The sequence below is a fragment of the Hymenobacter psoromatis genome, from assembly GCA_001596155.1.
Classification (GTDB): domain Bacteria; phylum Bacteroidota; class Bacteroidia; order Cytophagales; family Hymenobacteraceae; genus Hymenobacter.
Window position 1 is genome coordinate 3,114,258 of record CP014771.1, and the last position, 57,671, is coordinate 3,171,928.

At 61.7% G+C, this 57,671-nt stretch carries 48 protein-coding genes and 3 pseudogenes (2 of these 51 cut by a window edge); 25 read left to right on the top strand and 26 right to left on the bottom strand.

The features are described 5' to 3' along the window. Both A0257_13140 and A0257_13145 read left to right on the top strand, forming a co-directional pair. Positions 1 to 3,321, top strand: a pseudogene (locus tag A0257_13140) (copper transporter) (it extends 131 nt beyond the left edge of the window). 113 nt (positions 3,322 to 3,434) lie between these two features. After that, positions 3,435 to 3,692, top strand: a complete 258-nt coding sequence (locus A0257_13145) for an acyl carrier protein (GenBank protein ID AMR27942.1) — start codon at positions 3,435 to 3,437, stop codon at positions 3,690 to 3,692. 199 nt (positions 3,693 to 3,891) lie between these two features. Here A0257_13145 and A0257_13150 read toward each other — a convergent pair whose 3' ends face one another. Both A0257_13150 and A0257_13155 read right to left on the bottom strand, forming a co-directional pair. Beyond that, positions 3,892 to 4,692, bottom strand: coding sequence for a hypothetical protein (locus A0257_13150; protein AMR27943.1), 801 nt, complete (start codon positions 4,690 to 4,692; stop codon positions 3,892 to 3,894). Positions 4,693 to 4,779: 87 nt separating this feature from the next. After that, positions 4,780 to 5,421, bottom strand: coding sequence for a hypothetical protein (locus A0257_13155; protein ID AMR27944.1), 642 nt, complete (start codon positions 5,419 to 5,421; stop codon positions 4,780 to 4,782). A 384-nt stretch (positions 5,422 to 5,805) separates the two neighbouring features. Between A0257_13155 and A0257_13160 the strand changes: the two genes are divergently transcribed. From A0257_13160 to A0257_13185, 6 genes are all read left to right on the top strand, one after another. Then, positions 5,806 to 6,147, top strand: coding sequence for a hypothetical protein (locus tag A0257_13160; protein ID AMR29755.1), 342 nt, complete (start codon positions 5,806 to 5,808; stop codon positions 6,145 to 6,147). A gap of 46 nt (positions 6,148 to 6,193) precedes the next feature. Then, entirely contained in the window at positions 6,194 to 6,736 is a 543-nt protein-coding gene (locus A0257_13165) for a hypothetical protein (GenBank protein ID AMR27945.1), read from the top strand. 50 nt (positions 6,737 to 6,786) lie between these two features. After that, a complete protein-coding gene (locus A0257_13170; GenBank protein ID AMR27946.1) occupies positions 6,787 to 7,251 on the top strand; it encodes a hypothetical protein in 465 nt (154 codons plus the stop codon). 389 nt (positions 7,252 to 7,640) lie between these two features. Then, the gene (locus tag A0257_13175) at positions 7,641 to 8,177 is read left to right on the top strand and encodes a hypothetical protein (protein ID AMR27947.1); all 537 of its coding nucleotides are present in this window, start codon (positions 7,641 to 7,643) and stop codon (positions 8,175 to 8,177) included. A 598-nt stretch (positions 8,178 to 8,775) separates the two neighbouring features. Beyond that, on the top strand, positions 8,776 to 9,543 hold the full coding sequence (locus tag A0257_13180) for a hypothetical protein (protein ID AMR27948.1): 768 nt from the start codon (positions 8,776 to 8,778) through the stop codon (positions 9,541 to 9,543). A gap of 590 nt (positions 9,544 to 10,133) precedes the next feature. Beyond that, positions 10,134 to 10,337 carry a hypothetical protein gene (locus tag A0257_13185; protein AMR27949.1) on the top strand — a complete coding sequence of 68 codons (204 nt, stop codon included), beginning with the start codon at positions 10,134 to 10,136 and terminating at the stop codon, positions 10,335 to 10,337. 50 nt (positions 10,338 to 10,387) lie between these two features. Here A0257_13185 and A0257_13190 read toward each other — a convergent pair whose 3' ends face one another. Further along, a complete protein-coding gene (locus tag A0257_13190; GenBank protein AMR27950.1) occupies positions 10,388 to 11,119 on the bottom strand; it encodes a sugar dehydrogenase in 732 nt (243 codons plus the stop codon). Positions 11,120 to 11,431: 312 nt separating this feature from the next. Here A0257_13190 and A0257_13195 point away from each other — a divergent pair, with 312 nt between their 5' ends. Then, positions 11,432 to 12,172 (top strand): hypothetical protein, encoded by a 741-nt coding sequence (locus A0257_13195; protein ID AMR27951.1) that lies wholly within the window; start codon positions 11,432 to 11,434, stop codon positions 12,170 to 12,172. A gap of 92 nt (positions 12,173 to 12,264) precedes the next feature. Next, the gene (locus tag A0257_13200; protein AMR27952.1) at positions 12,265 to 13,617 is read left to right on the top strand and encodes a hypothetical protein; all 1,353 of its coding nucleotides are present in this window, start codon (positions 12,265 to 12,267) and stop codon (positions 13,615 to 13,617) included. A 107-nt stretch (positions 13,618 to 13,724) separates the two neighbouring features. Here the strand turns inward: A0257_13200 and A0257_13205 are convergent, their stop codons facing one another. Together A0257_13205 and A0257_13210 are read right to left on the bottom strand one after the other, a co-directional pair. After that, positions 13,725 to 15,380, bottom strand: a complete 1,656-nt coding sequence (locus A0257_13205) for a fused response regulator/thioredoxin-disulfide reductase (protein ID AMR27953.1) — start codon at positions 15,378 to 15,380, stop codon at positions 13,725 to 13,727. Between the two features lie 81 nt (positions 15,381 to 15,461). After that, entirely contained in the window at positions 15,462 to 16,856 is a 1,395-nt protein-coding gene (locus tag A0257_13210; GenBank protein AMR27954.1) for a hypothetical protein, read from the bottom strand. A 114-nt stretch (positions 16,857 to 16,970) separates the two neighbouring features. On the opposite strand from A0257_13210, the gene A0257_13215 reads away from it, so the two are divergent. Beyond that, the gene (locus A0257_13215; GenBank protein ID AMR27955.1) at positions 16,971 to 18,263 is read left to right on the top strand and encodes a hypothetical protein; all 1,293 of its coding nucleotides are present in this window, start codon (positions 16,971 to 16,973) and stop codon (positions 18,261 to 18,263) included. 259 nt (positions 18,264 to 18,522) lie between these two features. Beyond that, positions 18,523 to 19,554 carry a hypothetical protein gene (locus A0257_13220; GenBank protein ID AMR27956.1) on the top strand — a complete coding sequence of 344 codons (1,032 nt, stop codon included), beginning with the start codon at positions 18,523 to 18,525 and terminating at the stop codon, positions 19,552 to 19,554. 118 nt (positions 19,555 to 19,672) lie between these two features. On the opposite strand, the gene A0257_13225 is transcribed toward A0257_13220, so the two are convergent. After that, positions 19,673 to 19,951 carry a hypothetical protein gene (locus tag A0257_13225; GenBank protein AMR27957.1) on the bottom strand — a complete coding sequence of 93 codons (279 nt, stop codon included), beginning with the start codon at positions 19,949 to 19,951 and terminating at the stop codon, positions 19,673 to 19,675. 151 nt (positions 19,952 to 20,102) lie between these two features. Between A0257_13225 and A0257_13230 the strand changes: the two genes are divergently transcribed. The 6 genes from A0257_13230 to A0257_13255 all read left to right on the top strand — a co-directional run bounded on the left by A0257_13230 (position 20,103) and on the right by A0257_13255 (position 27,073). After that, positions 20,103 to 20,693: an RNA polymerase subunit sigma-70 gene (locus tag A0257_13230; GenBank protein AMR29756.1), complete on the top strand. Its 591-nt coding sequence runs from the start codon at positions 20,103 to 20,105 to the stop codon at positions 20,691 to 20,693. Between the two features lie 123 nt (positions 20,694 to 20,816). Continuing rightward, positions 20,817 to 21,983, top strand: a complete 1,167-nt coding sequence (locus tag A0257_13235) for a hypothetical protein (GenBank protein AMR27958.1) — start codon at positions 20,817 to 20,819, stop codon at positions 21,981 to 21,983. Between the two features lie 139 nt (positions 21,984 to 22,122). Next, positions 22,123 to 23,013: a hypothetical protein gene (locus A0257_13240; GenBank protein AMR27959.1), complete on the top strand. Its 891-nt coding sequence runs from the start codon at positions 22,123 to 22,125 to the stop codon at positions 23,011 to 23,013. Positions 23,014 to 23,280: 267 nt separating this feature from the next. After that, complete coding sequence (locus tag A0257_13245; protein AMR27960.1) at positions 23,281 to 24,999, top strand: hypothetical protein; 1,719 nt, start codon at positions 23,281 to 23,283, stop codon at positions 24,997 to 24,999. A 150-nt stretch (positions 25,000 to 25,149) separates the two neighbouring features. Next, complete coding sequence (locus A0257_13250; GenBank protein ID AMR27961.1) at positions 25,150 to 26,727, top strand: hypothetical protein; 1,578 nt, start codon at positions 25,150 to 25,152, stop codon at positions 26,725 to 26,727. 109 nt (positions 26,728 to 26,836) lie between these two features. Beyond that, on the top strand, positions 26,837 to 27,073 hold the full coding sequence (locus tag A0257_13255; GenBank protein AMR27962.1) for a hypothetical protein: 237 nt from the start codon (positions 26,837 to 26,839) through the stop codon (positions 27,071 to 27,073). A gap of 105 nt (positions 27,074 to 27,178) precedes the next feature. Here A0257_13255 and A0257_13260 read toward each other — a convergent pair whose 3' ends face one another. Then, positions 27,179 to 27,994: a hypothetical protein gene (locus A0257_13260; GenBank protein ID AMR27963.1), complete on the bottom strand. Its 816-nt coding sequence runs from the start codon at positions 27,992 to 27,994 to the stop codon at positions 27,179 to 27,181. A gap of 499 nt (positions 27,995 to 28,493) precedes the next feature. On the opposite strand from A0257_13260, the gene A0257_13265 reads away from it, so the two are divergent. Next, entirely contained in the window at positions 28,494 to 29,402 is a 909-nt protein-coding gene (locus A0257_13265; protein AMR27964.1) for a hypothetical protein, read from the top strand. A 71-nt stretch (positions 29,403 to 29,473) separates the two neighbouring features. Here A0257_13265 and A0257_13270 read toward each other — a convergent pair whose 3' ends face one another. After that, a complete protein-coding gene (locus tag A0257_13270; protein ID AMR27965.1) occupies positions 29,474 to 30,160 on the bottom strand; it encodes a hypothetical protein in 687 nt (228 codons plus the stop codon). Between the two features lie 89 nt (positions 30,161 to 30,249). On the opposite strand from A0257_13270, the pseudogene A0257_13275 reads away from it, so the two are divergent. Further along, positions 30,250 to 31,741 (top strand): annotated as a pseudogene (locus A0257_13275) (nicotinate phosphoribosyltransferase). A gap of 3 nt (positions 31,742 to 31,744) precedes the next feature. Here the strand turns inward: A0257_13275 and A0257_13280 are convergent. The 15 genes and pseudogenes from A0257_13280 to A0257_13350 all read right to left on the bottom strand — a co-directional run bounded on the left by A0257_13280 (position 31,745) and on the right by A0257_13350 (position 51,057). Beyond that, positions 31,745 to 32,107 (bottom strand): hypothetical protein, encoded by a 363-nt coding sequence (locus A0257_13280; GenBank protein ID AMR27966.1) that lies wholly within the window; start codon positions 32,105 to 32,107, stop codon positions 31,745 to 31,747. Between the two features lie 384 nt (positions 32,108 to 32,491). Continuing rightward, positions 32,492 to 33,586: a hypothetical protein gene (locus A0257_13285; protein AMR27967.1), complete on the bottom strand. Its 1,095-nt coding sequence runs from the start codon at positions 33,584 to 33,586 to the stop codon at positions 32,492 to 32,494. Between the two features lie 540 nt (positions 33,587 to 34,126). Next, positions 34,127 to 35,623 carry an amidophosphoribosyltransferase gene (locus A0257_13290; GenBank protein AMR27968.1) on the bottom strand — a complete coding sequence of 499 codons (1,497 nt, stop codon included), beginning with the start codon at positions 35,621 to 35,623 and terminating at the stop codon, positions 34,127 to 34,129. 153 nt (positions 35,624 to 35,776) lie between these two features. After that, positions 35,777 to 36,307 (bottom strand): phosphoribosylglycinamide formyltransferase, encoded by a 531-nt coding sequence (locus A0257_13295; GenBank protein ID AMR29757.1) that lies wholly within the window; start codon positions 36,305 to 36,307, stop codon positions 35,777 to 35,779. A gap of 109 nt (positions 36,308 to 36,416) precedes the next feature. Next, the gene (locus A0257_13300; protein AMR27969.1) at positions 36,417 to 37,652 is read right to left on the bottom strand and encodes a hypothetical protein; all 1,236 of its coding nucleotides are present in this window, start codon (positions 37,650 to 37,652) and stop codon (positions 36,417 to 36,419) included. 623 nt (positions 37,653 to 38,275) lie between these two features. Beyond that, positions 38,276 to 39,199: pseudogene (locus A0257_13305) on the bottom strand (phosphoribosylaminoimidazole synthetase). A gap of 10 nt (positions 39,200 to 39,209) precedes the next feature. Then, positions 39,210 to 40,103: a phosphoribosylformylglycinamidine synthase gene (locus A0257_13310; protein ID AMR27970.1), complete on the bottom strand. Its 894-nt coding sequence runs from the start codon at positions 40,101 to 40,103 to the stop codon at positions 39,210 to 39,212. A gap of 39 nt (positions 40,104 to 40,142) precedes the next feature. Next, positions 40,143 to 43,193 carry a phosphoribosylformylglycinamidine synthase gene (locus A0257_13315; protein ID AMR27971.1) on the bottom strand — a complete coding sequence of 1,017 codons (3,051 nt, stop codon included), beginning with the start codon at positions 43,191 to 43,193 and terminating at the stop codon, positions 40,143 to 40,145. A gap of 101 nt (positions 43,194 to 43,294) precedes the next feature. Then, positions 43,295 to 43,870, bottom strand: a complete 576-nt coding sequence (locus tag A0257_13320; GenBank protein AMR29758.1) for an orotate phosphoribosyltransferase — start codon at positions 43,868 to 43,870, stop codon at positions 43,295 to 43,297. 179 nt (positions 43,871 to 44,049) lie between these two features. Next, positions 44,050 to 44,805, bottom strand: coding sequence for a hypothetical protein (locus A0257_13325; protein ID AMR27972.1), 756 nt, complete (start codon positions 44,803 to 44,805; stop codon positions 44,050 to 44,052). 142 nt (positions 44,806 to 44,947) lie between these two features. Further along, positions 44,948 to 45,991: a hypothetical protein gene (locus A0257_13330; protein ID AMR27973.1), complete on the bottom strand. Its 1,044-nt coding sequence runs from the start codon at positions 45,989 to 45,991 to the stop codon at positions 44,948 to 44,950. A 562-nt stretch (positions 45,992 to 46,553) separates the two neighbouring features. Further along, positions 46,554 to 47,339, bottom strand: a complete 786-nt coding sequence (locus A0257_13335; GenBank protein ID AMR27974.1) for a hypothetical protein — start codon at positions 47,337 to 47,339, stop codon at positions 46,554 to 46,556. A gap of 84 nt (positions 47,340 to 47,423) precedes the next feature. Next, positions 47,424 to 48,020 (bottom strand): restriction endonuclease, encoded by a 597-nt coding sequence (locus A0257_13340; GenBank protein ID AMR27975.1) that lies wholly within the window; start codon positions 48,018 to 48,020, stop codon positions 47,424 to 47,426. Positions 48,021 to 48,064: 44 nt separating this feature from the next. Continuing rightward, positions 48,065 to 49,384 carry a porin gene (locus tag A0257_13345; GenBank protein ID AMR29759.1) on the bottom strand — a complete coding sequence of 440 codons (1,320 nt, stop codon included), beginning with the start codon at positions 49,382 to 49,384 and terminating at the stop codon, positions 48,065 to 48,067. A 281-nt stretch (positions 49,385 to 49,665) separates the two neighbouring features. Beyond that, on the bottom strand, positions 49,666 to 51,057 hold the full coding sequence (locus A0257_13350) for a magnesium transporter (protein AMR27976.1): 1,392 nt from the start codon (positions 51,055 to 51,057) through the stop codon (positions 49,666 to 49,668). Positions 51,058 to 51,261: 204 nt separating this feature from the next. On the opposite strand from A0257_13350, the gene A0257_13355 reads away from it, so the two are divergent. Both A0257_13355 and A0257_13360 read left to right on the top strand, forming a co-directional pair. Continuing rightward, positions 51,262 to 51,834: a hypothetical protein gene (locus A0257_13355; protein ID AMR27977.1), complete on the top strand. Its 573-nt coding sequence runs from the start codon at positions 51,262 to 51,264 to the stop codon at positions 51,832 to 51,834. 68 nt (positions 51,835 to 51,902) lie between these two features. Beyond that, a complete protein-coding gene (locus A0257_13360; protein ID AMR27978.1) occupies positions 51,903 to 52,970 on the top strand; it encodes an alcohol dehydrogenase in 1,068 nt (355 codons plus the stop codon). A gap of 80 nt (positions 52,971 to 53,050) precedes the next feature. On the opposite strand, the gene A0257_13365 is transcribed toward A0257_13360, so the two are convergent. Further along, positions 53,051 to 55,099, bottom strand: coding sequence for a metalloendopeptidase (locus A0257_13365; protein ID AMR27979.1), 2,049 nt, complete (start codon positions 55,097 to 55,099; stop codon positions 53,051 to 53,053). A 188-nt stretch (positions 55,100 to 55,287) separates the two neighbouring features. Here A0257_13365 and A0257_13370 point away from each other — a divergent pair, with 188 nt between their 5' ends. From A0257_13370 to A0257_13380, 3 genes are all read left to right on the top strand, one after another. Further along, on the top strand, positions 55,288 to 55,737 hold the full coding sequence (locus A0257_13370) for a hypothetical protein (protein AMR27980.1): 450 nt from the start codon (positions 55,288 to 55,290) through the stop codon (positions 55,735 to 55,737). A 163-nt stretch (positions 55,738 to 55,900) separates the two neighbouring features. Continuing rightward, complete coding sequence (locus A0257_13375; GenBank protein ID AMR27981.1) at positions 55,901 to 56,161, top strand: hypothetical protein; 261 nt, start codon at positions 55,901 to 55,903, stop codon at positions 56,159 to 56,161. A gap of 153 nt (positions 56,162 to 56,314) precedes the next feature. Then, complete coding sequence (locus A0257_13380; protein ID AMR27982.1) at positions 56,315 to 56,818, top strand: GNAT family acetyltransferase; 504 nt, start codon at positions 56,315 to 56,317, stop codon at positions 56,816 to 56,818. A gap of 121 nt (positions 56,819 to 56,939) precedes the next feature. Here the strand turns inward: A0257_13380 and A0257_13385 are convergent, their stop codons facing one another. Together A0257_13385 and A0257_13390 are read right to left on the bottom strand one after the other, a co-directional pair. Then, entirely contained in the window at positions 56,940 to 57,368 is a 429-nt protein-coding gene (locus A0257_13385; protein AMR27983.1) for a transposase, read from the bottom strand. A gap of 238 nt (positions 57,369 to 57,606) precedes the next feature. Beyond that, positions 57,607 to 57,671 carry the 3' portion of a hypothetical protein gene (locus tag A0257_13390; protein AMR27984.1) on the bottom strand. The gene runs 2,017 nt beyond the window's last position, so the window shows 65 of its 2,082 coding nt (coding positions 2,018-2,082); the start codon falls outside the window, past its right edge; its stop codon occupies positions 57,607 to 57,609.

Below are 57,671 nucleotides of genomic sequence, written 5' to 3' on the forward strand. Positions count from 1 at the left end.
TCCGGACATCGTGATTCCGCGCATTATCGTGGCCACAGTGTATCCGGGCACTTCGCCCACCGACATCGAGAACCTGGTGACGCGCCACCTCGAAAAGGAGATTAAGGGCGTGAACGGGGTGAAGAAAATCAACTCGACCTCCAACCAGGACTACTGCATCGTGGACGTGGAGTTTAACTCCGGCGTGAACGTGCAGTACGCCAAGCAGCTCATCAAAGACGCCGTGGACAAGGCGCGCTCGGAGCTGCCCAACGACCTGCCTACCCCCCCACGGTGAACGAAGTCAACATCTCGGAGCAGCCGATTATGTTCGTCAACCTGAGTGGCAACCTGCCCGCCGCGCAGCTCAAAAAGCTCGCCGACGACTTCCAGGACAAGATTGAGGCGCTGCCCGAAATCACCCGCGTGGATATTGTGGGCGCCCTGGAACAGCAGGTGAACGTGGACGTGGACCTCTACAAGCTGCAAGCCTCGCAGCTCAGCTTCGCCGATATCGAGGGAGCCATTGCCCGCGAAAACGTGACCGTATCGGGCGGCAGCATCGACGTGGGCGCGCAAAAGCGGGCCGTGCGGGTGGCGGGCCAGTACGTGAACGCCGCCGACATCGCCGACATTCAGCTCAAGAACCTGCGTGGCGCGCCGGTGCGGCTGGGCGACATTGCCACCGTCACCGACGGCTTCAAGGACCGCGAGAGCTACGCCAGCCTCGACGGCCAGCCCGCCGTGACGCTGAACGTGGTGAAGCGCCAGGGCGAAAACCTGCTCGACGCCTCCGATAAAATTCATAAGCTGGTAGAAGAGGCGCGGGTTAGCTCCAGCACCCCGCAAGGCCTGAAAATCACCATCACCGGCGACACTTCCAACGATACCCGCAACACGCTTACCGACCTGATTAACACCATTATCATCGGCTTTTTGCTGGTCACGCTGATTCTGATGTTCTTCATGGGCACCACCAACGCGCTGTTCGTGGGCTTGTCGGTGCCGCTCTCCATGTTTCTGGCGTTTATTGTGCTGCCCATTATCGGCTTTTCGCTCAACATCGTGGTGCTCTTCGCCTTTTTGCTGGCGCTGGGCATCGTGGTGGACGACGCCATCGTGGTTATCGAAAACACCCACCGCCTGCTGCACGAGCACCCGGAACTGGGCACCGCCCGAGCCGCCAAATACGCGGCCGGCGAGGTGTTCGTGCCGGTGTTGGCCGGCACGCTCACGACGGTCGCGCCGTTCGTGCCGCTCATGTTCTGGCCGGGCCTCATCGGCTCGTTCATGTTCTACCTGCCGGTCACGCTCATCATCACGCTGGGCGCGTCGCTGCTGGTGGCCTTTATCATGAATCCGGTGTTCGCGGTGAGCTTCATGCAGCGCGACGAGCACCTCGACCGGGCTCCCAAGCCGGTGCTCACGCGGGGCTTTTTGCTGGCAATGGGCGGACTGCTGCTGATTGCGCTGGTGGGCTACGTGGCCGGTTCGAAGTTTCTGGGCAACCTGATGATAACCCTCATCGTGCTTTGCTTCCTGGATAAGTACGTATTCGTCTTTATGATTGCCGGCTTCCAGCGCAGCGTGCTGCCGCGCCTGCAAAACGGCTACGCCCGCCTGATTGAGCTGGCCGTGGGCGGCCGGGTGTGGCGGCAGCTCGCCATTGTGGGCGGCGTGCTGGTGCTGGGCGTGCTCAGCATCGTGGCCGTGGGCGCACGCAAGCCCAAAGTCGATTTCTTTCCCAAGGGCGACCCCAAGTTTATCTACACCTACCTGCAGATGCCAGTAGGCACCCGCGTGGAAGTGACGGATTCCGTCACCCGCATTCTCGAAAATCGGGTGTATAAGATTATTGGCCGCCACAACCACGACGTGGAATCGGTGATTACCAACGTGGCCATTGGGGCTGGCGACCCGCAGGTGGCTACCGGCGCGGGCACCTCGCAGTCGAACCTGGGCAAGGTAGCCGTGGCCTTCAAGGAGCTGTCGGACCGCACAGGCCCGGCCACGCACATCTACATGGATAAAATCCGGGAAGTCGTGAAGGGCATTCCGGGCGCGTCGGTGACGGTGGACCAGGAAAGCAGCGGGCCGCCCCAGGCCAAGCCCATCGCCATTGAGGTGAGCGGCGACGATTACCCCAAGCTGGCCGCGCTCTCCAAAAAAGTGAAGCGCTACGTGGACTCGCTCAAGATTGGCGGCATCGAGGAGCTGCGCTCTGACCTGGAAGACCGCAACCCCGAAATTGGGGTGGTTATCAACCGCACCCGCGCCAACCGCGAGGGCATCAGCACCGGCCAGATTGGGCAGGAAGTGCGCACGGCCATCTACGGCTTTGAGGCCAGCAAATTCAAAACCCCGGATGACGAGTATCCCATTCAGGTGCGCTACGCCAAGCCCTACCGCGACAACGTGAACGCCATCGTGAACGCGCCCCTCACGTTTCGCGACATCACTAATGGCGCCATCCGGCAGGTGCCGCTTTCGGCCGTGGCCGACGTGACGTACGGCTCTACCTACGGCGGCATCAAGCGCAAGGACACCCATCGGCTCATCACCATCTCATCGAACGTGCTGAACGGCTACGGCCAGAACGACGTGATTGCCAGCGTCGAACGGGCGCTCAAATCCTTCCCTACCCCCCCCGGCTACACCCTGCGCATGGGCGGCGCGCAGGAAGACCAGAAGGAAACCAGCAACTTCCTCGGCGTGGCGGCCTTCGCGGCGCTCGGTCTCATCTTTATCATCCTCGTTACGCAGTTCAACTCGGTGAGCAAGCCGCTCATCATCCTCTCCGAAATCATCTTCTCGATTATTGGGGTGATGCTGGGCCTGGCCATCACGGGGCAGAACATCAGCATCGTGATGACGGGGGTAGGCGTGATTGCGCTGGCTGGCATCGTGGTGAAAAACGGTATTCTGCTGGTCGAATTCACCGACATGCTGCGCGCCCAGGGCATGAACCTGCACGACGCCCTCGTGACGGCCGGCCGCACCCGCCTCAACCCGGTTATCCTCACGGCCACGGCCGCCACGCTGGGCCTCATTCCGCTGGCCGTGGGCCTGAACATCGACTTCTACGAACTCTTCAACTCGGGCCACCCGCACTTTTTCCTGGGCGGCGAATCGGTGGTGTTCTGGGGCCCGCTGGCCTGGACGATAATTTTCGGGTTGACGTTTGCAACCCTTATCACCCTGTTGGTAGTCCCGGTCATGTATCTCCTCAATGAGAAGCTGCAAGCCAAAATCACCGGCCGCGACTACAATTCGCCCAGCGAAGAGGCGCACGCCGTGACGGAGGAAGAATTAGAAGCTGCTACCCCCGCCGTCTTGGTCTAGCCCCGCGGTGCATTCGTCGGTTTCTTGCGGCCATTGGGCTAGCAGCCGCAAGAAACCGACAAGGTGCCACGTTCTTCGCACCCAATCTACCCACGCTCTTTTTTGCAAATCGTATGTTTACCGCCATCTCTACTAACGCTCCCGCCAGGGCAATTGAGCAGCAAGTGCTGCGCATTATCAGCAAGCGCAAGGCCATCAAGGCCGTGCGCCTGCGCCGCACCGCCAGCCTCAGCCGCGACCTGCGCTTCGATACCGTTGACCTGGTTGATATTATCCTGGAGCTGGAGCGCAACTTCCACATCACCGTGCCCGACGAAGTGCCCTTCTACACCGTTGGCGACTTCGTGCGCTACGTCACGGCCCACGCCTAAATCACGGATTACGCGGATTTTAGACGGATTTCACGGATTTTGTGGACGATTAAATCCTGCCAACTTGCAAATAAGAAAGGCTGCTCTTCAGAGCAGCCTTTCTTATTTCTGTGAATTTCGTGTCTAACTTGAAAAGGTGGCGGAAGAGAATCGTCCACGAAATCCGTGAAAATCCGCTAAAATCCGCGTAATCCGTGATTTAGTGGATGTTGCCGCCGGTAGTGGTCGGGCCATTGTTGGGGTGGCGCGAGCCCTCGGTGGTGTTGCCGGGCACGTCGCCGCGATAGCTTGTGTCGCGGCCCCTGTCGGCACCAGCCTCGTGCACGGGGCGGGTGGTGGAGCTGCTGGGCGAGCCCAGGCCGGCGTCGGTGGCCGACTGGCCGGTGCCGCTCGGGGCGAGGGGTAGGGCGGTGGTGCCGGCGCTCTTGGCCGACTGGTTAGTAGTGCTGGCCGAGCGGGTCTGCCACAGCTCATCATCCGCCACCACGGTAGCGGCCCTGGTCGTTTCCCATTCGTGAAATTTATCCAGCTCGTGCTTGATGGATGTCGAAAACCATGCCACCAGGGCCATGTCATCGAGCAAGCCCACGACCGGGATAAAGTCGGGAATCAGGTCAATCGGCGACAAAAAATACATTAGCACCGCCACAGCCGCCACCACCGTTGAGGTCGGCACGCCCGTGTATTCGCCCGAAGCACTGAGCTTGATGAGGCGAAACAGGCTTTGCATGGTTTCCCAGGCCTCGTGGGCCAGCGCCCCGATTTCCTTCTTTTCGCGGGCCTTGTTGAAAGCATTCAGCAGCAAGGTTTTGAGGCGGTGAGGCTGCTTGATATAGCCTTCGGCTGAGGCCAGAAATTTCTTAAAAAGGGCCGAGGCCGCGATGTCGCGGCCAGAATGGGCAGAGGTTTTAGTAGTAGCCATGCGGAAAAAGGGGCGAAAATAGCGCGGCGCGGCCGCAAATGTTTGGTAGTAGCCGTTTACTGCATTCACGGCCCGCAAGTTATGCCGGCGCAAAAAAAGGCTCCCGACGCGAACGCCAGGAGCCGCACTAAACGCTTGGCTAGCAAGCCACCACGATACCAAAAGCTACTCGGGCCGGGCACTGGCCGCCGCCGATAGCAGCTCGGCCGCTTCGGTGGGGGTAGCGTCGGGCGAGAGCGGCTCGGCACCCGCCACGCGGCCCGCCGCGTAAAAATTATGCTGGTAGTAGGCCTGGTGCAGCGAGCTCACCATCACGCCGCCGTTGCAGGCCGCGTGGGCAAACTTGCCGTCCTTCAAATAGATACCTACGTGGTAGATAGCGCCCTTGCCGTGGCGGAAGAACACCAGGTCGCCGGCCTTCATATCCGTCTTGGCCACGCGCTGCACGGTCGAGAACATCGAGCGCGAGCTGCGCTTGAGCGTGATGCCGTACACTTTCTTGAACACCTGCGACACGAAGCCCGAGCAGTCGGTGCCGCGGCGCGAATTGGCACCGTAGCTGTAGGGCGTGCCCAGCCAGTTGGTAATGGTTTGGAGCAGGCTCTGGTTTTCGGTGTGGGCCAGGCGCACGCCCAGCGTCTGGGCGTAGTAGCCGTAAGCCAGCGAGTCGCGCGAGGCCGTTATGGTAGCCGGCTCATCGCCGACGGTGGGGGGGGTAGGGGCCTTGGGACCCAGCAGGCCCGCCAGCAAAGATGCCTCGGCGAGGGCCGGGGCCGAAGCGCCAACCGAAGCCGGGGCATCGGGCATTTTATCAAAGCAAAAGGAAAGCGCCAGGGAAGCAGCGGCGAGGCAAGATAGCAGGATGTTCTTCATTGTCCGTCGTTGGGAGGAGCACCGGCAGCGCCCTAAAGCTGGCCGCCGGGTAGCAAAAAAAGGGGTAATCTATTGCGCTAGGCAGGACTGCGTGAGCAGCGGGGATTAAGAGTAAATGAAGGCTGTCAACTACCTTTTCGACTAAAATGCAGGGGAGTAGTGACTGGCCAAAGCTAAGCAGTAAATTTTCAAACTCCTAGTCTTTTTCTTAGAAAAAACATGTACTTCTTAGAATAGTACCGAATAATGGGCGAAAACAACCAAACTATGTTGCAACCATTGGCAAAGAGCCCGCGTAGCAAGCCCGAATTATACACCATGACATCACCCAAGACTTTCGTTAATTCCCCGCTCGCGCGAGTGGCCCGGTTGGTGCTGGGCGGCAACGCCCGCGTGGCGATGGTGCTGGGCCAGACCGTGCACCTGAGCGGCGCTACCCGCGCCGAGTTTCTGGCCGACCCCGAGTGGGTGGCGCACGAAGAAGTGCATCTGCGCCAGGTGCGCGACCTGGGCCTACCCCGCTTTTTGTGGCAATACCTCGTCGAGTCGGCGCGGGTGGGCTACTACCAGAATCGGTTTGAGGTGGAGGCCCGCGAGGGTGCCCGGCTGGCGATGGCAGTCCTGGCCCAGAGCAAGGAAACTGGCGCGCGGCGCGTTTAGCCGGGCGGCGGGGCCGTATCTTCCCACGGTCCCTACCCCCCTTGCTATGCGCTACGGCCGCCGCTTGCTCACTTTTCTGACGTTGCTGCTGGTTGCTTCTGCCTTCGCGGTGCGGCCCAGCAGCTGGGCCATCAGCCCCGGCTACACCATTCATTTTAGCGGCGGCAAGGCCGAAGGCACGTTTTCGGGCCTCGCGGGCACCGTCAATTTTGACTCCGCCGACCCGGCCCAGGCCGTGCTGGACGTGCGCGTGGAGGCCGCTACCATCAGCACGGGCAACCAGCTGAAGGACAAGCACGCCCGCGGCGACAGCTGGTTCGACGTGCAGAAATATCCCACCATCCGCTTCGCATCGTCGGCCATTGCCCGGCGCGGCGACGCCTACGTGGCCAATGGCCGTCTCACGCTGCACGGCGTGACGCGGCTGGTCGTTATCCCGTTTCACTTCGCGCCAGGGGCGGCCGGCCAGGGCGTGTTCACCGGGCAGTTTACCGTCAATCGCCACGATTACGGCATCGAGGGCAACTTCCTGGGTTTCAGCGTGGGCGACGAGTTCGCGGTGGAGCTGCGGGTGCCGGTGGCGCGGTGAGGAAAGCCCATTCTTTACTAACCATGATGAGATTGCCGCCGACAGAAGACATGCTTGCCAAAGTGCGGAAGTTTGAACGCAACGCGGTTTTGGTAACCTCCGCCGACGAAGTTAGGGATGAAATGGGTGTGCCGGAAGCGTGGGTGGACATGCTGCGCCGGCAGAGTGCCGGAGACAAAAGCTGGACCGAGCTGTGGAAGCCCTTCCAGCACCTGCTGCCGGAGGTGGATGATTTCTTGCAGCATAAAGTGCCCGGCATCTGCCTGCTACTGAAAGAGCAGCAGCCGCCCTCACTGCTTTACGTCTACAGTCGGGGAAAAGACCTTTACTTTTTTCGGGGCTGGCCGCCGCTTGGTGACCGGGTGCCCAAGGGCAAAGAGGAGATTTGGGCCTGCCTGCTGCCGGGCTTGCAGCAGTTCTACCGCAAACTGCACGACGGCTGGACGCAACTTTCTTCCGACGCGATGGGGCCGCTACCGGTCAAGGATATCGGGTATTTGTCGGACCAAGACTAGGAGCTTGAGCCGGACGAGGAGGCCCAGCTGCCATTCCGGTTGAGCGATGTGGTCACGGTGTTCGGCAATGGCGGTGGAGACCTTCTGGGCCTGGATATCACACACGGGGTGCGGGCCTCCGAGAGCCACGCGCTTGCCTGGTGGCATGAAGAGCCGCTGGCACCGATGCTAAACATGAACTTCTGAGGACTGATGGGTGCCTGGATTGGCGGCCAGGTGGAAGAGGTAGACCTTGCCCCGTAAAGCAGTTTGCCCTGCGGAAACAGGGTTTGCTTGAAATGATAAGCAATTCCAAGCACTACCGAAGAAGTTTCTGACGCCAACGCAGGTTTTGCGTACTACCTTCAATTCATCAAAACAAGTTTCAGGCAATACCAGAAGAATAGCTGATGGCAACACGTTATACTACCGCCGAGGTTGTTGAGGCCGTGAACAAGCACCCCGAGCGGTGGCAGAAAGTCACGCGCGAGTCTGCCCTCTCGCTGCCGGTGCCGCTGGGCAGTCCTGGCCAGGAACAGCTTACGTTCTTTTGGTACATTGCCGGCGGGCCTGCCAACAAACGAATCGCCGGGGCACCAACATTCCGGGTCACCGCCAGCCTGAACCAGCTCGACGACATTACGTTCCTGCCAATCCAGCCGGACGACACGCGCTTAGGGGCCGCGCCCGCCACACCGCTCGGCGATTCGCGGATAGGCGGCCTGGTGCCAGCTGGTACGATGCAAACGTTTAGGTCCGATTTGTTTACGACGCTGGATTCTGTATTGGACCTGGCCCTCGCCGCCGGGCCAGTGCCGGACGCGGACAAAGCGGCTGTCGCGCACCTGAATGAACTGTACCACCAGCTGTCAGTACTTGTTCTGTTACCTGCCTACCGCGCGTTGAACCCCTCTTTTTTCGCCTGGCTGGAACAAAGCGCAACCTGACTAAATAATTATGTATTTCAGCGTCAGCCCGTTGCTTAGCAACTGCTTGCCGCCTACGCCCTACCCCAATCAACCGACCGGGGTAGGGCTTTTCACAGCTGCGCCAGCCGGCCGCCGTCCACGGTCAGGGTGGAGCCGTTGATGAAGGTGGCTTCGTCGGAAGCCAGAAAGCAGATGGCGGCGGCCAGCTCGTCGGGCGTACCGATTTGGCCGGTAAGGACTTCGGTGCCGTTTGCCACGTTGGGTTAGAGCGCTTGTAAAATATATTTGTGCGGTAGTGAATAAAGTAGCGAAGAGGCAGTATATATTTGGGGCGTACTCTTAACCCCCTTTCCTCCTTATGCTCAACCAGCTACCCCCCCCCGTACGACTGCTTCGCCAGCTTGTGCTTATTAGCTTAGGCGGCCTAGCTGCTTTTTCGTGTAAGAAAGAAGACGAAGCAGTATTACCACCTGCTGATGCCACCGCTTATGCCATGACAGTAGCCCAAGCTACCACCGCGGCCGAGAATATCGCGCTCAGGGCGGGAGTTGCGGCCCAGCGCCGCCATAGCTAGCAGAAGAACGATACGCAGCGCGTATTTCAGGGCCTTCAGCGCGTGCTGAATCTGACGCCCGTGCCAGCGGCTGATGGTAAGCCCGGCTTATATCTGTGCAACTATGCGCAAGGCGGCTTTGCCATTATCGCGGCCGACCGCCACATGCAGCCGGTTCTGGCCTTTGCGGAGCGTGGCGCGTTGCCCACTACTTCGTTGGAGGGCACTCGGGCCGTACCGGAGGGCCTGGCTTCGTGGCTGGAAACCACCCGCCAGATAGCGGCGGCTCTACGCCAGAACCCCAGCGAGAAAAATACCGCGCCAGGCGCTACCGCTGCCTGGGCCGCCTTGGTTGACAAACCGGGGGATATAGCCGCTACATTTTTCACCCTTTCCGGCCCAGCCTACCGGGTGCCCGCCGACAACACCCCACCCGCCGACCCGCCACCCGTGCAGGTGGGGCCATTGATGCAAACGACATGGGGACAGGGTTGCGGGTACAATGACTATGTTACTAGCAGCAATGAGGGAGGTGATTATTGTTATCATTGTCCCACCGGCTGCGTTGCCACAGCGCAGGCCCAAGTAATGTATTACTGGAAGTATCCGGCTTATTTTGATTGGGCAAATATGGCGCTTAGCTATGGCACCCCCGCAACTGCTCATCTAATGGACGACTTAGGCGGCAAGCTGCACATGGACTATAATCCTACAACTAGCCCTAAAGGTGGCTCGGGAGCTGACACTGACTATATTGATGATGCGCTCAAAGGCAATTACGGTTATAGTTCTGCTGAATACAATAGCAGCGAAGACCCTGGACTTTACTAAACTGTTATTAGCAATCTGAATAACAGAATGCCGGTCATTTTAAGTGGCTTCTCCGCCACGAATTGGTTTGGCTACCCAACTTATGATTCTAATGGGCACTGCTGGGTTTGCGATGGGTATATCCAAAGCTATTATCAGGGTAGTGGATACCTGCAGTACTCTATGAACTGGGGATGGAAAGGTTACTACAATGGCTGGTTTGCTTATAATAACTGGCAAGTAACAGAATATAATGGCAAAGTAGACAATTTCAATTATGCCAAAGCCTATACCCTTAACATCCATCCGTAATCTAGATGAGAACTTTACTTATCACTTTAGGATGCTACGCGCTTTTAAGCAGTTGCAAAAAGCAGCCTATTCCTAACGGCAATATCATGCCGCCAGATGCTAATTTAGCTTTGCTAGATAAACAAGGTAATAGCTTGCTCACCAGCACCTCGACTCCTATCAAAGTGTGGTTTATTCACGATAGCCAGCAAGAATATTTAGGTCAGGAGTGTGCTGGCGGCGGCTGTACAATGGTGCGCGAAGGCCACAATTATCAAAACAAACCGCTTAAATACCCATTTTATTATGGGTCTCTAGCAATGTCTTTGGCAAGTGCCGATGGTTATAAGATTTTTTACTTGGAACTTGGCGGCAAAACTGACACGCTTTTCTGGGACGTGCAAAAAACCAGGCCCAACGACCCACTCGACAAGTACGACATCGTCTCGGTCAAATTCAACGGCAAGCCGGTAGCCATTGACCAGGACCAGCTACCCATCTACCCTTTACAACGGCTGCACTAAACTGCTTCCCTCTAAAAACGCCCTGACTACCGGTTAGGGCGTTTTTTATGTTACAGCTGCGCCAGCCGGCCGCCGTCCACGGTCAGGGTGGAGCCGTTGATGAACGTGGCCTCATCGGAGGCCAGGAAGCAGATGGCGGCGGCCAGCTCGTCGGGCGTACCGACCTGGCCCGTAATGACTTCGGTGCCATCCATGATGTTGGGGTTGCTGCGGAGCATGGCGGTTTCGACCGCGCCGGGGGCCACGGCGTTAATGCGGGCCTGGGTGTAGGGCACTTCCAGGCTGAGGCCGCGCACGAAGGCTTCGAGGCCGCTCTTGCTGGTGGCGTAGGGCGCCACGTTGGGCGTGCTCTGGAAGGCGTGCACCGAGCTAACGGCCACCACGGCTCCGCCCTGCATTTGCGGCACGCAGAGCTGGCAGAGCCGGAACGTGGCCCGCAGGTTCACGTTCAGCACGCGGTCCCAGTCGGCGGGCTTGAGGTCCAGAATAGGGGTGAAGGTCATCATGGCCGCGTTGCTGATGAGCACGTCGATGCGCTGGTAGCGGGCCAGCACCTGGTTCACGGCGTGCACCAAATCGTTGTCCTTGCCCACGTCGGTTTTAATAAAGAGCGCGTCGCTACCCCCCGCTTTTATTTCAGCCTCCACGGCGTGGCCGGCTTTCACCTCGCGGCCTAGGCAGATAACGGTGGCACCCTCGCGGCCCAGGCGCACGGCCGTGGCCCGGCCAATGCCGGAAGTAGCGCCGGTAACTAAGCAAATTTTATTCTGAAAGCGAAACATAAAGCAATACGATAAAGAGCAGGTTGCGCAAGGGAAACGGCCGGCGCGGGTAGTTGTTTAAGCAGGGCATGACGAAGCCGGGCACCGGCGAATAGGTGGCCAGCGAATGAAGACGCCGCGCCCTCTGAGGCGGCCTGACCAAGACCTGCATCCTGGCCTGGTGCCCCATTCCTAGCCGCATAGGGCAAGCGGCGGGCCGGCCCTACCCCCCGCCGGGCACGAGCGCGCAACCCGGCGGCCATTCCTTACGAATACCTATTCAAGCAACGGCTTACGGGCACGCTGCCCCCACTCACTTAGCTTCTTTTTCCTATGAACCCCACAAGCAACGCGCCGAGCGGCTCGCACGGCAATGCCTCCGCTCCTGGCAACCTCAAACTCGACGCCTCCCTGTCCAGCAACGAGCCTACTTCGGGCCCCGCCGGCTCGTCGTACAAAGACTATAAGCAAAAAGACAACGACGGCATTCAGTCCATTCTGGACAGCGGCAAGCAAGGCTGGCAAGAAGGCCGCGAGTGGCTGGCCAGCAGCGACATGAGCGGCAAAGCCAAAGACCTGGGCAGCCAGGCCCTGTCGAAATTCAATGACCTGACTACCACCCAAAAAATAGTGGGCGTGGGCCTGCTCACGGCGGGCATCGCCTTCTTGGCCACCCGCGGCAAAAAGCACAAGGACAAAGGCGAATACCGCCTCAAGGACCGCCACTCGCCGTTTGCCAAAAAGTCGAAGGAGAGCGACCAAGACCGCGGCCCGCGCGCGCAGCAGCGCCCCTGGGGCAGCAGCCGCTACGGCTCGTCGTCGGCCCCGGCCAGCGCGGGCAAAGGTCGCGTGATGGCCGGCAGCGGCCCCAAGCCCGGCCCCAAGCAGGAGCACCCCGACCACCAGCGCGACCACGGCCAGCGCCCTACCCCCCTGCCGCCGGCCAACGCCGCGACCAGGGCCCGGCTTCGGGCAGCCACTACGACGTGCATACGTCGGGCGGCCAGAACCCCAATAACCTCGACCAACTCAACAGCGCGTTTTAGGGGGGGTAGCGATTGGCAGAGCCGGTAATATGCCGGCCGGAACCACTTTGCGACTAATAATTAAGGCAAAGGGCCGACTGCTAGCGCAGCCGGCCCTTTTGGCGTAAACTTGCCGCACCTATGCTCTTTTATACCGTCATGAAGCCCGTGGTGCGCCTGGGGTTGCGCGTGTTTTTTCGCCGCCTTGAAGTGCGCCACCGCGAACGCCTGCGCCTGCTGGGGCCGCTCATGCTGTGCGGCAACCACCCCAACACCCTTATGGACCCGCTCGTGACGGCCGTGCAGCGCCACCAGCCCATCGCGTTTCTGGCCAAAAGCACATTTTTCAAAAACCCTATTCTGGGGGCCATCATGCGCTCGGGCAACTGCATTCCCATCTACCGGCGGCAGGATGCGGAAGGTAGCGCCGATGCGCCTACCCCCGCCCAGCTGGCCGCCAGCAACGAGGCCAGCTTTGGGCGCTGCTACGATTATCTAGAGCGCGGCGGCACGGTCATGATTTTTCCGGAGGGTACCAGCGTGAGCGAACGCCGGCTGCGGCCGCTCAAGACCGGCGCGGCGCGCATTGCGCTGGGCACCGAGGCGCGGCACGATTTTCGGCTGGGTTTGCAGCTGGTGTGCGTGGGCACCAACTACTTCGACCCCAGCCACTTTCGCTCCGACGTGCTGCTCAACGTGGCCCCGCCCATTCGGGTGGCCGACTACGCCGCCCGCTACCACCAGGACCCCGACGCGGCGGCCGACGAGCTGACGGAGGAAATCCGCCAGCGCCTCACGCGCCGCCTCGTCATCAGCCGCGATGCCGAAGACGACCAGTTGGCCCAGCAGGTTGAGCGCACCTTCGGCAACCACCTCAACCCCGACGACGACCCCACTACCCTCTACGACAACTTCCAGCTCAGCCGCACGCTGCTCGATGCCGTGGCCTGGTTTGAGCAGCACGACCCCGGCCGCCTGGCGGCGTTGCGCGAAGCCCTGGGGGCTTATCTGAGTGATTTAGAAAGCAATAAGCTCGACGACGACGCCCTCGACCAGAGCCAGCGCCCCGGCACCCGCCTGGCTGACTACCTCAACCTGCTGCTGGGCTTCCCGGTGTGGCTCTACGGCCTCCTTACCAACTACTTACCCTACAAGCTGCCCGCCGAAGTGGCCCACCGTGCCACCAGGGAAACGGAGTTCATTGCGGCCATTATGCTGGGGGTAGGGATAGTCACGTTTCCGCTGGCCTACGCCCTGGAAGCGGCCGCCGTGCAGCACTGGCTCACGCACGACTGGCGGCTTACCCTACTGTTTGTCATCACTTTACCACTAACCGGCTTCTACGCTCTGGGCTATTGGCAAACGCTGAGCGCCCGCCTCAAGCGCCTGCGCGTACGCCGGCTGCCAGGCACTACGCTGGCTGCCCTGCAAGGCCAGCGCGCCACGGTGCTGCGCCTGCTCGATGAGGCGCAAGCGGCCTACACCCGCCAGTAGCGCGAACTTTCCAGTTCGTGCGCCAGCGCCAGCGAGCAGGCGGCACCACGCGGCGCGAATGGATGTGCTCGCTCCGCTCGCGCGCGAACTGGAAAGTTCGCGCTACTTTACTCATCTAAATACTGATGCACGAACTTGATGGCCATGCTTCCCTCGCCCACGGCCGAGGCAACGCGGGCCATCGCCCCGGCGCGGCCATCGCCGGCGGCAAACATACCGGGCACGCAAGTCTCTAATAGATAGGGCTCACGGTCTTTCTTCCAGGAGGCTTGGTAGCGTGGGTCGGCCACGAGGTCGCGGCCGGTGAGCAGGTAGCCTTTGGGGTCGCAGAGGGCCAGGTGGCATACCCACTCGGTGCTAGGCTTGGCCCCGATGAAGATGAACAGCGCGCGCGCGGGCCGCTTCTCGGGCTCGTGGCCCTCCTGCTGAATAACCACAGCTTCGAGCGAGTGCTCGCCGCAGGCTTCGCGCACCTGGGTGTGGGGCAGGATTTCGATGTTGGGCGTTTGGGCAATCTGCTCGATGAGGTAGGCCGACATGCTGGCGGCCAGGCTTTTACCCCGAATCATAATGAACACCCGCGAGGCGAAAGTAGCCAGGTACATGGCCGCCTGCCCCGCCGAATTTCCCCCGCCAATGATATATACCGGCTGGTTGCTGCAACTGCGCGCCTCGGTGCGGGCGGCCCCATAATACACGCCCGCGCCACTAAGGCGCGCCAGCCCCGGTGCCTCCAGCACGCGGTAGCTGACGCCGGTAGTGAGCACCACGGCGCGGGTCTTTATCTCCGTCTTATCGCTTAGCGTCAATACCTTATAGCCATCCTGAATGCAGATGTCAACGACCTCCTGCGGGGCCATAAACTCGGCTCCCAGGCGGGTGGCTTGGCTCCAGGCGCGGTGGGCCAGCTCGGCCCCGCTGAGGCCGGTCGGGAAGCCCAGGTAGTTTTCGATGCGCGACGACGAGCCGGCCTGCCCGCCGGGCGTTTGCCGCTCGATGATGAGCGTTTTCAGCCCTTCGGAAGCGCCGTAAACAGCGGCGGCCAGTCCGGCTGGCCCCGCGCCAATTACTACCACATCATACAGCTCCTGCTTGGCCTCAACTAACAGGCCCAGGTGCCGGGCCAGGTCGAGCTTATTGGGCTTGGCTAGGGCCTGCCCATCGGGGCAAATGACGAACGGCAGGTCTTCGGGCGTGAAGCCGTTAGCTTCCATCAGCGCCTTGGCCTCGGCATCTTTCTCAAAATCAAGCCATTGGTAGCCCACCATGTAGCCGCTGAGAAAATCCTTGAGCTCGTGCGAGAGCGGCGACCACTGAAAACCAATGAGCCGCACGCCCGCAAACGCCGGCCGGTACGTGGCCTGCCAGCTGGCCAGCAAGTCGTGCAAAGTGGGGTAGAGCAGCTGCTCGGGCGGGTCCCAGGGCTTGAGTAAATAGTAGTCGAGTTGCGCCGAATTGATGGCCTTGATGGCCGCCGTAGTGTCGGCGTAGGCGGTGAGCAGCACGCGCTTGGCTTCCGGGAACAGCTCGCGGGCGCGGGTCAGCACCGCTACCCCCTCCACTTCGGGCATGCGCTGGTCGGCCAGCACCAGGGCCAGCGGCTCGGCGCGGGCGCGCAGCTCGGTGAGGGTCGCGAGGGCCTCGGGCCCAGAATTGACGCTCAGGATGCGGTAGTCCTGCCGAAATTCCTGGCGCAGGTCGCGCGTAATGGCCGCCAGCACCTGGGCGTCGTCATCAACGGTGAGGATAATCGGCTTTTTCATAAAAAATGTGCGGTAAGCTTCAGCTTGCCATCGGTTTACAGATTTTTACTTACGGCAAGCTAAAGCTTACCGCACAGTCGGTTACCCCACCGGGAGCCAGACCGAAAACTCGGTGCGGCCAGACACCGACGTGGCTTCCAGCCGGCCGCCGTGCTCCCGCACGATGCGCCGGGCAATATCGAGGCCCAGGCCGCTGCCCTCGCCGGCGGCCTTGGTGGTGTAAAAAGGCTCAAACAGGTGGGCCAGTACTTCGGCCGTAATGCCGCTGCCGTTGTCGATAATGCTGACGCAGACGCCGCCCGGCTGCTTGGCGGTGTGCACCGCCAAGCAGCCGCCGGAGGGGGGTAGGGCGTCGATGGCGTTATCTATCAAGTTGGTCCACACCTGGTTGAGCTGACCTATTTCGGCGCTCACGCGCGGTACGTCGGGGGCGTAAACACGGGTGAGCTTGACGTTTTTTTGACGCAGGGCATAGTCGAAAATATTAAGCGTGCTGTCGAGGCTGGCGGCTACGTCGAGCAGCTCGCGGCCGCCGGCGCGGTCCATGTGCGAGTAGGTTTTGACGTTGCCGACCAGCGTGCTGATGCGCTGGCTAGCCTCGCGAATATCGTGGGTGAGGCGCAGCACCGACACGTGGCTTTCGAGCCAGGCCAACGCGGCCGGCCGGGCCGCCGCCGACAGCGGGGTGACCAGCGGCCCCAGCGTGGTGGCCGAGTGGCCGGCATCCAAGAGGTTGGGGGCCAGCGCGAAGCCATCGGGGCAGCCCTGGGCATCGAGCCAGTCGGCCAGCTCATCTTCGGCGTCGGCGCGGGCCAGGGCCGAGCGGGGGGGTAGGGCCCCGACAGGCCCACCCACGCTGAGCAGCGCCGCTACGGCCTCGGCGGGCGGGCAGGCCAGCAGCAGGTTTTTGAGCAGTATCGGCTTGTTTTTCAACATATTGCCCAGGGCATCGGCGGCGCGGGCAATGGCGGCGGCGGGGTTGTTGAGCTCGTGGGCCAGGCCCGCCGAGAGCTTGCCCAGGGCGCGCAGCTTGTCGTCGCGCTCCTGGCCGCGCACCTCGTCGCGGGCGCGGTCGCTCATGATGCCCACCAGCCGCTGCACCAGCTCGGGGCTCACCTGCTCCAGGGCCGGAAACTCGGTGCGGGGCAGCAGATATAGCAGAGTTTCACCAACAGCAATGCCTTCTCCTCTAATTACTTGCAGCCGCGAATAAGGCAGCACCCCACTAATATTGCCGGCCGCCACCCGAAACACCAGCTCCGAAGCTCCGTTGCTATCACGGAAGTACTGCATGCCGCCGCGCACTACGCCCATCATCGTATCGGCGGGGTCGCCGGCGTGCACGATGACCTCGCCATCGGCATATTGGCGCAGCTCGCCGGCTTGCAGCAGCCAGGCCAGCACTTCGGCGGGCAGGTTTTGGAAAGCCGTGATGCCCGTAAGCGCGGCGGGGTCGGGGGAAAATTGCTGAGCCATACGGCTAGTAACCGGCCCGCCACGGCGAAGTTGGGGACCGCGCCAGCAGACAAGCCGCGCCCGAAACCGGGGGCAACCCGTGCCGTTGCCGGCCGGCCGGTGTTCTTTTGCACCGTGCCCACCGTCCCTACCCCCACCCCGCCGCCCGCGCTGCTCACCCGCGAACAGGTGCTGCGCGCCCTGCGCCTGGCAGAGCGCGAGGGCCGTCGCCTACCCCCCAGTACCGTGTATGAGCTGCTGTATCGGGGGCGCCGCTACCCGCCCCGCGCCGTGGCCGAGCTGGCCTACCGCCTGGCCCTGGCCAACCCGCAGGCGCGCTGGCCCCACGCCGCCGGCCAGCCCACCAATGCCCAGCTCGAAGCCCTCGACTTCACCATCGCGGCCAAGCGCCCCATGCTGGCCGCCGGCTCGGCCCACGACCACGAGCAGGCCGCCGAGCAGCAGGCCGAAAACCTGTACGTGGGCTCCGAAACCTCCCTGCGCGGCGCGGCCGTGGCCGAGCCCGGCGCAACTTATTCCATCCCCCCCTACACCGAGGCCGACGCGCTGGCCGAGCTTTTTATCACTGCTAATGAGCTGGCTGACAGCTTATCTGGCCTGCTCCGCCGCCGGGCGCTGCTGCTGCAAGGGCCGCCCGGCACCGGCAAAACCTACCTGGCGCGCCGCCTGGCCTGGCTGCTGCTGGGCGCGCGGGACGAGGGCCGCATCGAGCTGGTGCAGTTTCACCCCAGCTACGGCTACGAGGATTTTATGCTAGGCTTCCGGCCGGGGCCGAAGGGGCAGTTTGGGCTGGTGCCGGGGGTGCTGCCGTTGCTGTGCCAGCGCGCCGCCCAGCACCCCGAGCGGCCCTATTTCTTGCTGATTGACGAGTTGAACCGCGGCAACGTGGCCCGCATTTTTGGCGAGTTTTTGCTGCTATTAGAACCCGACAAGCGTGGGCCGGCCCACGCCCTGCGCCTGCCCTACGCCCCACCCGAGGCACTGCGGTTTTTCGTGCCCGATAACCTGTACGTCATCGGCACGCTCAACCTGGCCGACCGCTCATTGGCCCCGCTCGACTACGCCCTGCGGCGGCGTTTTGCCTTCGTGGCCATGCGGCCGCAGTTTGGCGAATCATTGCGTAAACTCCTACTGGATAAGCAAGTACCCGCACCGCTCATCGCCTTGCTGACCGAGCGGATGGCGGCCCTCAACCACGTGATTGCCGCCGACCCCGAGCTGGGACCCGATTTTGAAATCGGCCACAGCTACTTCTGCGCGCCCCCTACCCCCCTTGGCGCGGCCGAGGCCAGCGCCTGGCTGCGCTTGATTTTTGAGCAGGAAATCGGCCCGCTGCTGGCCGACTACTGGCGCGAACAGCCCGACAAAGCCGCCGCCCAGCTGCGCCGGCTGCTGGCTGACGTGTAGGGCCGTGCGGTAAGCTTTAGCTTGTCGTGGTGAAGCAGCGTTCTTTCACTTTTAGCACTCTATTAACTGCTGTTACGCCCTACCTTATTCGAGATGGCAGCGGGGAGTAGCGCGAACTTTGTAGTTCGCGTCCCCGCGCCGTTCAAGCCATTTTAACGGCGCGGGGACGCGAACTACAAAGTTCGCGCTACTCCCCGCTACGTAACAGCAGCTATTAAAACAACATTTTACGGCAAGCTAAAGCTTACCGCACATTTTCGTGATTCCGCTGGCTACCCTTTATTATTTGTTGTGCTATGCCTGGCAGCGCCTGCCCGAGCTGGCGGTGCTGCAAGCCACTGAGGCCGCACCCTTTCAGCGCCCGCTGGAGCTGCTGACCCAGATGCTGTTGCACGCCACACGCCAGCTGCTGCGCCGCGGCCTGCCCCTATCGTTTAGCAGCATAGAGCAGGAAGCCAGAGAGTTGCGAGGGCGCATTGAATTGGCACCCACGCTGGGCCGGGCGCTGCTGCCCCAGGGCCGCGCCGTGTGCCGCTTCGATGAGCTGAGCCCCAACCAGCCGCTGCACCGGCTGCTGGCCGGCACGCTGGCCGCCCTGGCCCCTCACCCCGGCCTACCCCTGGCGCTGCGCCGCGAGGTGAGCGAGGCGCGCCGCCGCCTGCCCGCCGGCGTGGTGCCACTGGTGCCGGCCGCGCCGGTGTTTGGGGCGCTGCGGCGACAGCGGCTGGCGGCGGCCGAGGCATTTTTGCTGCACCTGTGCGAGTTGATTTTTGATACGTCGCTGCCCGCGCCGGCCGCAGGCAGCCGGAGCCGCTTCCCCGATTTTCGGCGCGATGAGCGGCTGATGGCGCGGCTGTTTGAGCAGGCGGTGCGCAATTTTTACCGCCGCGAGCAGCGCCAGTACCGCGTGTTTGCCGAAACCATTGCCTGGCAGGCTGAGGCCGCCCACGCCGCCGACCTGGCGCTGCTGCCCACCATGCTCACCGACACGACGCTCGACAGCCCGGCCCGCAAGATTGTGCTCGATACCAAGTACTACGCCGCTGCCCTGCGCCCGCGCTACGACCAAGTGCGCCTCATTGCGCCGCACCTCTACCAGCTTTTTGCCTACCTCCAAAACCTGCGCCCTACCCCCGGCCAGGCGCTCGAAGGCATTTTGCTGTATCCGGCGGCCACGGCGGCCGTGGACGTGCGCTACACGCTGGGCGGCCACCCGGTGCACATCGCGACGCTCGATTTGCAGCAGCCCTGGCCCGGCATTGCCGCCGATTTGCTGGCGCTGATTGCCTGACTATTTACCCAACAACACCTTGCATCTAAAACCGACTGCGCATAAAAAAGGGCTCGCACAATGCAGTGCGAACCCTTTTTTAGATATAAAAGCTATACCGGGCCAGGCCCGGCTGCCATTACTTGGGGGCGGGGGTGGTGCCAGCGGCGGGAGCCGTCGTGGTGCCAGCAGCGGGAGCCATAGCGCCATCGGTGGTGGTAGCACCAGCAGCGGGAGCCATAGCGCCATCAGCGCCAGCAGCGGGAGCGGCCGACATGGTCGAAGTCGAGTCCGTAGTGGTGCTCATGGTCGACTCGGTAGCAGCGGGCGTGGTGGTTTCGGTCGTGGCGGTTTTCGACTCGCACGAAGCCAGGCCAACGGCCAGGAACAGGGCAGATACTTTCAGAACGTTGTTCATCTTGGGGTAAATTTGAAGGGGGATTAACAGAAATCTGCCCTTAATGCCGCCGCTATGAAGAGGTAACCCGGTGGTTGTAAAAAAATATTTAAAAAATTCTCATGGGTTACTAATGCCCGTTAGCCTGCATTAAGCCCCGAAGCGAATGAACATGGATAGCACCACGGCGCTGGCCGCCGACGCTCAACTCATCAAAGCCATTCAGGGTGGCGATGAGCGGGCGCTCAGCCAGCTTTATCGCCTGCACTGGCCGATGGTTTCGCATTTCGTGCTGCAAAACAGCGGTTCGGAAGACGATGCCCGCGACGTGTACCAGGAAGGCGTAATGGTATTTTATGAGAAGGTACGCGAAGGCTCTCTGGAGCTGAGCTGCCAGATTAAAACCTACCTCTACGCCGTGTGCCGCCGCCTGTGGCTCAAGCGCCTCACCTCCAAAAGCCGGCTGCACGGCGTGCGCCTGCTCGACGAGGAAGAATACGGCCCTTACCTCAACACCGGGGCCGAGGACGATGTGCAGGAAGCCGAGGAGCACGACCGGCGCTTCGCGACAATGAGCGAGGCGCTGACCCACCTGGGCGAGCCCTGCCGCTCGCTGCTCGAAGGCTTTTACCTGCTCGATAAATCGATGCTGGACCTCACGGCGGAGCACGGCTACACCAACGCCGACACCGCCAAAACCCAGAAATACAAGTGCTTAACGCGCCTGAAGAAGTTGTTTTTCGCTAGTTATAAAGAAGCTTAATCCATTTGTCATTGCGAGCGAAGCACGGCAATCGCACCAGAACGAAATCGTTTGGGTGTCGCGCTGAGGCGATTGCCGCGCTTCGCTCGCAGTGACAAACGCGAATAGGTCTCACCCAAAAAGATGCAAACCGAAGCCGATTACTACGCCCTTTTTGAGGCTTACCAGCGCGGGGAGCTGGCGGCTGGCGCGCGGGCCAGCCTGGAAGCCCGGCTCGGGGCCGAGCCCCGGCTGGGCCAGCTCTACGCCGAGTACCTGGACCTGACGGGCACGCTGACCGCCTACGGCGAGCGCCGCCGCACCCGCCAGACTATCAGCAACCTGCACGAGGCCATGCTGGCCGCCGAGGCTACCCCGGTGTTTGAGGAGCGAGCGGCCGGTGGCCTCACCTACGCCGTGAATCCGCGCCTGAGCCTCTCGCGCACCGAGCAAAAGCTGCGCGAATTTTGGAGCGGGCACCGCGCCACGGTGGGCGTGGCCGCCTCGGTGGCCGTGCTGGCCGTGTTCAGCACGCTGACCGGCTTGAGCCTGTGGCACTCGGCCAATGCGCCGACGGCCAGCGGCGTGCGGGAGCTGCGGCGCGAAGTGGCCCAGATAGTGCGCAGCCAGCGCGTTCTCTCGCAGAAGGTTGCCAACCAAATGAGCGACGCCACGGCGACGCCCGTGCGCACCAACCGCTTCAGCGGCACGGGCTTCGCGCTCACTTCGGATGGCTACCTCGTGACGAGCGCCCACGTGATTAAGGGGGCCGACTCGCTGCTGGTGGAAGGCCGCGACCACCAGCGCTACCGCGCTGAAACGGTGTTTACTGATAAGAAGCACGACCTGGCCATTTTGCGCATCAAAGACCAGAGCTTCAAGACCTTTGGCCGGCTGCCCTACACCTTTAAGGCCGGGCAGGCCGACCTGGGCGAGCGTGTATTCACGCTGGGCTACCCCCGCGAAGACGTAGTGTATGGCGAGGGCGCGCTGAGCGCCCGCTCGGGCTACGATGGCGACTCGGCCTTCTACCAGGTGAGCATTCCGCTGAACCCCGGCAACTCAGGCGGACCGTTGCTCGATGCCCAGGGCAACCTGATTGGGGTGGTGAGCAGCCGGCAGGACGACGTGCTGGGTGCCGCCTTCGCCACCAAGTCGTCGTACCTGGTGCACCTGGTCGATTCGCTCAAAAATCACCAGCCGGAGTCGGCTTACCACCTGCCGCGCTTCAATCAGCTGCTTGGCGCGGGCCGCCCGCAGCAAATCAAGCGCCTGCAAGACTTCGTCTTCGTGGTGAAGGTGTACGAATAAGCTTTTCTCTCTTTTTTCTGCTAATACTTGAAAGCCTCGCCTCATTCGGCGAGGCTTTTTTGGCTTCCTACCCCTGCGAAATTCAGTGGCTTCACGTGGCGAAACCCGGCGCGAAAAGCCGCCCGTACCTTTGCCCCGCATGGGCGACTACCTCCTTTACCAGGCCTACGGCAGCCCCGACATTCGGCACGAGGCGCTGCTGAGCATCCTGTCTTACCTGCGGCAGCCGACCGGCGCCACCGTGCTGGTATATACTGATAAGCCGGCGCACTTTCGGGCGGTGCTGGGCGAGGTAGCGGCCGTGGAATACGTGCCCATCGAGCCGGCGCAGTGGCAGGCGTGGCGCGGGGAAATTGACTTCGTGCACCGGGTCAAAATCAAGGTGTTGCAGCACGCGGCGGCGCACCACGCAGGCAATTTATTATACGCCGATACGGATACCATTTGGGTGCGGTCGCCGGCCGAAATCTTCGCGGCGCTGGGCCGGGGCGAGCACTTTATGCACGTGGCCGAAGGCCGGCTGGGCGACGGCAACCCGCTGAATCGCAAGATAAACCGCGCCCTGCGGCTGGCGCCGGGCCAAGAGGCGCTGGCGGGCGGCGTGGCCATTAGCCCCGAAACGCAGATGTATAACGCCGGCGTGCTGGGCCTGCGCAGCGCCGATGCGCCCCGGCTGGCCACGGTGCTGGCCCTCACCGAGCAGCTGTATCGCCGCTACCCCAAGCACGTGATGGAGCAGCTGGCTTTCAGCGTGGTGTGGGCGCAGGCCGGGCCGGTGCGCGAGGCCGCGCCGTGGGTGTATCACTACTGGAATTTAAAGGAAATCCGGCCGGTACTGGCGGCGCTTTTTGCCCTACCCACCCCCCGCGGCCTGAACGAGTGGCAGGCCCGCGCCGCCCGCCTCGACGTGCCCGCCCTGGCCGAGGACAAGGCCCGGTTCCGGGCGCTGCCGGGGTGGCGGCGGGCACTGCGGCGCTGGCTGGGCCGCGGCTGGCAGCTACCCGACCTTGGACCGGAAACAGGGGAGTAGGGCACGCGGCGCGGCGGTTGGCAGGCGAAAAAATGTCGCTGGGTTTTACGATAATAAAAATTTGTTAATCAGGCATTAAACTTTCGTCAGCGGGCCGCATCTTTAGGCTACCCGACCTTGGACCGGAAACAGGGGAGTAGGGCACGCGGCGCGGCGGTTGGCAGGCGAAAAAATGTCGCTGGGTTTTACGATAATAAAAATTTGTTAATCAGGCATTAAACTTTCGTCAGCGGGCCGCATCTTTAGGGTACACTTGCCTCGTTGCCTATGAACCGCCGAGCTTTCCTCCAGCCCCCGCCTGCCGGGCGGCGCGCGCCCGCCGCGCCGGCGCAAGCTGCCGCCCCGCTGGGCAGCGACCCGCCCGAAACTATCAGCCCCTACGCCAACAAGGCGTTGCCTCAGCGAGTTGGCCCCCTGGCTACCATGCTGGCCGCCTACACCGGCCCCTGGGGCGCCGACCAGGCCACGCATTTGCTGCGGCGCTGCCTGTTTGGGCCCACGCGCGGCGAGCTAGCGGCAGCGGCCGGCTCGTCGCTCACCACCGTGCTCAACGGGCTGCTGACCGCGCCCCCTACCCCCGCCCCGCCGCTCAACGTGAGCGCCACCGACACGACGGTGCCCATTGGGCAGACGTGGGTGGGCCAGCCGTTTGACCAGACGCTGGAGGGCGTGCGCCGGGCGTCGCTGCGCGACTGGTGGCTGGGCCAGCAGCTGGGCCAGGGCCCGTCGCTGAGTGAGCAGATGACGCTGTTCTGGCACAACCACTTCGTGGTGGAGTTTGGCACTATCAACAGCGCGGGCTACGGCTACGAGTACGTGCGGCTGTTGCGCCAGTACGCGTTGGGCAATATTCGGCAACTAGCTAAGGACGTGACCATTAACCCGGCCATGCTGCGCTACCTCAACGGCAACCAGAGCGTGGTGGGCGCTCCTAATGAGAACTACGGCCGCGAGCTGATGGAGCTGTTTACGCTGGGCAAGGGGCCGCTCATCGGGGCCGGTAATTACACTACTTATACCGAGGCCGACGTGCAGGCTGCCGCCCGCGTGCTCACCGGTTGGCGCGATAATGCCAGCACCGTGAGCGGCTACTTCACGGCCAGCCGCCACGACGCCACCACCAAGCAGTTCAGCGCCGCTTTTAATAACGCCAAGATTGCGCCCAACGGCGCCAATGAGTACCAGGATTTGATTGACCTGATTTTCAATCAGGCTTCCACGGCGGCGTTTCTGGTGCGCAAGCTCTACCGTTGGTTTGTATACTATGTGATTGATTCGCAGGTAGAAAGCGACATTATTCAGCCCTTGGCCACGCTGCTGGTGCAGAGCAACTACGACGTGGTGCCGGTATTGCGCACGCTTTTCAGCTCGCAGCATTTCTTCGACGCGGCCAACGTGGGCTGCCTTATCAAAAACCCGCTCGATTTCACGGTGGGCTTATGCCGACAATTGGAGCTGGCCCTACCCCCCGCCGGCAGCCCGGTGGCGCTGTATGGCGTGTGGGACTACCTCAACAGCCTCACCTACGTGCAACAGCAGTGGCTGGGCGACCCGCCCAACGTGGCCGGCTGGGCGGCTTATTACCAGACGCCGCAGTTTCACGAGCTGTGGATAAACTCAGTGACGCTGCCGCGCCGCAACCAGACCACCGACCTGTTCATCGGCACGGGCTTCACCAGAAACAGCTTCACCTTCAAGGCCGACCTCGTGGCCTGGGTGCAGGCCCTACCCCCCGCCACGGCCCAGGACCCCAACCTGGTCATCGCCGAATTCGTGCGCCTGATGGTGCCTATCGTGCTCACGGCCAGCCAGCTGGATTTTTTGAAAAACGCGCTCATTCCCGGCTTGCCCGACTTTGAGTGGACCAACGAGTGGAACCAGTACCTGGCCGCGTCCACCAACCCGGCCCGCCGCAACGCGGTGACGACCAAGCTGGTGGCAATGGTGAAGGCGTTGGCTGGCCTGGCTGAGTATCAGCTGAGCTAATTGCTGATTAGCAGTCGTTTGTCATTGCGAGCCTGCGAAGCAATCGCACCCGAACGATGCCCAAATGACGACGTTCGGGTGCGATTGCTTCGCAAGCTCGCAATGACGGGCGATTAACTATCGAAATTAATTACTGGCAACCAGCTACTTATGAAACGGCGCAAATTTTTACAAAGCACGGGGGCCACGGTGACGGGCGCGGCGATGCTGCACGGCTTTCCCATTGGGGCTTACGGCTACTCGCCTGAGCTGGCGGCGCTCACCAATGCCACCACCGCCACCGATAAAGTGCTGGTAATCGTGCAGCTGCAAGGCGGCAACGACGGCCTGAACATGATTATCCCGGTGGACCAGTATGCGGCCCTGGCGGCGGCGCGGCCCAACATTATGCTGCCCCAGAGCCAGGTGCTGCCCCTCACGGCGGCCACGGGCATTCACCCGGCAATGGCCACGGCCCAGCAGCTGTATAAGAACGGCCAGCTGGGCGTGGTGCAGAGCGTGGGCTACCCGACCCCCAATTTTTCACACTTTCGGGCCACCGATATCTGGACTTCGGGCTCCAGCTCGGACGTGGTGTGGACCACCGGCTGGGGCGGGCGCTACCTCGACGGTGAGTTTCCGGGCTTCCCGACGGGCTACCCCAGCGCCCAGAACCCCGACCCGCTGGCCATCAGCATTGGCTCGGTGGTGAGCAACTGCGTGCAAGGCCCCACCGTGAACATGGGCATGGCCATTGCCAGCACCACCAGCTTTTACCAGCTGCTGAGCGGCGGCACCGATGCGGCCCCAGCCACCCAGGCGGGCCACGAGCTGGCGTTTATCCGGCAGGTGGTGAGCCAGACGCAGGTGTACACGACCACCATTCAGGCGGCGGCGGCCAAGGCCAAAAACCTGTCGCCGCTCTACCCGGCCGCCGGCCAGAACGCGCTGGCCGACCAGCTCAAAATAGTGGCCCAACTGGTGGCCGGTGGCCTTAGCACGCGCATTTACGTGTGCCAGCTCGGCGGCTTCGACCTGCACTCCAACCAGGTGCCGACCACCGGCAGCACCACTACCGGCGCGCACGCCACGCTGCTGGGCAAGATTGCCGACGGCATCAACGCCTTCCAGGATGACCTTAAGCGCTTGGGCGTGCAGGACCGGGTGGTGGGGATGACGTTTTCGGAGTTTGGCCGGCGCATTCGGGCCAATTCGGGCTACGGCACCGACCACGGCGCGGCGGCCCCGCTGCTGGTGTTTGGCGCGCAGGCCAACCCCATCGTGCACGGCCCCAACCCGCAGCTGCCGGCCAGCGCGGGCGTGAACGACAACATTGCTATGCAGATTGACTTTCGGAGCGTGTACACCAGTATTCTCAAAGACTGGTTTCAGGTGCCGCAAGGCACCCTCAATCAGCTCTTTGGCCAGCCGTTTCCCTACGTGCCGGTTATCAAGCAAACGGCCCTGGCCACGGTGGCCGGCGCTACCCCGGTGGCGGGTTTCACGCTTTACCCCAACCCCGTGGCCGACCAGGCCACGGCCCTCTTCGAGAGCCAGGGGGGGGTAGTGCAGTTGGTGCTGCTCGATGGCCTGGGGCGCGAGGTGCGTCGGCTGCTCGATGGCCAGGTGCTGGGCCAGGGCCCGCAGCGAGTGCCGCTAAACGTGCGCGGACTGGCCCCCGGCGCCTACCACTGCGTGGTGAGTGAGGGCGAGCGCAGCAGCTCGCTGATGCTGGTGGTGGCCGAGTAGAAGGCCTGGCGGAAAGCTGCACAGGAACGCCCGGCGTTTTTTTGCGTAAGAGCGGAGAGGCGGCATCCTGCCAGCCTTTCCTGCCAATTCACCCCTACTTGCTTTCCTCATGGCTGACCAGCTGCAACAAATCGAAAATATTCTGCCCGAAGACATTGCCCGCACTTTCGAAGCGGCCTTAAACGTATTTCAGGGTAAAACCGAGCACATGGATGACCTGCTGAAAAACGGCGGCACCCTGCTGCGCAAGGCGTCCAAGAACTTCACCCCTACCCAGCTGATTCTCAGCGTAGCGGCCCTGGCCGTGGTAGCTATCGTGGTCATTAACCGCGCTTCCGAAGACTAAGTGAGCTTTGCGGGTTGCTTTTAACCACAACAAGCCTTCCCTTGGCGGGGAAGGCTTGTTGTGGTTAAAAGCAACCCGCAAGTGCTATTTTCGGCGGCCGCCGTATCAGCGCCGTAGGTTGGCCATTTCGGCAGGTGCGGCCGCCGAGCGAGCCAGATTGCTGGCTTCGGCCTCGTGGGCTGGCACGGGCCTCACCAGTCCCGTAATGCCCCAGAGCTGGAGGTGGCGACGCACGGTTTCGGCGGCCAGCCAATTGTCCAACTGACTTATTACTACCTGGTTGAGCTGGCGACCAGCTAGTGTAACGGCCACTACATCGGCGGGCAGGGCTTGGTCGATGGTGAGGATGCGGGCCAGCATGATGCGGGCGGCCTCGGGAGTGGCAAAGGTGCCGGCTTGCACTTCGAAGTGCGGCGCGGCGGGGGTAGCATCCGGAGTAGCGGGCTGGTCGTTGGCCACGGCTAGGGCGGGGGCCGTGGTAGTAGTTTCGGGCAACAGGTAGGCGGTGAAGGGAGCGGCTGGGTTGGGGTCGCCTTTGCGCAGCACCGCCAGGTTATCGGGCGTATCGGTGAGGCCGAGGGGGGTAGCAGCGTCCACTACTTCGGCCACCACGGTAGCGGCCCCCGAATCGACAATGCCCAGCGGGCGGGCGGCCACTTCGGCCAAGTCAATAATGCGGTCGTGGCGGAAAGGTCCGCGGTCCGTCACGCGCACCACCACGGTAGCGCCAGTGTTGAGGTTCGTCACGCGCAACCGGGTGCCGAAGGGCAGCGTTTTGTGAGCGCACGTGTATTTGAAGCGGTTGAAGCGTTCGCCGCTAGTCGTTTTCATACCCTGAAAACGCTTGCCATACCACGAGGCGCGGCCCCGCAACACGGTAGCGTAGCCCTCGCGGGCCATTGGAATAATTGTGGGCAGCATCCGGGCAAGGTGGATGTGCCGACGCAAATGCTTGTGGCGCAGCGCGTGGGTGCGGGCGGCAGCCGGTGATACTAGCCCAGCTCCTAGCAGCAGCCAGCAAAAGCAATGGAGTAGAAAAGCAGCAGAAAGAAAGGTTGGTCGCGTAAGCGTCATGCGCCTTGATGGATAGTGAGCTAACCGAATGTAGGGCGCGCCTCCATAAAACAGCTACCCACCCCTTGCTAAGTAGCTTAACATTATTTTTTAATTGTACTTTTTGAATAAAATTTGCATTTGATTTGGTTACGTCGAGCAGACCCAAACCCTAATTGTGTTTAGTGAAGGCACTTTACGCCTAGATTTTGTACTTTCTCAATACAAGTGGGAAAATACGATTATCCGACGGGTGTAAAATTTGGGCTTAAAGCTTTGGTTTAAGCTAAAGGAGTGCTTGCAGCAATGCTAAATCCGTTGTACATTACTGCGCCCGCAAGTTCGTCCGCCGCCGTACCTTCGCCGCATGGATTTTGGCCGCCTGCCCGACCTGCGCTACGTTGACTTTCGCCTGCCCCCCGACCACCCCGACACCGCGCGGGTGCTGGCCCGCGCCCCGGCCCCTACCCCCCCCGCGCTGTACGTAGGCTGCCCCATCTGGACCAATAAGGAATGGTTGGGCACCTACTTTCCGCAGGGCGCGAAAGAGCCTGATTTTCTGAAGTACTACGCCCAGCAATTCAACTCCATCGAGCTGAATACCACGCATTACCGCATCCCCGACGCGCCTACCGGCCGGCGCTGGCGCGAGGCCGTGGGGCCAAATTTCAAGTTCTGCCCCAAGCTGCCGCGCAGCATCAGCCACGAGCGCGAGCTGTATAATACCGATGCCCTTACGTTGAGCTTTACCCGCGCTGTGCAGGAGCTGGGCGATAACCTGGGCACCTGCTTTCTGCAGCTGCCACCTCACTTCGGCCCCGAAAACCTACCCCGCCTGGAGCGCTTCCTGCTCGACTGGCCCCCAGAGGTACCCCTGGCCGTGGAGCTGCGCCACCCGCGCTGGTTCGCGGATAAAGCCCTGGCCGATACGATTTTCGCTACGCTCGAAGCGCTGAATAAAACGCTGGTTATCACCGACGTGGCCGGCCGGCGCGACGTGCTGGTCCAGCGCCTCACTACCCCCACCGCCTTCCTTCGCCTCAACGGGCACGGCCTCATCCCGAGCGACTACGCCCGCGCCGATGCCTGGGCCGAGCGCCTGGCCGCGTGGTACGCCCAGGGCCTGCACACGGCGTATGTGTTTATCCATCAGAAAGATGTGCGCCACGCCCCCGTCTGGGCCCAGCATTTCCTGGCCCGTATGCGCGAGCTGACGGGCATCGTGGTGGTGCCACCAAAACTGATTCCCCAGCAGGTGCAAGGCAGCCTGTTTTGAGAGCAATGCCCAGTTGGCTATAAACAGTGAGCAATTCCGATTTAACTGTTCATAGCTAACGGGTCACTGCCTTACAGAATACCGGCTACGCCGTTAATAACCAGCGCCACCAGGGCCGTATTGAAGACGAAAGAGATGAGGCCGTGCAGCAGCGCCAGCCGGCGGATATTGCGCCCACTGATACTAACGTCAGCGGTTTGAGCCGTCATCCCGACCACGAAGGAGAAGTAGGCCATGTCGAGATAATCGGGTTCTGCTACTTTGCCGGGGAAGTCGAGGCCACCCACGTCGTTGCCATCGGGGCCGGCGTCGTAATACATGTGGGCGTAGCGTAGCGTGAACACCGTATGCACCAGCAGCCAGGAGCCCGCTACCGCTACGCCGCTCAGGGCAATGTGCCGGGTGAGCATAGCCGGGCTCAGGTCGTGCGTGGTGCTGAGCAGCAATACCACGGCCAGCAGGCTGGCCGCCGCCGCCACCAGCACAAACACGAAGCTCAGCAGCCGACTCAAATCCTCTTTGGCCGCGATGACCCGGATGCGGTTGGCATCGGCCGTATTCATGCCTATCCAAATGAGCGTTAGCGAGGTAGTGGTAAACGCATCCCAGCCGATAATGAGGCGAATGAGCACCGAATAGTGGGCCGGACTCAGCGCCCAGGCTCCTACCCCGACCACTACCCCGGCTGCTAAGCGCAACGTGGCCGGCAAATGACCCACGCGATGCCACAGCGAGGGCGAAACAGTATTTTTTTCCACGCCTCAAAGTAACGCCCGCGGCCGCGCTCGGCCGTTCGGTGCCGACCAACGCACCCGGCAGTTTCGCTATTTATTCCGTGCTTTGCCCCATGAACAACGCGCCCCTCTCCGGCCTCTACCGCCCCTCGCTGGCCCTGCTCACCGACCTCTACCAGCTCACGATGGCCTACGGCTATTGGAAAAACAACCTCCACGAGCGCGAGGCGGTGTTTCACCTCTATTTCCGCAAAGCGCCATTCGAGGGCGGCTACGCCGTGGCGGCGGGCCTGGCCCTGGCCGTGGACTACCTCGAAACGCTGCGCTTTTGATGATATTACCTACCTGGCCAGCCTCACGGGCAGCAAGGGCACCCGGCTTTTCCCCGATGAGTTTCTGACCTACTTAAAGGGCTTGAAATTTACCTGCGATGTCGATGCCATCGCCGAAGGCACGGTAGTGTTTGGTAATGAGCCGCTGGTGCGCGTGCAGGGGCCGTTGCTGCAAGCGCAACTGGTCGAAACGGCCCTGCTCACGCTCGTCAATTTCCAGACCCTCATTGCCACCAAAGCGGCCCGCGTGCGCGACGCCGCCGGCCCTGCCGACTCCGTGCTGGAGTTTGGCCTGCGCCGCGCTCAAGGACCCGATGGCGGCCTCGGGGCCAGCCGCGCGGCCTACCTCGGCGGGGCTGATGCCACCAGCAACGTGCTGGCCGGCCAGCGCTACGGCATCCCGGTGCGCGGCACCCACGCTCACAGCTGGGTGATGACCTTTGCCGACGAAAAAGCCGCCTTCCGCGCCTATGCCAACGCTTTTCCCGACGACTCGGTGTTCCTGGTCGATACCTACGACACGCTCGACGGCGTGCGCCACGCCATCGAAGTAGCCCTCGAAATGCGTCAGCATGGCCACGAGCTAGGCGGCATCCGCCTCGACTCGGGCGACCTGGCCTACCTGTCGAAAGAAGCCCGCAAGCTGCTCGACGCGGCCGGCCTACCCGCCGTGCGCATCGTGGCCAGCAATGATTTGGAGGAAAACCTCATCCTCAACCTCAAGCAGCAGGGCGCCCGCATCGACACCTGGGGGGTAGGGACGCAGCTCGTGACGGCCTACAACCAGGCGGCCCTTGGGGGCGTGTACAAGCTCGCCGCCCTGCGCACCGCCGACGGCCAGGGCTGGGATTTCACCATCAAGCTCTCCGAGCAGCAGGCCAAAACCAGCATCCCCGGCATCCTGCAAGTGCGCCGCTACCTGGGCGACGGCGGCCAGCCCCGCGCCGACATGATTTACAACATCGCCGCCCCCGAGGCCCTACCCCCCTCCCCGACCATCATCGACCCGGCCGATGCTACCCGGCGCCGCCCCGTGCACCCCAACGCGCCCTACGTGGACCTGCTGGCTCCCGTGCTGCGCCAGGGCCACCTGGTGCAGCCGCTCCCGACCCTGACCGAAAGCCGCGCCCACGCCCGCCAGCAAGTCAACAGCCTGGACCCCAGCATCCGCCGCTACCTCAATCCGCACGTGTATCCGGTGGGCCTGGAGCAGTCGCTCCACGAGTTCCGCACGCAACTTATGCTGGCGAAGCGGCCGGTACGGCCGGCGTGAGATTTAGCGTACCAAAAGAGAAGAACCCCCACCGGCAACGATGGGGGTTCTTCTCTTTTGATAGACGATGGTATGTTTTGTTTTTTCAATCTCATACTGTGGTAGCGGCAACCTGCTTTTATACAACTCGAAGCGCTTTTCCACGGAATGTGCTTGGTCTATAAAGTGCTCTACAATATCAGGTTTATAATCCTCAAAGAATTTACGTTTAATCTCAAATACCACGTCCCAAATTTGTTTCTTCACTTCTTTCGGTAGGTAAGAGAAATTGCTCTCTACTGCCGCATCCTTCCCAATTAAAGAAAAGCTACTCTGAAATATTCGTCCCTCATTACTTATCGAGCTAATCCAATAGTCTTGTACCAAAACCCCTAAATCGGAGTGTAAATAACTGAGGTCGTATTCCAAAACTCCTCCGTCAACACTCCAAGTACACGTTATTATTCTATCATTTTCTATCATATTTATTATTGTTCAACTCTGCAATGCGCTCAGCTGCACTCATTCCTGTCAGGCGGTCAAGTTCAGCATATCGGGCCTTTGCAGCAGCGGCAGCGTTTTTACGCCGAGCTTCACTGAGGGCCTTCGCAATGTCTTTATCAGAACTATTCATATTATTATGAGTAAAAAGGTATGACAAATAATTCAACAAAGCAAGTCTTGCAAAATATTTCGGTTTGCGTGGCTTACTCAAATATACTACGTTGGTAACTATCGGCAAAAGAGATGTTATCAGATAGTACTTACGCGCTAATACCGCAGCTCCCCCGCCGCCACGCGCAGCGTCACACCCGGCTTGGCGGTGAGGTAGCCGGCTACCTGGGCCGCGTAGCCGCTCTGCGCGAGCTGCTGCACCAGGGCTTCGGCCGATTCGGGGGGGGTAAGGAGCAGCATCCCGTTGCCCATGTTCCAGTAGAGGTAGGCGGTTTCCGCCGAAATGCCGCCGATTTCGCAGAGGCGCTGCATGGCGGGTAGGGGCGGAAACAGGTTGTCGAGCACCGCGCCGAGGCCGTTTTTGAGCACTCGCTTGAAGTTGTCGGCCACGCCGCCGCCCGTGATGTGCGCCGCGCCGCGCAGGGGTAGGCCGGCATCGAGCACTGCCGTGAGGGCGGGCGCGTAGATGAGCGAGGGCGCGAGCAGGGCCGCGCCCCAGGTGGGGTGCTGGTCGGCATCGGGGCCATCGTAGGGGGTAGCGTGCCACTGGTCGCCGAAGAGGCGCTGCAACGTCTTGCGGGCCAGCGAGTAGCCGTTGGAGCGGAAGGAGGGCGAGCGCAGGGCCACCACCGCATCGCCGGCCTGCGCCGTGGCCCCGCTCAGCGGCTGCGCCAGGCTGGGGTGCAGCACGCCGATGGCCGTGGAGCACCAGTTGAAGTTCATGCGGGCACCGGGGAAGCCGCCGATGCGTGAGCCCAGCTCCGCGATTTCGCCGCCGGTAATGGCTATTTTCGAGAACATGCAGGCATCGTGCAGGCCGCGCATCATCTCGTCAACTACATCATAGTCAAGCGTATTAACATCGATAATATTCGACAGGTTAGTAGGCACGAAGCCGGCGGCGATGAGGTCGTCGGCCGTCATGGCTACCAGGTCGTAGCCCAGCGTATCGTATTTGTCGAGGCGCTCGGCCAATTCAATCTTGGTCCCGATGCCATCGGAGCTGATGCCCAGGCGCTCCTGACCGAAGCGGATTTCGTTCGAGAAGCCGCCGTCGAGGCCGCGCGCGGGCTCGCCAGGTAGGCCAGCGCGGGTAGCGAAGGTTTTTTTCGACCAGTTGTAGGCGTTTTTCGAGGCGGCGTTGCCGAGGTCAATGGAGTAGCCGGCGTCGGGGGTTTGCGGGTTGTTCATGCGGGTCGCCTCACCCCGCGGCCCCCCTCTCCGGGGGAGAGAGGGAGCCAAGGCGGCGCGAGCGTAGTTAAATTAGGATTGATAATTAAGTACTACTGACAGAAACAAAATGTAGTCCTTTGGCCTGCCTTTTTCCGCAGGAGAGGGGTAGGGTGCACCAGGGAGAGCGACCAATTCGGGTAATAATTTAAATCTCTATTTGTGTGGGCAGCCCAGCTACGAGCTTGTAGGGTAGATAATATTCTTCTGCGGCACCGAAAAAAAGCGTTATCGTATAGCCCTGTGGAAGAGCCTTTCTGATATAAACCCTCGTGCCCGGACCTAATTTAAAAACGTAGCGCTGGCTCAGCGTATCAGCTGGCTTCCGGTAAACGGGCGTAGGATTTTCCAGTACTTTGAAACGAGGATTAGCTGAATTTTGCAGCACTTCGGCTATAGCAACCGGCTTTGCTGGCACCACTTTTTTCGGCGCGAGTTGCTGCCCCTTCACCGATTCGACAATCCTAAGCCAGCCAGTAGCAACAAGCATTTCATGGCTCTTCAATGCTCGGTCGGCAGCGGGGCTTTAGCGCTCACCGAGGGTACTTTATCCACGATGCGGTGGCTCTGGCGCTCTTCCTGGATGTGGCGCAGATACTTGGTCACGTCGCCGGTGGGGTACTTGCCGGTGAAGCAGGCGAAGCACGAGCCGCCGTGGCCTTTCTCCTCGGAAAACAAATCCTGCAAGTCGCTTAAATCCTGGTAGATAACCTTATCGGCCTCGATGTAGCGGCAGATTTCGTCCTCCGTGTAGTTGGCGGCAATCAGCTCCGTGCTCATGGCCATGTCGATGCCGTAGATGCAGGGCGACACGATGGGCGGCGCGCTCGAAATGAAGTACACCTCGGCCGCGCCCGCCTCGCGCAGCAGGCGCACGATGCGCCGCGAGGTGGTGCCGCGCACGATGCTGTCGTCCACCACGGCCACTTTCTTACCCTCCACAAACGCCTTGATGGGGTTGAGCTTCTTCTTCACCACGTCTTCGCGCCCGGCCTGGGTCGGCACGATGAACGAGCGGCCCATGTGGTTGTTTTTCACCATCGCCCGGCGGTAGGGCACGCCGATGGCTTCGGCCAGCCCGGAGGCGGCGAAGTAGCCGCTGCTGGGCACGTCAATCACCATATCGGGTTTCAAGCCAGCATCTACTACCTTGCGGGCCAGCACTTTACCTAGCCGCACGCGCTCACGTGCCACCAGGCGGCCGTGAATGGTCGAGTCTTCGCGGGCAAAATAAATCTGCTCGAACGCGCAAAACGCCTTGGGCAGCGCATAGGGATTTTTGAAATGAACCTGAAAGTTATTGTCAATAAACACGGCCTGGCCGGGGCCGACATCCTTCACAAACTCAAAGTCGAGGTAGTCGAAGCAGGTACTTTCCGAGGCAAAGGCGTACACCGGGCCGTCGGGCGTGTCGCGCCTACCCATCACCAGCGGCCGGATGCCCAGCGGGTCAGTAAACGCCAGCAGGCCATGCCCGGCAATGATGGTGACAGTGGCGTAAGCGCCCTTCACCAGCTCCTGGGTCGTCTCCACGGCGTCGAAAATATCGACTACCGAGAGGCTGTCCAGGTTCTTCACGCGCAGCTCCGAGGCGAAGGTGTACATGATGAGTTCCAGGTCGTTAGTCGTCTTGGGCAGCACGTGGTACTTCTCGTGCAGCAGCTTGGCCACGTCGCGGAAGTTGATAACGTTGCCATTATGCACCATCGCCAGCCCAAAAGGGTAGCTCGTGGTGAAGGGCTGCGCCAGGTCCGAATCGTTGGCGCCCTGCGTGGTGTAGCGCACGTGCCCGATACCGGTGTTGCCGGTCAACTTCTTGGTATGCTTGGGTTTAAATACGTCGTTGACCAGTCCCTGCCCCTTGTGCAGGTGAAAAGCGTCGCCGTCAAACGTGGCAATGCCGGCGGCATCCTGCCCCCGATGCTGAAGGGCGGTGAGGCCGATAATCATATCGCCCACCACGCGTTCAGGGCCGTGAAAACCTACGATGCCGCACATAATTTAATTATGAATTATAAATTGGTTGGGAAGGGCGAGGGGGGTAGGAACTGTCATTGCGAGCCTGCGAAGCAATCTTTCCTTGTCGGCTACTAACATCAGCGGGGCGTGAAGGAAAGATTGCTTCGCAGGCTCGCAATGACAGATGGCAACTCATTTCTTATTTAGTAAACCAGCTAACGTTTCGGCGTATAAAACGTGCTCCACGGCCAGGCCGCGGCGCTGTACCTCGGCCAGGGTAGTGGCTCCTACCAAATTTACAACGCGCTGGGCCAGAATGGGTCCGGTGTCCAGGCCTTCGTCCACGAAGTGAACCGTTATCTTAGTTTCTGTCAGGCGATTATCAAAGGCCCATTCATAAGCGTGCAAGCCCTGGTGCTGGTGCGTATCGGCGGGGTGAATGTTGACGATGCGGCTCGCGAAGGCCCGCACGAAAGCCGGCGACAGCACCCGCATATAGCCCGCCAGCACCACGTAATCGGGCCGATAATCCCGCAGAATATCAACCACTTCCAGGTCAAATTCCTCGCGCTTACGGCCTTTCGAAGGCAGGCTGGCGGTGGGCAGGCCCAGACCAGCGGCGGCAGCGAGGCCGGGCGCGGCCGGGTCGTTGCTGAATACCACGGCTACCTCTGCCAGGCCCCGCAGCGCGCCTGCGCGCACGGCTTCGGCCAGCGCCAGCATATTGGAGCCGCGCCCCGAGAGCAGGATGGCCAGGCGCGCCACCCTACCCCCCGCTGGCGGCGGCAAGGCATTGGGTGGCTGGGCTGCTTCGGGCGCGCTGTTTATCACCTTAGTAGGCGCTCGTTTCGAGCAGGGGGGTAGGCCGCTGGCCGATGTCGGGGCGCACGTATTTATCCTGAAAATACACTAGCTCGGCTTCGGCGTAGGCCAGTTGCACGGCGGTGGGCAGGTCGGGGCCGTGCGACACCAGCACCGCAACCCGGCCGCCATTGGTCAGCAGCTCGCCGTCCGTTTCGCCCGGCTTCACGCCGCCCAGGTACAGCTGCGTACCCTGCCCCTGGTTGCCAATGCCATGAATTGGGAAGCCCGTCGGAAATCCCGCCGCCGGGTAGCCGCCCGAAACCAGCACCAAGCCCACGAACGCGCCGGGGCGCTGCCGCGTCACGGTCTGGGCCAGGCTGCCATCGAGCGTCGCCACAATCAATTCCAGCAAACTGCTTTCCAAGGCGGGCAGAATCACTTCGGCCTCCGGGTCGCCGAGGCGCACGTTGTATTCGAGCAGCTTGGGGCCGCCGGGCGTGAGCATCACGCCGAAATACAGAAAGCCCACGAAGTCAAACGGCTCGCTTTGCAGGCCGCGCAGGGTAGGGTCAATAATATCTCGGCGAATGGCGGCCAGCCAGTTATCATCCAGAAACGGCACTGGGCAATACGCGCCCATGCCGCCGGTATTGGGACCTTCATCGTTGGCTAGCAGCTGCTTATGGTCCTGGGCCGGGGCCAGCAGCCGGATGCGGTTGCCATCAGTGAGGCCAATGAGGCTAACCTCGGGGCCGGTGAGCTTTTCTTCGAGCAGGAAGCTAAACCAGCCCTCGTACAGCGCCCGCAGCTCCGTAAGAGCGGCCGTAGCCTCAGCCACCGAGCTGCACACGTACACGCCCTTGCCGGCGGCCAGCCCATCGAATTTTACCACTACTTGGCCTTGCAATTCTTCGGCTTTGACTTGCGCTTCGGCAAACTGGTCACTGCGGTAGCTCCAGGCGCGGGCCGTGGCAATGCCGTGGCGGCGCATGAAGTCCTTACTCCACACCTTCGAGCTTTCGAGGGTAGCCGCCTGCCGCCGCGGGCCGAATACGCGGATATCGGTATCGAGAAAATAATCGGCCACGCCGGCGGCGAGCGGCGCTTCCGGCCCTACCACTAGCAGCTTGACCTGCTGTTCGTTGCAGAAGCTTTTGATGGCCGGAAAGTCGAGCGCGCTGATGTCCGGCACGCTGCCGGGGATGCCGGCGTTGCCGGGCAGCACGTGCACGGTCGCGCCGTCCTGGCGGAGCTTGATAGCCAAGGCGTGCTCACGGGCACCGGAGCCAAGGAGGACGAGATTCATAGAAGTCATTTAGCGCAGAGTTTCGCAGAGTAAGCAAAGTTTCGCAAAGGTGGTTAAGTACTCAGCAAGACGCTGCCAGCTTTGCGAAGCTTTACACTAAAAAATTACAACCCTTTCAACTCAGTGTCAGCCGCTTTCAGCTTGGCTTTCGTGGCCAGAATATCGTGGCGCAACCGCTCGCGCAGGCGCGGCGTGTTTAGGGCGCGCAACGCCGCCTGGGCCGCGTTATCGGGGCGCACCACCGTCAGGTTAGGCGTGCCGCTGGGCATGATGACTGACGAATTCAGGTTCATGGCCAGCTCGGCGTAATCCTTCCACGGCGGGCAGCTGATAACGGGCACGTTCACATTAGCCGCCAGCGCGCCGCCAAGACCGTTGCTGAGGCCGGCCACGGCGATAAGCACGCCCGGCTCAATGGAGCGGTTCCAGACTTCGGCCATCGGGCCGATTTCCTCGCCGTTTTTGTGGGCCGAACACACCCGCAGCTGGGTGAATACCTCGTAGCCCTCGAAGAACGAGCGGATTTTCTGGCAGTGCTCCTTGTCGGCGGGCGAGCCCATCACGATGTTCACCCAGGCATCCTTCATAATGCCGGCTTTTACCAGGTTGCTAACCAGGCGGTTGGCGACGTTGCCGCCGGTGGCGGTTTCGTCGGCCGTGGCCAGGGGATGGCCTACGATGCGCTGGAAGATGTCGAGGTAGCGGTTGGTGGCTTCCTGGGCTACTTCGGGGGTGAGGGCTCGGGGGTATTTACCGTCTTTCTTATTGGCAATCAGCCACTGGCGCACGTACTCCTTGTCCATCTGCTCGGCACCTTCGGGATTCTTGGCGTAATCCTCGGCGCTCCAGAAGCGCGACGAGTCGGGCGTGTGGATTTCGTCAATCAGAATCAGCTCGCCGTTCAGCAGGCCGAACTCATACTTGGTATCCACCAAAATGATGCCCTGCGAGGCCAGCAAATCGGAGCCGACTTTGAACAGCTCCAGTGCCTTTTCAGCCATCTTATCGTACAGCTCCTGGTTCACCCAGCCCTCGCTCACGAGGTTTTCGGGGGTGATTTCGCGGTCCGACTCCTCCTTGGTGGTCGGCGTCACGATGGGGGTAGGGAACTGCTGATGCTTGGTGAGGCCGTCGGGCACGGTTACACCCGAAAACGTGCGCTGGCCCTTCTGGTAGCCGCGCAGCATGGAGCCGGTGATGTAGTTGCGTACAATCATCTCGACCTTAATCGGTTGTGCTTCCTTCACCAGCATGGCATTGGCATCAATCAGCGCCTTCACGTGGTTGGGGATGATGTGGGCCGTTTTCTCAAACCAGAAGTTGGCCAGCCCGTTGAGCACCGCGCCCTTGTGGGGAATGGCGGTTTCAAGCACCGAGTCGAAGGCCGAGAGGCGGTCGGAAACCACGATGAGACGGGTTTGGTCGTCGATGCGGTAGCTGTCGCGGACTTTGCCGCGGTGCAGGAGTTGGAGCTGGGGGGTAGCGAAGTGCGGGAGCGTGTTCATACCGAATAAATTAGACGTGGGTAGCAGGCGCGCTAACCTCCTGCGCCCGGTGGGTGAGATGAGTAACTATGTTTTTGAAAATGGCCAGGCCCTCCCCCTCATCCTTCAGCTCGCCACGGCGCTTTTTCATCCCCCAATCGGGGTGGTTGCAGCCGGCCAGATAGGCTTCGGGGTGCGGCATGAGGCCAAAAATGTGGCCCGTGGGGTCGGTGAGGCCGGCGCAGTTGAGGTCGGCTCCGTTGGGATTCAGGGGGTAGGTGCCAGTTTCGAGGTCGTCGTGGCCGGCATAAGTCAGGCAGTTTAAGCCTTGAGCCACAATACGTTCGCGGGTGGCCGCATCGGGCACTACCAGGCGGCCTTCGCCGTGGCGCACGGGCACTTCAAACGAAGTAAGCTCCTTCAGGAAGGGCGTTTTGGCCAGCGGGTTCACCGCGAGGCGCACCCAGCGGTCCTCGTAGCGGCCGCTGGCGTTATGCGTCAGCGTCACCTCGGGCTCGAAGTTACCGCCCAGGTTGGGCAGCAGGCCCAGCTTCACCAGCACCTGAAAGCCGTTGCAGATGCCCAGCACAAACTTGCCGGCGGCCACAAACTCACGGATGTCGCTGAGCAGCGTGCGGCCCGCGGCCCCGGTCTGGCGGTAGCGCAGCTTGTTGGCCAGCACCACACCCGAGCCCAGGTCGTCGCCAAACGAAAAGCCGCCCGGAAAATTCAGAATATCAAAATCGTGGATGCTCACCCGGCCGTGCAGCACCTCGTTGAGGTGCACGATGGTGGGCACGCCGCCCGCCAGGCGGTAGGCCGCCGCCATTTCCTCTTCGCAATTTATTCCGAAGCCGGTTAAAATCAACGCCTTGGGCGTTGCTTGCTCGGTGCCTGTTCCTTGGCTGGCTGCTTCGTTTATCATCTCAGCTACTCCCACTTGTTAATTGCTAAATGATACTTGTTAACTGATTGCCGTGGCTGGCTCCAAACCAATTGTCTGGTTAACCGGCCCATTAGTCCAGGCGGCGCGCAGGTAGGTGGTATTCAGGCTCAGTAGCTCCGTGGCCTGGTGGCGCACGCGCAGCTGGCCATCGGCCGTGACGCGGCCCAGGCGGGTAGCGCGTTCCTCCAGAATACTTTCGAAGGCTACCACGTCCTCGGGCGCTATACTTACCACGAAGCGCGAGGGCGACTCGCTGAATAACAGCGCGTTCACCGATAGCTCGGGGGGTAGGCCGCTCAGGTCCAGCTCCGCCCCTACCCCCTCGCGGCCGAAGGTGCATTCGGCCAGCGTCACGGCGAGGCCGCCGTCGCTGAGGTCGTGGCTGCTTTGGATGAGCTGCTGGTCGTTGGCCTCGCCTACGAGGGTGTAGAGCGCCTTGGCTTTGGCAAAATCAACCTGGGGTACGTTGGCCCCCAGCTCGTTATAGAGCTGGTAGAATTCCGAGCCGCCCAACTCGTCGTAAGTTTCACCGAGGAGGTACACCACGTCGTCGGCCTGCTTGAAATCAGAGGTAACTACCTGGCGCACATCGGCTACCTTGGCCGTCATCGAGTAGAGGACCGTGGGCGGCACTGAGATTTTCACTCCGTCGGCCTTGAAGTCGTTCTTCATCGAATCCTTGCCGCTGGTGAGCGGGATGCAGTAGGCGGCGCAGGCATCGCGCAGGGCCTGGCACATCTGCACCAGCTTAGCGAGCTTCTGCTTGCCATCGGGGTTTACGATGGGGTCGTACACCGAGTCGGGCACGCAGAAATTGTCGTTCACCGACCAGAAGATATTGTCGCCCGGCGTGAGGTTGGGCAGCTTGCCGCCCACCGAGATAATCTGCCGCACGGCCTCGTCAAACGAGCCGGCCGACATTTGATACGCATCCAAATCGCCCAGGCGGGGTAGGATGCCGTTGCTCACGGCCACGCCCTCCCAGCTCTCGAAATTGAAGCGCACCACTGCGGCATCCTGCGGGGCCTGACCAGTGGCCCCCATGAGAGGCTTCACAATGGTGCGGCCCTTCACCTCGTGATCGTACTGCCGGATAACCGACTCGCGCGAGCAGATATTGAGCGAACCCAACAGCTTCAGCAGCACGTCGTTATAATCCAGCGCGGCGGGCAGAACCGGCTCCTGCGCGGCGGGTTTCACGTGCTCGGCCAGCAGGGTTTTGCGCGGTACGCCCTCGTGCAGAAACTCCAGCGAAATGCCGGCAATGGGCTTGCCATCAAACAGCACATCGAGCGAACCCTCGGCGTTGAAGAAGCCAATGTCGGTCAATTCGACTTCCATTTCGCGGCCCAGCGCCAGCAGCTCGTCCAGCTTGGCGGGCTCCACGGCGAGCGTGAAGCGCTCCTGCGACTCGCTCAGGAAAATCTCCCAGGGCTTGAGGCCAGGGTATTTGAGGGGCACTTTTTCCAGTTCCACCACTGCGCCACCGGGGATGAGCGCCAGCTCGCCGATGCTCGACGAAAGGCCGCCCGCGCCGTTGTCGGTGCTGCACCGGATGAGGCCGCGCCGGGTGGCGATAATCAGGAAATCCATCGCCAGCTTTTGGGTGATGGGCGAGCCGATTTGCACGGCCGTGGCGGGCGCAGCCTCGTCCAGCTCAATGCTGCTGAACGTCGCGCCGTGGATGCCGTCCTTGCCCACCCGGCCGCCCGCCATGATGATGCGGTCGCCGGGCAAAATCACCTTTTCCCAGCTGTCTTTGCCGTCCAGCTGCATGGGCATTACCGCGCCGGTGCCGCAGTACACGAGCGGCTTGCCCCGGTAACGGTCATCGAAAATGATAGCGCCGTTAACGGTCGGCACGCCCGACTTATTGCCGCCGTCCTCAATGCCCTTGCGCACGCCCTCAAAAATGCGGCGCGGGTGCAGCTGGCCGGTCAGTAGCGGCCCGTCGTAATCAGGGTTACCAAAGCACAACACGTTGGTATTGAACAACAAGCGCGCGCCGCCTATGCCAGTCGCCAGCGGGTCGCGGTTGTTGCCCAAAATGCCCGTGATGGCCCCGCCGTAGGGGTCGATGGCCGAGGGCGAGTTATGCGTTTCGACCTTCCACACGAACAGCGACTCGGGGTTGATGCGCACCGCGCCGGCATTGTCCGAAAACACCTTGATGAGCCAGTCGTTGCCGTTGGCGCGCAGCTGCCTATCTACCTCACTGGTAGCGCCTTTGATGAAGGTTTTGAATAGCCCGTCAATCTCTTCCTCCGCGCCCGTTTCCAGGTTTTTATATTTGATAAGGGCGCTGAATTCCTTGTGCTTGCAATGCTCCGACCAGGTTTGGGCCAGAATTTCCAGCTCGCAATCAGTAGGGTCGGCGGGCAGGCCCAGCCCTACCCGCTCCTCGCGCAGCGAAGCCTGGGCAAAATGGTCGCGGATGGCCTGCATTTCGGGCAGGTTGAGGGCGTACACATTGTCTTTCGACAGCTGCAAAAGCTGCTCGTCGCTCAGGCCGCCGAGCACGATGGTTTCGGTGCGGGCATCGGCCCCGCCGCCGGGGCGCGGGGTGTAGTCACGAATGCCGTCAGCCACCGCGCCCGTTTCAAACCTGTTAATCAACTTGTTGCCCAGCAGTTCTTCGGCCAGCTTGCGCAGGTCGGCGGGGGGTAGGGCATTCTCCAGGAAATAGATTCGCTTCGAGAAAATATGCTGCGTACGGATATCAATCGGCTCGTTCAGGAAATCGCCGAGCGCGTTCTGGGCCGAGGTGCCTTCGTCGTCCGTCACGCCGGGGCCTTTGGCCACCAGGATATAGCTTTTAAAACCGGCCGGCGCGGCTACCTGGTCGATGGCGACGGTGTGCAGCACGGGGTCTTGCAGGCAGGCGGCGGCGAAGGCCGTGACTTGCGCGGCGCTGAGGCCGGGGTAGCGCACGGCGTAGAGCGCCGCGCTGCGCACCTGCCCGGTTGTCAGGCCGAGGTGGCGGGCCGCGTCGGCGGCCACGCGCTGGCTGTCGCCGTCGTGCCGGCCGGGTTGGAGGGTAAGGAGGATGGAATGCTGGTTGGTTTCCAAACGGGAAGGACGAGCCTGGGGCCGCCCGTTAAACGTTATGTAGCCCGGATTTTCAATCCGCGACCCCTTCTATTTCCTGCTTCGCGGACTGAACGCCCGCGCTACTTCGAGTCCGGCCGACTGCCGGGCTTCACGGCCGGAATCCCGGCCAGGTGTTGCGGCACCGCATCGGCCGCAAACACGGCCGCCCGCACCGGCAACAGCGCAAAGTTCGGGAACGGAAGCTGCGCCGCACCATTCGTCCGGTCAATTAAGGAGGCCACTGCCAGTACTTCGACCCCCATTTCGCCCAAAACGCGGGCTACTTCGAGGGTGCTTTTGCCCGTCGTAACTACGTCTTCGGCAATAACTACCCTATCGCCGGGGGCCAGCGTGAAGCCACGCCGCAAAATCATTTCGCCATTCGCATCGCGCTCCGTAAAAAGTGATGGCACGCCGAGTTGGCGCGCCAGTTCGTAGCTCACCACTACGCCGCCCATCGCTGGGCCTACCACCACATCGGGCATAATACCAGCGTCGCGCAGGCGCTTGGCGAGCACCGCCATCGCGGGCGCGGCCAAATCAGGCTTGCGCAAAAAGCGGGCGCATTGCACGTAAGTATCAGAATGCAGCCCCGACGAGAGCTTGAAATGCCCGCTTAGCAGCGCGCCTTCGGCGCGCAGCTGCGCTTCGATAATGCTGGCGACTTCGGCGGGGGGTAGGCCGGGGGTGAGTTGTTGGGTATTATCCATTCAAAGAGGAAAGAAGAACGTCATGTTAAACGTGGCTGAAGCATCTTGGGCGCTTCAGCCACGTCAGCCGACAATTCTGACAAGATGCTTCACTGCGTTCAGCATGACGTTCTTTTAGTTTATTTTTATGCTATCACCGGCCGGTGCGCATTTATCTCGTTCATCAACTCCCGCGCCGCATCGCCCGCATCTTCCGCCTGCCAAATGCTGCGCGAGGCGTTAATCAGCAGCCCAGTACCATCAGCAAATAAGCCGGCCGCCAGCACGGCGGCTAAATCGCCGCCCTGCGCGCCGATGCCGGGCACCAGAAACCACTGCGCCGGGCACAGCTGCCGCAGCCGGCCCAGCGCCGCCGCGTCGGTTGCGCCAGCTACTAGGCCGATGTTGCCGTGCGTGGAATCCAAACCGGCCAGCATTTTGGCGGTGAAGTCGCTCACCGGCTCACCAGATTGCAGCACGGCGTCCTGCACGGCCGACTTATTCGAGGTTTTCGCCAGGGCAAACACAAACTTGCCGGGCCGAGCGAAGGGCACCACCGCATCGGCCCCCATGTAGGGGTTCACGGTCACGGCATCGGCTCCTACCACGTCGTAGGCAAACTGCGCGTAGTGCATGGCCGTGTTGGCGATGTCGCCAAACTTACCGTCCAGAATAATCGGGATGCCCTCGGGCACGGCGGCCACCACTTGGCGCAAGAGCTGCGTGCCATTGCCCCGGCTCAGGAAAAAGGCCAGGTTAGGCTTGAAAGCGGCAGCGTAGGGCGCGGTTTCGGCGATGACCTGGGGTAGGCGGCGCGTCACGTCTTCGTCCGAGCCGGTGGGGTCGAGGCCCACGCAGAGCAGCGTATTGGCCTGGGCAACGCGGTGGAGGAGCTTTTGCATAGTAGCAAGATGTAACGTGGACTCTGTGAATTCGCGCGTGGCAACGTTCGGGTGATACTGTGCGCGGGCTCGCAGCGTCCGCGCTCCAAACCGGGTAAAAACAAGAGCGCCCGGCTGGGCCGGGCGCTTTGTAGTCAGTTGCTTAAATAACGTTGTCGCGGTTAATCAGGAAGGGCACGCACTCGCGGATGTCCGTCTGGGCCAGGATGAACTGCGCAACGCGCGCCATCCCTACCCCCGCGCCGCTGTGCAGCTTCACGTCGTGCTCCTCGTGGAAGCTCAGGTACCACTCGAAATCTTCGAGCTTCATGCCCTGGCGAATGAGGCCGGCCAGCATCGAGCTGGTTTCCAGCTTGTGGCGCAGCTTGGCCCCGTCAAACTCCCGCTCGGCCGAACCAGCCGACTCGCCGGCGAGGGGTAGCAGCAAGTCGCTGCTGTTCACCACGCGGGGGTCGTCGTCGTTGTTGCGCATGTTGAAGAACTTGATGTCGGCCGGGTAGTGGGTGATGAAAATTGGGCCCTCCAGCTCAGTCAGGCGGTTCTCCTCGGCCGCGCCCAGGTCGTCGCCCCACTGCAAGTCGGGGAAGCCGTTCGGCTTCAGCAGCTCAATCGCCTCGGCGTAGGTTTTACGCTTGAAAGTCAGGTCGATAATATCCAGCGGGTCGCGGCCGAACAGGGCCAGCTCCTTAGCGCACTTGATGGCTACCTCGCGGGCGGCGCTGTGCACGATGCCGGCCAGGTGGCCCAGCAGCTCGTCGAGGTCGCCGATATGCTCAATCTCAAACAGGGTGAACTGCGCCAGGCGGCGGTTGTCGGCGTTCAGCTCCTTGCGGAAGCTCTGGATTTCGCCGCACACGCGGCCGCCTTCCACGGCCTGGGTCAGCATCTCGATGTAGAGCTGATTGCTCTGCGGCAGGAACATCTTCTTGCCGTCGTACCAGTCCAGGGTAAACAGGGTGTCGGTATTTTCGCAAGCGCCGGTTACGCCCACGATGTGGGGCATGTTGTGAACCGTCACAAAGCCCTGCTCCTCACAGTATTTGCGCGCGCCGCGCATCATCGAGTCCCACACCTTTATCACGGCCATGCGCTTGGGGTCGGTGCTCAGGTTGCGGTTGCCGGCGTGGGCGGCGGTAGAGGAAACGGTAGCGGCGGCTACTTTCGGGGAAAGCGTGTTGGTATCCATAATGGAGTTGATGAGGGGAATTTGTAGTTGAGAAAAACTAAAAAAAACCTGAAACCTTAAAACCTTCACGCGCCGGCCGGGCACAAAAAAACCGCTTCAAACGAATGAAGCGGTGAATCAAAAAAACGAAACGAAAAGCGAATCACAGAACGACTGAAAAACGGGGCCAACGGCCTTCCGGTCTTCTCGCAGAACGGCTTGTTCGGCCGTCCCACGCTTCATCCACTGGTGGTTGAGTGCGTTCACGATGCAAAATTACGCGCTCCTTTTTAGCGGCCATGTTATCATTTACAAAAAACCTTTTGCCAGTCTTGAGCAAAAAAATATTTTCTGCGGCAGACCAGGATTTTAGGCCCTTTTAGGGCATCGCTGGCAGGTTAAAAAAAAGTTGCGGCTAGTCCGTCGTTTGCGTCTGTCAGGGAGGCTAGCGTAACTTTGGCTCTTTACTTCGGTAATGTCGCCCGCGCTGACTATTTCAGCCTAAGTGCATTACGAACGAAAAAGGCCGCCGCTCCTGCTGGGAGCGGCGGCCTTTTTTATTGACCAAAACAGCGCGACGAGCCTATTTAAACGCCTCATTCAGCACGCCCGCCAGCCGGATGCCGGCCTGCTGAATGCGCTGCTTCAGCTCGTCGGCGTGGGCGGGGTAGTAGCGAAAGTCGGGATTCGGATTCTGGGCCGCCTCGGCGTAGAGCTGGCCGGCGATGGTGTACGACTCGAAGAGCCAGTCGGCGGGGTCGGCCGTGGCCTGCCAGGTCTTGATAAGGGGGGTAGGCACGGCGCTGTCCTGCTGGCCCAGCTCGGTGTAGGTGAGGCCCTGGTAATCAAGCAGACCGCTGTCCCAGAGGCTGTGCAGGTTGGTATCCTTGCCCCGATAAGTCATTTTGATGTCGTTACCGCCCTTGTCTTCGGCCCGCCCGGTGTGCATGGGCTGGTGCATGTCGCCCACGATATGCACCACGAAGGTGAGCGCCTCGGCCCGTTGCGCCTTGTTCAGCGCCGGGTCTTTCATCTCCTTTATTTTCATCAATAAGACATTATATGCATTGGGCGTAGTCTGCGCTTTCACGACTTGCAGATACTGGTCGTGGCCCAGGCCCATCGCCGTGTTCACGTAGTGCCAGGGCGCGGTATCCTTGTACTCGGGCAGGTAGCGCATCTCGTCGGGCAGGGTGCTGACCATCGCCAGCGACTGCGTGCCGAGCAAGGCGGCCACCTGGCGGCGCGCCTTTTCAGTGAGGTGGTTTTCGGCGATAATGCCGATGGCGCGGTGGCCTTCCACGCCCCAGGCCCGGCCGGCCAACGGCAGCGCTGCCCACAAAGCCAGCGCAAACAACAGTTTTTTCATCAGTAAAGCAAGGGTAGCAAAGCGCAAGAACACCGCCACCGGCCCCGCAGTTGCAGCCCGCCGGTTACGGTTGCGGGAAGCCGATTAGTCTTCAGCAAAAATCTCGGTCCATTCCAGGGCCAGTCCGGGCACGGTGGCGACCGAAATAAGCCCCGGTTCGATATATTCCCCAGCCAGCTTATACTGGTCGTTATCAAGCACGTAGGCCGTTATAGTTTTCATGCCCGGATACACCATCCAGTACTCGCGCACGCCACTTTCCTCGTAGAGGTCAAACTTGGTTTTGGTATCGCGGGCCGTATTGCCGGGCGACACGATTTCGATAATCCAATCGGGCGCGCCCAGGCACCCCCGGTCGTCCAGCTTAGTCAGGTCGCAAACCACGCAGATATCAGGCTGCACGACGGTGGTAATCTGCTGGTCGCCATTTACACCGCCCGTAGTCAGGCGCACATCAAATGGCGCGATATAGACTTGGCACTTCTTACCCTTCAAAAACTGACGGATATTGGCAGCCATATTGAGCGCGTACACCTGATGCAAACGGCTTGGTCCTGCCATAGGCTGCATTAAACGACCTTTGATAAGCTCCACGAACTCGTCAAATTTCCAGGTCAGATAATCGGCGTAAGTATAGCTTTTGCTTAGGTCAAGCTGCGAAAATTGCGTGATGGGTTCCATAATTGAAGCCGGCTAGTGCTAGCGTAAAGATATCCCTACCCCCCTTAAAATTCCACGTGCAGGCGCACGGCCACGATATGCACCGGCCCCGGCAGGCGGTTGGTGTTGTAGCCGGGGTTAATCACAATCTGATAGTCGGGGCTGATGGCGGCGTGGTAGCGCGGAAAATCGAAACTATAATAGATTTCGCCGATGTATTCGAGGCCGTAGGCGAGCTGGCCATCGCCGAGGATGAAGCCCGAGCCGCCGGCGGCCAGGTAGGCGCGGTGCGCCGCCGAGAGGCCATTCGCCACGACCGCCGCGCCGAGGCGGTCGGTGGGCCGGTGCCAGCGCGTGCCGGTGCTGGTGAGGCCCAGGCTCAGGCTGCGGTCAATTTCGGTGAAGGCCCAGGTTTCGTTGTGGCCGTCGTTGTAGCTGAAGCGGCCGAATGCGCCGACTTCCTTGCTTAATTCTTGTTCCGCATTGATGATGAAGCCGTATTTGGTGCGGCGGTCGGCGCGCACGGCCGTCACGTCGGGACCATCGGGGCCGGCTTCCTGCACGGCCAGCCGGTAGCTGCCCATCGCGGCCTGGTTGCGGAAGCCCAGTAGCCGCACCGCCCCTGGGTGGCCATTCAGGATGAAGGGCTTAGTCAGCTCGGCGGTCAGGGCCTGGGCCTTGGCGTAGTTGTAGTCGAGGGTAGGGCCGTTGGCATCAGCGGGCATGGCCCCTACCCCGGCGCGCAGGGCCAGGGCGGGCGTAATGTACTCCAGCACCGCGCCCACGGTGTAGCCGCGCACGTTGGCGGGGTAGTCCCAGGAGCCGGCGCTCATCAGGCTCCAGTTGAAAAACTGCGTGCGTGGGTCGTGCGCGTAGCTATTTTGGTCGAAGTAGTCGGCCACGCTGAACTTGCCCACGTTCAGGGCCAGGTAGTGGGTCGGGCGTCGGCCGGCCACCTCGTTGAGGTCGTCGGGAAAATCTTCCGTTTCTGAATTCAGCGCCCAGATTTGGCGCACGTAGAGCCGGGCCAAATAAAGCTGCGGGGAGGGGTCGCCGATGCGGAAGGTTTCGCCGTTGGGCGCGCCGCCGATGCCGGTGGCCCCGCTCAGGCCGCTGCCGCCGGCCACCTCGGGGTTGAAATACACGGCCGCGTTTTTCCACAGCCGCCGCCCGATGAAGAGCGTGCTGGTGAACGAGAGCTTGGCGTTTTCGCGGGCCAGCAAGCTGTGGTCGCCCGCGTAGCGCGGGCTCAAATCCTGGTGCCACTGCTGAATAAGCGTCTGCTGGAAGTGCAGGCTCCAGCCATCATCGTCGCGGTGCACGGCATCGGGGGCCGAGGCAGCGGCGGGTGTTTGGGCGGGCAACGTGGAAGCGGGCGGCGTCACCTGGCCCTGCCCAAAAGCGGCCTGCGCCAGCAGGCCCAGAGCGGCCACGGTCAGCGCCCGCGCATAATAAAAAGTCATTCAATCAAAAAGGTGAGCCATACGGACAATCCACGCTCCGCAAAAGTACGCTCCCTACATAAGCCAAATTAGAATTTCATTAATAATTCATGTATTTTAGAAGAAGACAAGCCGGGTAACTCAACCTCCACAAGCCGGCACGTTTTAAGGAGAAGTCGCCGGCCTCCCTACCCCCCGCCGCGCGAGCAACGCTGGCAAAGCCCCTACAGCAAGGTGCCGTGCAGAAAGAGATACGCCACGGTGAAGTAGATAACCAGCCCCGTCACGTCCACCAGAGTCGCCACGAACGGGGCCGAGGAGGTGGCCGGGTCGAAGCCGACCTTGCGCAGCAGCAGCGGCAGCATGGAGCCGGCCAGCGAGCCCCACAGCACGATGCCCACCAGCGCGAAGCCCACGGCCAGGGCCAGCGGCACCCAGTGCGGGCCGTAGTCGCGCAGGTGCAGGCCCTGCCAGAGCGCAATGCGAATGGTGCCCACGATGCCCAGAATCACGCCCAGCGCGAGGCCGGCCAGCAGCTCGCGGCGCATCACCTGCCACCAGCGGCCCACGGTTACTTCGCCCAGGCTCATGGCCCGGATGATGAGCGAGGTGGCCTGCGAGCCGGCATTGCCACCGCTGCTGATGACCAGCGGCACGAACAGGGCCAGCACCACGGCCTTCTCGATTTCGCCCTCAAAAAAGCCCATTGCGGTGGCCGTAAACATCTCGCCCAGAAAGAGCACGACCAGCCAGCCGGCGCGCTTTTTCACCATTTTAGCCAGCGGAATTTCCAGGTAAGGCTCGTCCAGCGATTCGGAGCCGCCGAGCTTTTGCATGTCGCGGGTGTCTTCGCGCTCGCGCAGGGTCAGGATGTCGTCGAGGGTGACGATGCCCAGCAGCACGCCCGCCGCGTTGGTGACGGGTAGGGCCACGCGCTGGTAGCGGCGGAAGTCGGCCAGGGCCGCATCCTGGCTTTGCAGGGCATCGAGGCACACGAAAATATTGTTGCGCACCTGCTGCACGCGGGCCGTGGGCTCGGCCACCAGAAACTCCCGAATGTGCACGTCGTCAAGCAGTTTGCCATGCTCATCCACCACGTAGAGCATCGTCACGGTTTCGGCGCTAGCCCCGTGCCGCCGAATATAGTCGAAGACCTGCGTCATGGTCCAGTCGTCGCTGATGGCGATGTAGTCGGGCGTCATCAGGCGGCCCACGCTGTCGTGCGGGAAGCCCAGCAGCTCCAGCGTCACGCGGCGCTCTTCGGGGGCCAGGCGCTCAACCTGCGTTTTGACGAAGGCTGCCGGCAGGCGCTGAAACAGGCCCGTGCGGTCGTCGGGGGCCATGTCGTTGAGAATGGCCGTTACCTGCTCGGGTGCCAGGTGGCCGAGCAGCTGGTTTTGCACCACCGGGGCCAGGTAGCCAAACACGGCCGCCGCCTGATGTAGCGGCAGCAGCCGGAACAGGATAAGCAGCTGCGCTTCGGGCTGCTGGGCCACGAAGCGGGCCAGGTCGGGCGCGGGCCAGTCGGCCAGGGCGGCTTTGAGGGCGCGAAAATCGTGCTGAGCGAGGAGCGCGCGCACGTTTTCAGTAGGTGTAAGGGTAGCAGCGAGGGCCATAAGCGCGGGCAGAAAACGGGGTTTGTCCGCTCTTACGTAGCTCGTCACGAAATGTCACACCGTGCAGATAGTCAACCTTTTTCTCATCAAAAACTCACTCATTGGAATTTGTTACGGTAGCATATATGGCCGGACGGCCCAACCTGCGAGCGGCCGGCCTGGTTGAGGTAGCAGCGTATGCGCCAGCCTACTTTGTCTGCTACTATGGCTTCTTCTTTGCTCGCTGCTTTCCAGCCGTTCGGTGCCATCCCGGCGGCCGACCAGGCGCAGTTTCTGCTAGCCTGGGCCAGCCGGCCGGTGGCCGAAGGCGAAGCGTTATCGGAGGCCGGGGCCAGTTGCCAGGAGCTGTTTTTTATTGAGCAGGGCGTGCTGCGCCTGGTGGCGCACCCGGCGCAGCGCAAAGAGGTAACGCATTCGTTTCGGCAGGCTGGCCAGCTCTGCACCGTGCTGGCCAGCTTCGAGCAGCAGGTGCCGACACCCCTGCGCATTCAGGCGGCTTGCCCGGCCCACGTGCTGGTTATCAGCAAGGTGCGGCTGGAAGCACTCTGCCAACAGCTCCCGTACCTGCCGGGCCTGTTCGCGCAGCTCATTCAGCACGAGCTGCTGGCAAAGCTGCACCTGCAACGGAGCTATCTGGGGCAGGACGCGGCGGCTCGCTACGAAACCTTTTTGCGGTGCCAGCCCGAAATTGCCCGGCACGTGCCCCAGCGCATGATTGCCTCCTACCTGGGCATCACGCCGCAGTCGCTCAGCCGCCTGCGCAAAATCATGGGGTAGGGGGCTTTTTTACCATTTGGTAAGTCGGCCCGCCCGGACCTTTGCGCCGAACCAACCCACGCAAAGCAATGAAAGCGGCCGTCCTGATAGAATTTGGCAAACCCCTGACAATTCAAGAGTTACCCGACCCGCAGCCCGGCGCGGGCGAGCTGGTAGTGGATATAGTAGCCGCGCCGGTGCTCGCCTACGCCGCCGACGTGTACGGCGGCCAGCGGCAATACCCGATGCTGCTACCGCTGGCCGTGGGCTGTGGTGGCATCGGGCGGGTGCGGGCCGTGGGGCCGGACGCCACCCGCCTCGCGCCCGGCGACTGGGTATTCTGCGACCCCACCGTGCGCGCCCGCGACCAGGCCACCGCGCCCGACATTATGCTCCAGGGCCTGATTGCGCCCAGCCCCGCCGCCCTGAAGCTGCAAGCGCACTTCCGTCACGGCACCTTCGCCGAGCAGCAATTATTGCCGCTGGAAAACGCTACCCCGCTGGGAAATATGGACCCCGCCGACGCGGGCCGCTGGTGCGCCCTGGGCACCAGCCTCGTGCCCTACGGCGGCCTGCTGGCCGCCGAGTTGCGCGCCGGCGAAACGGTGCTCATCAGCGGCGCGACGGGCCACTTCGGCAGCGCGGCCGTGGCCGTGGCGCTGGCAATGGGCGCGGCCTGCGTGGTGGCCCCCGGCCGCAACGCGGCCGTGCTGGCCGACCTCACGCGCCGCTTCGGCCCCCGCGTGGTAACGGTGCAGCTTAGTGGCGACGAAGCCGCCGACACCGAAGCGATGCGCCGGGCCGCTCCCGGCCCTATTGATAAGGTGCTCGACCTCCTACCCCCCCTGCCCGACGCGACGCCGGTGCGGGCCGCCGCCCTGGCGGTGCGCCCCCACGGCACGGTGGTGCTCATGGGCGGCGTGCGCGTGGACCTGAGCCTGCCCTACGCCCACCTCATGCGCCACTGCATCACCGTGCGCGGCCACTACATGTATCCCCGCGAAGCCCCGGCCCGGCTGGCGGCGCTCGTCCGCGCCGGTCTGCTCTCGCTGGCTGATTTAGAGATAACCGACTTCCCGCTGGCCCAGGCCAACGAAGCGGTGGCGCACGCCGCCGCGCACGGCGGCCCGTTTCGCTACACCATTATCCGGCCTTAGGGAAGAGTGTAGGGTAAGCTTTAGCTTGCCGTCAGTAGCCCGCAACTGCTAAAACGGTAAGCTAAAGCTTACCTTACCCCCTACCAGATTTTCACCCGCGCCGAGTCAGGAATGTACAGCTTCTGACCAGGCTTCACGCCGAAGGCATCGTAAAAGGCGGGCACGTCGGCCATCGGACCGTTCACGCGGTACTGGGCGGGCGAGTGCACGTCGGTGAGCAGCTGCGAAGCCAGGGCTTCGTCGCGCACGTGCATTTGCCAGCCGAGGGCGTAGCCCAGGAAATAGCGCTGCACCGGCGTGAGGCCGGCCACTTTCTTACCCTCCTTATATTCCTTGGTCTTCTTAAAGGCATCGAGGCCGATGACAATGCCGCCGAGGTCGGCGATGTTTTCGCCGGCCGTGGCCTTGCCGTTGATGTGCATCGAATCGAGCAGCGTGTAGTGATTGAACTGCTTGACAATCACATTAACCCGTTGGTTGAAGTGCTGGCGGTCGGCCTTGCTCCACCACTCGTGAAGGTTGCCGTGGGCGTCGTACTGGCTGCCCTGGTCATCGAAGCCGTGGGTCAGCTCGTGGCCGATGGTGCTGGCCCCGGCGTAGCCGTACACGAGCGCGTCGTCGGCGTCGGCGTCGAGCAGGGTAGGGATGGCGAAGGCGGCGGCGGGCAGCACAATCTCGTTGTTGCTGGGGTTGTAGTAGGCGTTGTATGTCTGGGGCGTCATGCCCCATTCGGTGCGGTCCACGGGCTTGCCCAGCTTGTTGAGCTGGTAGTTATACTGCCACTCGTTGGCTCGCATCACGTTGGCGGCCAGCGAGCTGCGGTCTATTTTCAGGTTCGAATAATCCTTCCACTTAGTGGGGTAGCCCACTTTGGGCATAATGGCGTGGAGCTTGTTGAGGGCCACTACTTTGGTGGGCGCGCTCATCCAGTCCACGTTTTGAATGTGCTGGGCAAACGACGACATCACGTTTTTTACCAGCGTATCGTAGCGGGCTTTGGCCTCGGGCTTGAAGTATTCTTTCACGAATAATTGGCCCAGCGCATCGCCCAGGGCATCTTCTTCCATGTCGAGCACGCGCTTCCAGCGGGGGCGCATGGCCTTGGCCCCGCGCAGCTGCGTGCCGTAGAATCGGAAGTTCTCCTCTACGAAAGGCTGACTAAGGGTAGGCGCGTACTCGCGGGCCAATTGCCAGCTGAGGTAGGCCTTCCAGTCATCTACCGACTTGGTTTTCAGGAGTTGACCCACGGTCTGGTAAAACTCGGGCTGGCCCACGATGACGCTATCGACACTGGTGACGCCCAGCTGGCCCAGCCAGGATTTCCAGCTGATGCCGGGCGTCAGCTTGTCGAGCTGGGCCAGGGTCATCTTGTGGTAGTTTTTATACGGGTCGCGCAAGTCGGCGAGCTTGCGCGACGACTTGGCCAGCGTGGTTTCCAGCGCCATCACCTTGGCGGCGCTGGCATTGGCCGTGGTCGAGTCCTGGCCCAGCAGCTTAAACATGCTGGCCACGTGGCGCACGTAGGCGCGGCGGATGCCCTTGGTGCGGTTGTCGGTGTTGAAATAATAGTCGCGGTTGGGCAGGCCCAGGCCGCTTTGGTAGAGGTAGAGCGCCATCTTGTCGCTGTTCTTCTCGTCCTGGTTCACGCGCGGGCCGATGAGGGCGCGCACGCCCAGCCGGATTTCGTGGGCGATGACGCCCGGCACGTCGGCCGCCGTTTTGATGGCCGCGATGCGGTCCAGCTCGGGCTTAATGGGCGTGGAGCCCAGCTTATCGGCCTTCACCGAATCAATGCCCACGGCCCAGAAATCGCCGATTTTCTGCTGGTTGCTGCCGGCGGCGGCGCTGGCTTTGGCGGCTTCGATGCTGGTCGCGCGCAAGCGGGCATACACTTCCTTCTGCACCTCAATGCCGATGCCGGCGTTGCTTTCGGAGGCCGGAATGGGATGGTTTTTAATCCAGGTGCCGTTGGCGTAGCTGAAAAAATCGTCGCCTGGCGCCACCGTCGTGTCGAGGGCGGCGCGCAGCAAGTCGGGCTGCTTGCCCGCACTGGCCGACGACGACGTGGACGACGAATTACAGGCCGTGGCCAGGGCGGCGAGCAACGGCAGATACAGGTAATTTTTCATAAGCAAAAAGATGGGCAAGCCCTTACGGCCACAATAGTAGCGCCGCCCCGGCCACCGCGCAAGCTCCCGCAGCTCACCCAGATGAACGGCTCCTGAAGACCGAGTCGCCTACCCCCGTTTTTGCGCAGGCCCGACCCAACCAGCGGCCCGGCGCGTATGCTAATCGCGCGCGCCATACCCCCTGCCTTATGCCTCTTACCCGCCTACTTTTCCTCAATTTTACGCTGGCCACCTACCTCACCGGCGTTATCTGGGTGGTGCAGCTCGTGACGTACCCGGCGCTGGCGCTGGTGGGCAAGCCCGAATTTGGCCGCTACCACGCCGCCCACACCCAGGGCATGGGCTGGGTGGTGGGCGCGCCGATGGTGCTGGAGCTGGCCCAGGCCAGCTGGCTGGCCTGGGCCGCCTACCCCACCTGGGGCGCGGGGCCGGCGCTGGGGCAGCTGGCGCTGGTACTGGCGGTGTGGGCCGCCACGTTTTTTATCGCGGTGCCGTTTCACAACCGGCTGGCGGCCAGCGGCTACGACTACGTGGCTATTGACGGCCTCACCCGCACCAACTGGCTGCGCACGCTGGCCTGGACGGCGCGGGCGGCCTGGCTCGGCTGGCTGCTGAGCCGGGGGCAGGGAGGGATTTAGCTGGCCGTTTTCGGCGCTGGCTGGGGGGGTAGGGGACCGTACCCACTCCTTAACGGCAAGCTGAAGCTTACCGCACACTCCTTATTTACTCTGGCGGGCTAAGGCCTACCCTACACTTTCCCGCCGTAACTTGCGGCCTTAAATCCGGCTTTCTTGTATGATGATGAAACGCTTCCTGCCCGCGCTGCTGGCGTCGGCAGTCCTGACGCTGTCTCTGGCGGCCTGCAATGATGAATCGCCCGAAGGGGCTAATACGGGCTCTTCGCCCGACGACGTAGCCACCGCTCCCCTACCCCCCCTGCCCGCGGCCGTGGACACCACCGGCGGCAAAAAAGCCCCCGCGCCCGCCGCCAACAGCCCCATGCGCGAGCTGAGCGCGCCCAACGCCGTGGAAGATATCAAGAAGATGCAGCCGCAGATGTGAATCGCGGATTTATGCTGATTAGCTGCGCTGAACTGCGTTTGAGCAGATTTTACAGATTCAGACGAGTTTTTTAGCAGGTAGTGGCCTGGGTTAGTGAGTTGCTGGGCAGCTTATTAACCCAGGCTTTTGCGTAGTTGACTTTTAGCATTTTTTATGACAACCTCCCCTACCCTCCGCCGCGGCCAGGAAGCCGACCTGCCCCGCGTGCTGGCCCTCATTCAGGAGCTGGCCGTGTTTGAGCGCGCCCCCGAGGCCGTGACCAATACCCTCGACATGATGCGCCGCGACGGCTTCGGTCCCGCGCCGATTTTTGGCTTTTTCGTGCTTGAAAACGGCGACGACCTCGTGGGGCTGGCGTTATTTTACACCGCCTACTCGACCTGGAAGGGCCGCATGCTCTTCTTAGAAGACCTGGTGGTGACCGAGGCCGCCCGGCGCGGGGGCTACGGCCGCCAGCTCTTCGACGCCGTGGTGGCCGAAGCCCAGCGCACGGGCGCCCAGCGCATGAAGTGGCAGGTACTCGACTGGAACGAGCCCGCCATCGCCTTCTACAAAAAGCTCGGTGCCACCATCGAAAGCGAGTGGCTCAACGGCAACCTTAGCGCCGAGGAGCTGCGCGATTATCGGTTTGCGGGGAGCAAGGAGGTGGTAAAATAGTGAGGTAGTGGGGGGTGAAGTGGTGACTAAACGACTATGGACTGTAAGTCCATAGGTTTGAAGCCGAATGAAATTCGGTAGTTTCGGCTAAAGCCGACTGAAAGCCTCCACTGGAAGTGGGTTATTCCAGAATAAAATTCTCGTCCCCATTCGGCTGGTCTTTGTGATGGTTCAAATAGGCTTCTAGCAATTCGTCCGTGATGTTACCTACGCTCCACGCCCCGTACCCAATCCCCCAGAAATGACCGCCCCAGTACCGGCGCTTGAGTTCGGGGAATTCTTGTAATAAGAGCTTGGCGCTCCGACCTTTCAACCGCCGCATTAAGTCGCTCACCCCCAACGAAGCCGGATATGATACGTGCAAATGAATGTGGTCTTTACTCACCACCCCTTTGAGAATCTGCACGTCCAGCGTATTGCATGTCTGCCGCAATAAGTCCCGACAACGCAGTTGCACCTCGCCAACCAGTACTTTATAACGATACTTGGTGCTCCAGACCAGATGCACTTCTAACCGATGAACCGAATGACTACCTGTCCGCTGCTTCATCGTGCAAAGCTACCCGACCGCCAGATGTGAGTAGCAACTAAAGTCTTGCCCTAAAGGGCATAGCTTTAACTAGCGTGCTTGAAAAGTAAAAGAACGTCATGCTGAGCTTGTCGAAGCATCTCGCGTGCTGCACTAACCTCAATCCGTTCAACGAGGCGAGCGAGATGCTTCGACAAGCTCAGCATGACGTTCTTTTACTCATCAGCTCACCCCTCACCATTATTCCCTACCCCCTCACTCACAGCCGAATAAACTTAACAGTGCGGCTGCCCTGGTCGCTGGTGAGGCGCAGCAGGTAGAAGC

Coding starts and splice junctions, on each gene's coding strand:
- A0257_13170 (AMR27946.1), top strand. CDS start 6,787: ATGCTTGCCAAAGTGCGGAAGTTTGAACGCAACGCGGTTTTGGTAACC.
- A0257_13350 (AMR27976.1), bottom strand. CDS start 51,057: ATGGCCCTCGCTGCTACCCTTACACCTACTGAAAACGTGCGCGCGCTC.
- A0257_13175 (AMR27947.1), top strand. CDS start 7,641: ATGGCAACACGTTATACTACCGCCGAGGTTGTTGAGGCCGTGAACAAG.
- A0257_13285 (AMR27967.1), bottom strand. CDS start 33,586: ATGAACAACCCGCAAACCCCCGACGCCGGCTACTCCATTGACCTCGGC.
- A0257_13325 (AMR27972.1), bottom strand. CDS start 44,805: ATGCAAAAGCTCCTCCACCGCGTTGCCCAGGCCAATACGCTGCTCTGC.
- A0257_13355 (AMR27977.1), top strand. CDS start 51,262: ATGGCTTCTTCTTTGCTCGCTGCTTTCCAGCCGTTCGGTGCCATCCCG.
- A0257_13190 (AMR27950.1), bottom strand. CDS start 11,119: ATGTTTCGCTTTCAGAATAAAATTTGCTTAGTTACCGGCGCTACTTCC.
- A0257_13375 (AMR27981.1), top strand. CDS start 55,901: ATGAAACGCTTCCTGCCCGCGCTGCTGGCGTCGGCAGTCCTGACGCTG.
- A0257_13295 (AMR29757.1), bottom strand. CDS start 36,307: ATGCTGGCGCTGGCCGAAGCCGTGCGCGCAGGCGCGCTGCGGGGCCTG.
- A0257_13210 (AMR27954.1), bottom strand. CDS start 16,856: ATGGCTCAGCAATTTTCCCCCGACCCCGCCGCGCTTACGGGCATCACG.
- A0257_13200 (AMR27952.1), top strand. CDS start 12,265: ATGCTCTTTTATACCGTCATGAAGCCCGTGGTGCGCCTGGGGTTGCGC.
- A0257_13155 (AMR27944.1), bottom strand. CDS start 5,421: ATGCCCGATGCCCCGGCTTCGGTTGGCGCTTCGGCCCCGGCCCTCGCC.
- A0257_13385 (AMR27983.1), bottom strand. CDS start 57,368: ATGAAGCAGCGGACAGGTAGTCATTCGGTTCATCGGTTAGAAGTGCAT.
- A0257_13240 (AMR27959.1), top strand. CDS start 22,123: ATGGGCGACTACCTCCTTTACCAGGCCTACGGCAGCCCCGACATTCGG.
- A0257_13225 (AMR27957.1), bottom strand. CDS start 19,951: ATGAACAACGTTCTGAAAGTATCTGCCCTGTTCCTGGCCGTTGGCCTG.
- A0257_13160 (AMR29755.1), top strand. CDS start 5,806: ATGACATCACCCAAGACTTTCGTTAATTCCCCGCTCGCGCGAGTGGCC.
- A0257_13340 (AMR27975.1), bottom strand. CDS start 48,020: ATGGAACCCATCACGCAATTTTCGCAGCTTGACCTAAGCAAAAGCTAT.
- A0257_13230 (AMR29756.1), top strand. CDS start 20,103: ATGGATAGCACCACGGCGCTGGCCGCCGACGCTCAACTCATCAAAGCC.
- A0257_13255 (AMR27962.1), top strand. CDS start 26,837: ATGGCTGACCAGCTGCAACAAATCGAAAATATTCTGCCCGAAGACATT.
- A0257_13205 (AMR27953.1), bottom strand. CDS start 15,380: ATGAAAAAGCCGATTATCCTCACCGTTGATGACGACGCCCAGGTGCTG.
- A0257_13260 (AMR27963.1), bottom strand. CDS start 27,994: ATGCTGCCCACAATTATTCCAATGGCCCGCGAGGGCTACGCTACCGTG.
- A0257_13245 (AMR27960.1), top strand. CDS start 23,281: ATGAACCGCCGAGCTTTCCTCCAGCCCCCGCCTGCCGGGCGGCGCGCG.
- A0257_13250 (AMR27961.1), top strand. CDS start 25,150: ATGAAACGGCGCAAATTTTTACAAAGCACGGGGGCCACGGTGACGGGC.
- A0257_13335 (AMR27974.1), bottom strand. CDS start 47,339: ATGAAAAAACTGTTGTTTGCGCTGGCTTTGTGGGCAGCGCTGCCGTTG.
- A0257_13265 (AMR27964.1), top strand. CDS start 28,494: ATGGATTTTGGCCGCCTGCCCGACCTGCGCTACGTTGACTTTCGCCTG.
- A0257_13370 (AMR27980.1), top strand. CDS start 55,288: ATGCCTCTTACCCGCCTACTTTTCCTCAATTTTACGCTGGCCACCTAC.
- A0257_13310 (AMR27970.1), bottom strand. CDS start 40,103: ATGATAAACGAAGCAGCCAGCCAAGGAACAGGCACCGAGCAAGCAACG.
- A0257_13290 (AMR27968.1), bottom strand. CDS start 35,623: ATGTGCGGCATCGTAGGTTTTCACGGCCCTGAACGCGTGGTGGGCGAT.
- A0257_13360 (AMR27978.1), top strand. CDS start 51,903: ATGAAAGCGGCCGTCCTGATAGAATTTGGCAAACCCCTGACAATTCAA.
- A0257_13330 (AMR27973.1), bottom strand. CDS start 45,991: ATGGATACCAACACGCTTTCCCCGAAAGTAGCCGCCGCTACCGTTTCC.
- A0257_13165 (AMR27945.1), top strand. CDS start 6,194: ATGCGCTACGGCCGCCGCTTGCTCACTTTTCTGACGTTGCTGCTGGTT.
- A0257_13365 (AMR27979.1), bottom strand. CDS start 55,099: ATGAAAAATTACCTGTATCTGCCGTTGCTCGCCGCCCTGGCCACGGCC.
- A0257_13380 (AMR27982.1), top strand. CDS start 56,315: ATGACAACCTCCCCTACCCTCCGCCGCGGCCAGGAAGCCGACCTGCCC.
- A0257_13195 (AMR27951.1), top strand. CDS start 11,432: ATGAACCCCACAAGCAACGCGCCGAGCGGCTCGCACGGCAATGCCTCC.
- A0257_13235 (AMR27958.1), top strand. CDS start 20,817: ATGCAAACCGAAGCCGATTACTACGCCCTTTTTGAGGCTTACCAGCGC.
- A0257_13145 (AMR27942.1), top strand. CDS start 3,435: ATGTTTACCGCCATCTCTACTAACGCTCCCGCCAGGGCAATTGAGCAG.
- A0257_13185 (AMR27949.1), top strand. CDS start 10,134: ATGTCTTTGGCAAGTGCCGATGGTTATAAGATTTTTTACTTGGAACTT.